We start from the raw sequence: 56,441 nt of genomic DNA on the forward strand, positions 1-56,441 counted from the left end.
TGGAGGAGCTTTGAGCGAGCAGTTCGACGTCGTCATCGAGATCCCCAAGGGATCGCGCAACAAGTACGAGGTGGACCACGAGACCGGTCGGGTCAAGCTGGACCGCTACCTCTACACGCCGATGGGCTACCCCGCCGACTACGGATTCTTCGAGAACACCCTCGGTGAGGACGGCGATCCGCTGGACGCCCTGGTGCTGCTGCCCGAATCCGTGTTCCCCGGTGCGATTGTCGAGGCCCGGCCCGTCGCGATGTTCCAGATGACCGACGAGGCCGGCGGCGACGACAAGGTGCTGTGCGTGCCCGCCGGCGACCCGCGCTGGGATCACATCCAGGACCTCGGCGACGTGTCGTCCTTCGAACTGGACGCCATCAAGCACTTCTTCGTGCACTACAAGGATCTAGAGCCCGGCAAGTTCGTCAAGGCCGCCGATTGGGCCGGGCGCGAGGCCGCCGAGGCCGAGCTGGTGCGGTCGGTGGAACGCTTCAAGACCACGGGCGGGCACTGACGCTTCGCACCGCGAAGGTGATTTAGCACTGCCGTAACACGCCGTAACCCCGCCGTCCTTTCGGCCTCCGATCATTGGCCTTGTGCTGATGCATCAGGGGATCGGCCTGGACGCGTTCAACGCGCTACCCGAACGCAAGGCGGTACACGCGCTCTACGAGTGCTGTAACAGCGTCACGCTCGCCGGTGACCTGGCCAAGGGCCGCGCCTACGGCGACCACGACGCGCTGTTCCGGCGGGCCGACGCATTGCTGTTCTCCCTCTCGGAGCAGTCCATCGATTCGATCCTGCAGGCGTACCCGTGTTCGGTGAAGCCCTGCGACGACAGCGAGCGAGACGCCCTGCGCATCGCCGAGCAGACCTACCGCGACACGTTCGGCTTCGACTACGTGATGTACGTCGCGGGTCTGTGCGCGCCGGATGTGCTGACCACCATCGCCGACCGCATGCACCACGATGTCGAGACCGAGCGCAAAGTGGTGTGCAACGAGTTGGCCAAGATCAACCGCACCCGGCTGGAGCGAATGCTCGGCCCAGAGGGCGGGTTCTACAACTGGTAACCGAGCTCCGCGATGAGCGCTTGCGCGAAGAGCAATAAGCTCAAGGCGTGAGCAGCGGCATTTCTCCCCATTTCCTGGCTTTCCCCGATCTCGCCTCTCGAGCCGCCGGCGGCGCGGTCGTCTGGGCCAATGACGACGTCTTCGCCGAGAAGGAGAACCTGATCACGCCGGCCGCGGCCGAGCACCGGCCCGCCACCTTCGGGCACAAGGGTCAGATCTATGACGGGTGGGAGACGCGGCGTCGCCGCGGAGCGACTCCGGACTCCTGTGATGCGGCGATCGTGCGACTCGGGGTGCCCGGGGTGGTGCGCGGCGTGGTCGTCGACACCGCCTGGTTCACCGGCAACTACCCGCCGCACATCTCAGTCGAGGCCGCCGACGTACCGGGACATCCCTCGGTCGAGGAGTTGGTGCACAAGACCGAGTGGACGCCCATCGTGGAGCGCAGCGCGGCCAACGGCGACACTCGAAACCCGTTCCCCGTCAAGTCAACCCGGCGCTGGACCCATGTTCGGCTGTCCATGTACCCCGATGGTGGGGTGGCCCGGTTCCGGGTGCACGGCGAGGGGCTGCTCGATCCCCGGTTCGCCGAGGGGCTGCCGCTGGATCTGGCGGCGCTGGAGAACGGCGGCCGGATCACGGCTTGCTCCAACATGTTCTACAGCTCGCCGAACAACCTGCTGCTGCCCGGCACCCCGCGGCACATGGGCGAAGGGTGGGAGACCTCGCGCCGCCGCGACGCCGGGAACGACTGGGTACAGGTGCATCTGGCCAGCCAGGGCGTACTGGCGGCCGCCGAACTGGACACCTCGTACTTCGTCGGCAACGCCCCGGGATGGGCGCGACTGTCCGGCCGAGACGGTGACGGCGACTGGTTCGAACTGCTGCCCCGCACCGAGCTGCAGCCTGATACCCGGCACCGGTTCCTGATCAAGGACGAGCGCCCCGTCACCGCGGCGCGTCTGGACATCTACCCCGATGGCGGGATGGCCCGGGTCCGGCTGTACGGAAGCCTGACTGCGCAAGGGCTGCAGCGGGTTCAGCAGATCTGGTCAGCCAGCTCCTGACACCACGTTGCGCAACGGTTCCCCGCGGTGCAGCCGGCCGATGTTGGCGGCGATGTCGTCGGCCCGGCCGGCGAAGGTGTCCGAGGTGACGCCCGAGGAGTGCGGGGTCATCAGGATGTTGGTCAGCTCGTGGAACGGCAGATCGCTGGGTGCCCCGCCGCTTCCCGGGGTGGGATACCGGTACCAGACGTCGATGGCCGCGGCACGGATGTGCCGGTGCAGCAACGCATCGTAGAGCGCCTGCTCGTCGACCAGCGGTCCCCGGCCCACATTGATCAGTACCCCTTCTGCGCCCAGCGCGCTCAACTGCGCGGCGCCGATCATGCCGGTGGTCCGCGCGGTCAGCGGTGCTGACACGACGACGACGTCGGACTCGCCCATCAGGCGGTCCAGGGACTCGGCGGGTGCCGCCCAGGCCAGCCCGTGCGCCGGGTCGACACGGCCCGAACCGGTGACTGCCGCCCCCGTGCATCCCAGTGCACGCAACAGTTCCCAGGACCGCTGGCCGATGTGCCCGAAACCGACGAACCCGACCCGGGCGCTGCTCAAGGTGGGTAGCTGGGCGATGGCATCGTCGTAGACCGAGGTGGCCCACACCTGGCGCCGCAGCGCACGATCCTGGGCCAGGAAGTCGCGCCGCAGCAGGATGGCCGCACTGAGCACGTATTCGGCGATCGAGCGCTCGTGATGAAACGTGTTGGCGACCAAGGTGTCCGGACCCAGTGCCGCGAAATCCACCCGGTCGGTACCCGCGCCCGCGACGTGGATGAGCCGCAACTTCTCGGCCACCGCGGCCATCTCGGCGGTGAACCGGCCGCCGACAAAGACCTCGGCCGTGCGCAGGGCGCCGTCGTCGCCCCACGCCACGGTCACGTCGTGCGGCAGCGCGGCCTCGAAGCGTGCGCGGTGCGGCACCAGGTTACGGTCGGCGACCAGGATATGCATGATCACAGGTTCCGTTGCAGCGCAGGGCGTTTGCTGTCGAACTGCCAGCCGGGGATCAGATATTGCATGGCCACCGCGTCGTCACGGGCACCGAGGCCCTCGGCGAGGTACAACTCGTGCGCGGCGGCCACGCGGTCCTCGTCGAGTTCGACGCCCAGGCCCGGCTTGTCGGGTACGTCGAGGAAGCCGTCGACGATCTCGTACGGCGTTTTGGTGATGCGCTGCCCGTCCTGCCAGATCCAGTGGGTGTCGATGGCGGTGATGGCGCCGGGTGCCGCCGCGGCGACATGGGTGAACATCGCCAGCGAGACGTCGAAGTGGTTGTTGGAGTGCGACCCCCAGGTCAGACCCCAGGCGTCGCAGAGCTGGGCGACGCGCACCGATCCGTTCATGGTCCAGAAGTGCGGGTCGGCGAGCGGGATGTCCACCGCGCCCGAGCGGATCGCATGCCCCATCTCACGCCAGTCGGTGGCAATCATGTTGGTCGCCGTGGGCAGCCCGGTGGCTCGCTTGAACTCGGCCATCACTTCGCGCCCGGAGAATCCACCCTCCGGACCCACCGGATCTTCGGCGTAGGCGAGCACCTCGGTCAGTTCCCGGCAGGTGGTGATGGCGTCGGCCAGCAGCCAGCCGCCGTTGGGGTCCAACGTGATCCGGGCATCCGGGAACCGATCGGCCAACGCGATCACGGCCTTGGCCTCGTCGGCCGCGGGCAGCACCCCGCCCTTGAGTTTGAAATCGCGGAAACCGTAACGCTCGCGGGCGGCTTCGGCCAGCCGCACGACGGCTTCCGGCGTCATCGCCTCGTTGTGCCGGATGCGTTGCCAGTCATCGGCATCCGCGCCTTCGTCGGCCTCCGAGCGATATGCCAGGTCGGTCCTGCTGCGGTCCCCGACGAAGAACAGGTAGCCCAGCGCCTGCACCCGGCTGCGCTGCTGGCCGTCGCCGAGCAGCGCCGCGACCGGAACCCCGAGGTACTGGCCCAGCACGTCGAGCAGAGCGGATTCGACGGCGGTGACAGCGTGCACCGTCACCCGCAGGTCGAAGGTCTGGGCCCCGCGCCCGCCGGCGTCGCGACCGGCGAACTCGCGCCGGATATCCGCGAGCACGGCGTTGTAGTCACCGATGCTACGGCCCTCGACGAGGGGGCGGGCATCTTCGAGAGTGCGCTGGATCGCCGCGCCGCCCGGCACCTCACCGACACCGGTATGGCCCTCGGAGTCCTTGACGATCAGCAGGTTCCGGGTGAAGTAAGGCCCGTGGGCACCGCTCAGATTGAGCAGCATGCTGTCATGCCCGGCGATCGGAACCACCCGCATCTCGGTGACGACCGGCGTTTTCTGTGTACTCATGAGATCACCTTCTGGATCGACGTCTTCGAAATCATTGCTGGGCAAACCATTTGTCCCCGTTGGCGACCGGTCGCAGCACCCGGCTCACCTTGTCCCCCACCGCGCACAGCGACTCGATGAGCTCGGCCTGCCGCTCCGGTGTCAGCCGGGCGATCGGAACCGACACGCTGATCGCGTCCTGCGCGGGTCTGCTGTAGCGCAGCGGAACCGCGAAACACCGGACACCCGAGGTGTTCTCCTCGTCGTCGGTGGCATAGCCGCGGACCCGCGCCAGTTCCAGGGCCTCCTCCAGTTCCGCGCGATCGGTCACCGTGCGCGGCGTCAGCGCGACCAATTCGGCCGGAACGTGGCTGTCCCGCTCGGCGCCGACCCGTTCGGCCAGCAGGACCTTGCCCAGCGCAGTCGCATGGGCGGGCAGTCGCCGGCCGACCCGGTTGGTGGTGCGCTGGTACTGACGAGACTCCCGGGTGGCCAGGTAGACGATGTCGCAGCCGTCCAGGCGTCCGAGATGAAAGGTCTCGTCCCAGATGCCACGCAACTCGTCCAGGAAGGGGGTGATGCTCGGCAGGTAGGGATCGGTGTCCAGGTAGCTGGTCCCGACCAGCAGGGCGCGCACCCCGATGCTGTAGAGGGTGCCCGAGTCGTCACAGCGCACCCAACCCTGGGCGATCAGAGTGCGCAGCAAGGCATGCGCGCTGCTGCGCGGCATGTCCAGTGCGGCACTGACATCTCGGATCCGGGCCGGCTGGTCCTGGCGGTCGGCCAGGTACTCCAGCAGTTCGACGGTGCGGGCGGCGGACTTCACGCCCGACGAGATCCTTCGTACGGTGGGTTCGCTCATATCAATCCCATCTGCTGGACGACGAGGATCACGGCGCCGGTGGCCGACGCGATGATCGCCGTCCACCTCTGCCGCTGCGGGTTCAACAACCGATTCGCGTAGCGGGACAACACATATCCGCCGATGGTGGCTGGTATCAGGAGGGTGCACGCCACCACCGTGTGCCGATCGACGGCGCCGGTGACGGTCAGCATCGTCAAGGACATCAACGATCCGATCAGGAAGAACCCGGCCATGGTGCCGCGTAGCCGGGGACCGCTGTTGCGCTGCCACACCAGTGCCATCGGTGGGCCGCCGATCGAGGTCGCGGTGCCGAGCACCCCCGATGTCGCGCCGGCCAGCACCAGGTTCCGCCGCCGCGGCGCGGGGATCCAGCCGAGGCTGGTCAGGGCGACACCGCCGAGCACGACGGCGGCGATCAACATCGCCAGGGCCCGTTCGGGTATCGCGGTCAGGATCAGGGCGCCGGCGATGGTGCCCGGTATCCGTCCGAGCAAGGCCCAGCCGGTGCCGGTGACGTCGATCGCGGTGCGCTCGCGCAGCACCACCATGAGCGTGACGACCGCGGCGAGCATGATCAGGGTGCCCGGGATGAGGCCCGGGTCGACCAGCGCGACGACGGGGGCGGCGAGCATGCCCAGCCCGAAGCCGATCGAGGCCTGCAAGCAGGACGCGATCAGCACCGCGATCGCGATGATCGCGTAGCCGGACAGGCCCACGTCGCTCACGCGCTGTGCGACAGGACTTGTGCGCTGCCCAACGGGTGATGGCATTCCGCGGAATGCCCGGGCACCTTCAGGTCCAGCGCCTGGGGTGGGCGCTGCTGTGCGCAGATCTCGGTGGCGTGGGCGCAGCGGGTCCGGAACCGGCAGCCCGACGGCGGGTTCAGCGGCGAAGGCACCTCACCCTTGAGCAGGATGCGCTCACCACGTTGGGCCGCATGCAGTTTCGGGGCCGCCGACATCAGCGCGGCGGTGTAGGGGTGTTCCGGATGGTCGAACACCGCTTCGGTGGGTCCGGTCTCGATGATCCGGCCCAGGTACATCACGGTGACCCGGTCGGCGACGTGGCGCACCACCGACAGGTCGTGCGAGATGAACACGTAGGAGATCTTCAGTTCCTGCTGCAGGTCGTTGAGCAGGTTGAGCACCTGGGCTTGCACCGAGAGGTCCAGTGCGGAGACGGGTTCATCGCAGATGATGACGTCGGGGTTGAGTGCCAGTGCGCGGGCGATGCCGATGCGCTGGCGCTGGCCGCCGGAGAATTCCTGCGGGTACTTGCCGAACGCCTTGGGCCCCAGGCCGACCATGTCGAGCAGTCCCCGCACCCGCATGTCGCGATCCTTGCGGGACGCGTACAGCGTCTTGTGGGTGCGCCAGGGTTCGGCGATGATCTCGGCCGCCGTCATCCGCGAGTTCAGCGACGCGTACGGATCCTGGAAGACCATCTGCACCCGGCGGCGGAACTTGAGCAGGTCCTTGCCGCGCAGGGCGTAGGGGTCGATCCCGTCGAAGTCGACGGTGCCGGCGTCCGGACGTTCCAGCATCATCAGGGTGCGCGCCAGGGTGGACTTACCGCAGCCGGATTCGCCGACCAGGCCCAGGGTTTCGCCGCGGCCGAGGGTCAGGTCGATGCCGTCGAGGGCGTGCAGCTTCTTGCCACCCACCCGGAAGCTCTTGGACAGTCCGCGCACGGACAGCAGTTCGTCAGGCGTCGTCGAATCAGACATTGTTGACCTCCTGTGGGAAGTGGCATGCGGATTTGCGGCCCGACCCGACCGGGGCCAGTGTCGGCCTGGTCTCTCGGCACAGGTCGCGCGCCAGCGGGCAGCGGTCCTGGTAGACACAGCCTTTCGGGATGGAGTGCAGGTCCGGCGGGGCACCGCCGATGGATTTCAGTTCGGCGCCCCGTTCGGCGCTGACCGGGACGGAATCCAGCAGGCCCTTGGTGTAGGGATGCTTGGGTTCGGCGAACACCTCGGATACCCGGCCCGTCTCGACGACGTTGCCCGCGTACATCACCGCGACGCGGTCGGCTTCCTCGGCCACCAGCGCCAGGTCGTGGGTGATGAGCACGACGGCCATGTCGTATTCGGCCCGCAGGCTCTTCAGCAGCGCCATGATCTGGGCCTGCACCGTCACATCCAGTGCGGTGGTGGGTTCGTCGGCGATCAGCACCCGCGGGTTGAGCGCCACGGCCATGGCGATGAGCAGCCGCTGACGCATGCCGCCGGAGAACTGATGCGGGTAGGAGTTGATCCGTTCTTCCGGCTGCGGGATGCCTACCCGGGTCATCAGTTCGATGGCCTTGCGTTTGGCCTCTTTGGCCTTCATCCCGTGGTGGATGCGGAACGGCTCGGCCAACTGGGTACCGACGGTGTAGAGCGGGTTGAGCGCCGTCAGCGCGTCCTGGAAGACGATCGCCAGTTCGGGCCCGGCCAGTTTGCGCCGGGTCTTGCGGTCGGTGGCCAGCAGGTCCACGCCGGCCAGCGTGGCGGACCCGTCGACCACGTCGGCGACCGGTTCGAGCAGGCCGACCAGCGCGGTGGCCGTCATCGACTTACCGCATCCGGATTCGCCGAGCAGGGCCAGGGTTTCGCCGCTGCGTGCCGCGAAGGACACATGGTCGACGGCGCGCACGGTGCCGGTGATGGTGCGGATGTCGACGGTCAGTCCCTCGACCCGCAGGGCCGGGTCTGCGTCGAGGCGATCGGTGGTGGGGTGTTCGGCGACTTTGTCGTCCAGGCGCAGTGCCATCAGAGGGCCTTTCCGGTCTTGGCGAAGCGGGACAGGCGTTTCTGCGGGACGGTGAGCCGCCACCGCTGGGCGGGATCGGTGGCGATGCGGGCCCAGGCTGCCAGGATGGTCGCCGAGACGGTGGTGATGACGATGGCCAGGCCGGGGAAGAACGACAGCCACCAGGCCGTGTGCAGGTAGGTGCGGCCCTGAGCGACCATCAGGCCCCAGCTGACGTCCGGCGGCTGGATGCCGATGCCCAAGAAACTCAAGGAGCTTTCCGCCAGCATGACGTAGCAGAAGTCGAGGGTGGCCACGGTCAGCAGGGTGGGCAGCACGATCGGCAACACGTGCCGGGTGATGATCGACGAACCGCTCGCACCGAAAGTCCTTGCGGCGTCCACGAACACCCGGCTGGACAACTCGGCGGATTCGGCCCGTGCGGTGCGCAGGTACACCGGGATGCGGGTGATCGCCAGCACCAGGACGATGTTCGCCGCGCTCGGGGAGAACACGTAGAGCACGACGACGGCGAGCAACAGGGACGGGAAGCTCATGATGACGTCGGCCACCCGCATGGCCAGGGTTTCCCGCCAGCCGCGGTAGTAGCCGGCCGCCATGCCGATCACCGAGCCGACCACGGCCGAGATCACCACGGCGGGGATCGCCACCGAAAGCGTTGTCCGGCAAGCGACCACGAGACGGCCCAGCATGCTGCGGCCCAGCGGATCGGTGCCCAGGATGTTGGCCCAGCCGTGCGCCAGGGTGAACGGCGGCTGGTTCGAGTTGTCCAGGTCGATGTGGGTGGCCAGGCCGCCCATCAGCATCGGGCCGAAGACGGCGGTCAGGATCACCAGGCCGAGGATCACCGCGGCGGCCGCGGCGACCCGGTCATTGATCAGCAGACGGAGCCACAGCGAGCGGCCGGAGGTCGGCTTGATCTCCGGTTCGCCGACGATGGCGGTGGTGGGTTTGACCGGAACGAGGTCGATTTGAGTCATGTGATTGCACCTATACCTTTGCCGGTTCGCGGACGCGGGCGTCGAGCAGCGCGTAGCAGGCGTCGATGAGGATGTTGAGCAGGAAGATGCTGACCGCGGTGAGCAGCACCGCAGCCTGCAGCACCGCGAAGTCGCGTTGCAGGATCGCGTCGATCATCAGCTTGCCGATACCCGGCCAGCCGAAGATGGCCTCGACCACCACCGCGCCGTTGATGAGGCCGACGGCCAGGTCGCCGGCCACCGTGAGGGCGGGTGCGGCGGCGTTGCGCAGCGCGTGGTGGGTGACCACCCGGAAGTCGCTGGCACCCTTGCTTCGTGCCAGCCGGATGTACGGCGCCGACAGCGCCGACACCATGGCGCCGCGCACCACCTGGGTGAGCACGCCGAGCGGGCGGATCATCAGGGTGGCGATCGGCAGGATCCAGGACAGCAGGCCCGCGTCGGTACCGGAGGTCGGCAGCACGCCGAGCAGTACGGCGAACAGCCACACCCCGGTGATGGCGAACCAGAAGTCGGGGATGCTGGCCGCCGTCATGGACAGCAGGCTGGAGAAGCGGTCGGCCAGCGAGTTGGGCCGGTACGCCGCCCAGCAGCCGATGATCACCGCACCGACGATCGCCAGCGCCATGGTGGTCACCGCCAATTGCAGGGTGGCCGGGAAGGCCCGCAGGGCCATCTCCGAGGCCGATTCGCCGGTCCGCAGCGAGGTGCCGAAGTCAAGGTGCACAACACCTTTGAAGTAGTCGAGCAGCTGCGCAATCATGGGCCGGTCGAACCCGTGCGACTGCGCGAACGCCTCGCGCTGGGCCGCGGTGGCCGATTCCGGCAGATAGAGGTTGGTGGGGTCACCGGTGAGTCGGGCCAGCAGGAACACCCCGAGCAACACGATGACGAGCGGGATGGTGCTGGTGTACATCCGGCGCCGGACGAAGGAGAACATCGGGCTCAGCTCCTGTCGGACTGGTCAGAGCCGTTGCCGGCCGCTGTCATCTCGGCCAGGCGCATCTCGTCACCGGTGGCGGAGTTCGGGGTGTAGTCCACGCGGGGGGACTTGCCGAGAATGCCCTTCATGTGGGCGATGTAGGCGAACTGGGCCACCTCGTTGGGCTCTTCGGCGAACAGTTCGGCGTAGGCGTCCTGCCGTTGCTGGCCGATGAGCTGTCCGGCCGCTTTGATCTTCGTATCGAATTCTGGCGTGCCGCAGCCATTTTGAGCTCCGTCGGTGCGCATGTACTGATCGACACTGAACGCGGCATCACCGGCCTGGTTGCCGTGCTGGATCATCGCGACGAACGGTCCGGCATTGTCGGGGAAGGGCCGCAACTGGTACTGCAGCTGTCCCGCGGTGTCCATCATCTCGATGCGCGCGTTGAGGCCGATCTCGGCCAGTTCACTCTGCAGGACCTCCATGGTCTCGGTGACCTTCGGGAACTGTGCGGTGCGCCCGATCAGCCGGATGGGCCGGTCGACCGGCACGCCGGCGGCCTTCGCCTCAGCCACGAGTTTCTTGGCCTTGTCGACATCGTGCGCCCAGGGCACCAGGCCGGTGTTGTGCCCGACGACGCCGGCCGGGATCAACTGCGCGGCCGGGTCACCCATACCCCGGAACAGTGCTTTCACGATGCCGATGCGATTGACCGAGTAGTTGATCGCCTGGCGGACCCGGATGTCGTTCAACGGGGCGTCCGTGCAGGTGATGCGCAATGCGGTGGTCTCGTTGTTGGGGAAGGCCACTCCCAGGTCACCGGCTCCGTCTTCGGGTCCGAGGCCGGTCGCGATGTCGGTCTCGTCGTTGGTGACCATCGCAGCGCGCACGCTGCCCTCGCTGCGCCACTGGTATTCGGCCCTGGCGAACGCCGGTTTGGGTCCCCAGTAGCGCTCGTTGCGGGTCAGGGTGAGTTTCTGGCCGTACTCCCAGTCGGCGATCGCGTAGGGACCGGTTCCGATCGGTTCACGCACCTTCTCGGTCACACTGGTGCTGCGCGGCACCATCTCGATGAACGAGATACGCAGCGGAAGAATGGGATCCGGCTTCTCCGTGGTGACGGTCACGGTGTGTTCGCCGGGGGTGGCGATCGTGAGTTTCTCGTCACCGAACACGTAGCCGTCGACATTGCAGCCGAGATCGGAGTTGACGGTGCGGTCGATCGAGAAGGCCGCGTCGGCCGCGGTGAACGGCGACCCATCGGAGAAGGTGACTCCGGACCGGATGTCGAAGGACCATGTGTCGGGCGCGTCCTGCCGCCATCCGGTGGACAGCAACGGCACCAGTGCACCGGTGGCGGGCTCCCGCTCGATGAGCGGTTCGGTGATGTTGGACCGCACGACGATGCCCGTCGACGTCAGTGAGCTCTCGCAGGGTTCCAGCGTCGGCGGCTCCTGGGAGATGACGAGGCGCAGGGTGTTCGCGTCGTAGCCGCCGTGGCCTGAATTGGCGACGGTGCAGCCGCCGGTGAGCACGACTGCACCCGTCAGGGCGAGCGCCGCTCGGGCTGTTAGGGCCATCTGAACCTCCGGTTCGAAAAAGGCTGTTCCGTGTGTGACGTCCATGTATGTGGACGGAATCTGTGACGGTAGACACACCGTAGGAGCGACTCTCGAAACGCGTCAACCCCGGCCAAAAGGGCAAATTCGACGTTTTGGGGCGTTGTCGGCCGTCCGGCGCGCACCCTATTTATGCCATCTGAACTGCAGTTTTATCGCTTCCGAAGCCACTTTGATACCCGCAGGGCGCAGAGGTTTGCCTTGTTATGCCGGTTCGGCATGAACCCATGCTATTTCCGTGTTGGACAGGTATTCCGGCGCATCCTTAGCGTGGTGAGTGAAAGCGCACCGGACTAGAGAGGTCCAGCCATGCCCAGTTCCGCCCCCGCCACCCCCCGCGTCCTGCAGGTCGGCCCGCTCAAGCCCTCGTTGGCCGACACCCTGCAGACCAAGTACGACGCCCTGGTCCTGCCCGACAGCGCGCCCGACCGGGCCGAATTCCTGGCCACCCACGGCGCCGACGTCACCGCCGTGGTGACCTCGGGGCGCACCGGCGTGGACGCCGTACTGATGTCGGCACTGCCGGCGCTGGGCGCGGTGGTGAACTTCGGGGTCGGCTACGACACCACCGACATCGATGCCGCTGCGGCGGCCGGCGTAGGCGTCAGCAATACGCCCGACGTGCTCACCGATTGTGTCGCCGACACCGCCGTGGGACTGATGATCGATGTGTTGCGCCGGTTCACCGACGCCGACCGCTACCTGCGCGCCGGCCGCTGGCCCGTCGACGGTAACTACCCGCTGACCCGCCAGGTCAGCAATTCTCGTGTCGGCATCATCGGTATGGGTCGCATCGGCGGCGCAATCGCCAAGCGCCTCAGCGCTTTCGGCTGCACCATCAGCTATCACAATCGCAATCAGGTGACCGATTCGCCGTACCGGTACGCGGCGTCCCCGGTAGAACTGGCCCGCGACGTCGACGTGTTGGTGGTCGCCGCAGCCGGGGGCAGCAGCACCCGCGGCCTGATCGACGCCGACGTCCTGGACGCACTGGGCCCCGAGGGCTACCTGATCAACATCGCCCGCGGCAGCGTCGTCGACGAGACCGCCCTGGTCGCCGCGCTCGGCGCGGGCCGCCTGGCGGGTGCGGGCCTCGACGTGTTCGTGCATGAGCCGAACGTCCCGGTGGAGCTGCTGCGGATGGACAACGTCGTGCTGCTCCCGCACGTGGGCAGCGGCACCGTACAGACCCGCGCCGAGATGGAGGCGCTGACGCTACGCAATCTCGACGAGTTCCTGGCCACCGGCCGGCTGGTGACGCCGGTGCTGCAGCCCGCCGCGCGGGTGTAGCTCCTCTGCCGAACGTGCATTACCGCACCACTTTTCGCTGTTTCTTCGAGCGGTAATGCACGTTCGGCGGTTCAGGTGTGGAGCTCGACCAGATCGTCGGTGGTCCACTCGCGGGCGGGCAGCACATCGCGCAGCAGGCGCAGCAACGCCGGGTTGGTGCTGTCACCCCGCCAGACGGCGTCGAGTTCGACGGGCCGTTCCCGGAACGCTCCGATGGACCGGAACACCACGCCTTCCGGGTGCAGCGTGGCGGCCGACGCCGGCACCAGCGCGATCCCGATCCCGGAACGGACCAGCACCAGCATGGTGTGCACCTGCGTGACGAACTGGACGTAGCGGGGTGTGGCGCCGGCAATGGTGAAGGCGCTGATGAGCAGTTCGTTGAAGTACCGCGCCTGGATCGGTGAATACATCACGACGTCCTGGCCGTCCAGGTCGTTGAGGGTGAGCTGACGGGCCTGTGTGACGAGCGGATGTTCGGCGGGCAGGGCTGCGACCAACTGCTCGTGCAGCAGCGGCCGGGACACGATGCCGGGCCGCTTCAGTGGCGGCCGGGCCATCCCCAGATCGATCTCACCGGTCATCAGACCTTCCAGCTGGGCGGCCGAAACCATCTCGCGCAGTTCGAGTTTCACGTCCGGCAGCTTGGCCCTGGTGCGTTCCAGCAGGCGGGGCAGCACCGCGTGCGCCGAGGCCGCGGTGAATCCGACGACGACGGTGCCCAGGTCCCCGGCCGGCACCCGCTTGACGGTCAGCGCGGCGCTCTCGGCCAGCTGCAGGATGCGACGGGCGTCGGGCAGGAACGCGATTCCCGCCGGGGTCAGCGTGACCGAACGGGTGGTGCGGTCGATCAGCTGCACGCCCAGTTCGGTCTCCAGCTGCTGGATCTGCCTGCTCAGCGGCGGCTGCGTCATGTGCAGGCGTTCGGCGGCCCGGCCGAAATGCAGTTCCTCGGCCACGGCGATGAAGCACGACAGCCTGGCCAGCGAGAACATCGCTGCAGTCTATGCGCGCCTTTCCTCCGGCACGGCAAATGTCTCCAGGTCGTACCTCGCGTGGAAGGCCCGCAGCTGCTCGTAGCGATACCGGTTGTACGCCAACGGCTCGAGCACCAGCCATTTCGGCAGCCACCGCCGGGCGGCGCGGATCATCGTGCGGTACACCGCGAATTCGGCTTGTTTGGCCGGGCTCCACGAACTGTTCAGCAGTTCCATCATCTTCGGGTGGGTCGCCGCCTCGGCACAGATGCGCGCCGGCCGGTATACCGCGGGCATGGCCAGCCGCCAGGCCGGACCGACAAGCCGGTGCAGCCACGGCGGCCCGAAGAGCGTGGGCACAGGCAACTGCGAGAACTGCTTGTCGGCCCACTGCAGGAAGGGATTGTCGGCCAGCTCGGTCTCGGCCACCTCGTCGTAGTAGGCGGCCCACTCGGCGGCGGTGGGCGGCACATCGGCCTGCGAACTGGGCAGCCCGATATCGGCCATGGCGCACACGGTCCGGTAGACCACCTCACGCTCCTGCGCGGTGAAGTCGGCCCCGTAGACCGCCAGGTAGCCGCCGTAGAAGACGTTGATGGAGGTGGCGCCCACCCATTTCCAGAGCTTCGGATCGAGGGCGCTGTACCGCTCCCCCGCGAAGTCGCCTTTGCCGACACCTTTGACGGCGCCGTGCATGGCCTTCAGCCGTTCCTGGGTATGTCGCCGGTCCGCCGCGTCACCGAAGGCCAGCGGCCCGTTCCACAGGTAGCTGCCGATCCCGCGATCGGTGAAGTTCGCCTCGAACCGCCCGGTCGCATCCACCGCGGCCGCGACCTTGCGGTAGGCGACCTGGTTCAGCGCCAGCCTGCCGAACAGGCCGAAGCCCAGCGGCGTGCCCATCCACCAGCGCACGTCGGCGGCCAATTCGTGGTGCGGCCGGCTGGGATGCCAGGGCGGGAGCTCGTCGATATCCGTTGTCACGCTGGTCATCCGGACTCCATCCGACAAACAGGAAACGGTCGTGTACAGATAGAGCAAATCAGCCGATCGGCGTCTGTGTCAAGATGTTTCGGTGCCGATCCCCAGGCCAGACGCCAAGCCGAACGTGACGCGCCGCTATGGCGGTCAGGACGCCGTGGACCGGGTGGCCGATCGCCGCGCCCGGCTGCTTGCTGCCGGACAGCAGCTGATGGGGACCCGGGGAGCCGCGGGCACCACGGTGCGTGGCGTGACAGAACTGTCCGGGGTGGCACCCCGGTACTTCTACGAGAGCTTCGAAGACATCGAGGCGCTGCACCTGGCCGTGTACAGCGAGGTCATCGAAGAGGGCGCACAGCGGTCGGTGGCGGCGCTGATCAACGCGCCCGACGACGACCACTCGCGGATCCGTGCGGTGATGGAGGAGATGGTCGACCTGATCCTGGGCGACCCGCGCAAGGGCCGCATCCTGGTGCTGGAGGCCACCGCCTCGCCCGCCCTGGGCCGGCGCAGCCTGGCCGAGTCACGCCGATTCGCAGGCATGCTCGCGTCGTCGGCCGCCAGCGGCGGTGACCCCGGGCTGGAGCCCGACGGCCTGCCCACCGACATCCGGCTGATCGCCCAGTTCCTGGTCGGTGGGATGGTCAGCACCGTGGGAGCGGTGCTCCTCGGCGATGTCGAGGTGGAACGCGCACACCTGGTCGATCTGCTGGTGGCCCTGTTCGCAGCCGTCCGCACCGCTACCAGCGCGGACTGAGCGCCTCGAAGGTCGGGTCGATGCTGCGCATGTAGCCGGTGTCATCGCGGTCGCGAATCCCGCAGCGCAGGTACTGCTCGTGCAACGCGGCCAGCGCGTCGCGGTCCAACTCGACACCGAGACCCGGGGTGACCGGGACGGCGACGCTGCCGTCCCGGATGCCCAGCACCCCCGGTACGACCACGTCTTCGGACTTCCACGGCCAGTGCGTGTCGCACGCGTAGGTGAGATTCGGGGTGGCGGCGGCCAGGTGCACCATGGCGGCCAGGCTGATCCCCAGATGCGAGTTGGAATGCATCGACAGCCCGAGCCCGAAGGTGTCGCAGATGCCGGCGAGCAACCGGGAGCGGTGCAGGCCACCCCAGTAATGATGGTCCGAGAGAACCACTTTCACCGACTGCGCGGCGACCGCGGGGGCCAGCTGGTCGAACGCCACCACACACATGTTGGTGGCCAACGGCATCGGCGCCTGCGCCGCCACCTCGGACATCCCCTCGATGCCCGGGGTGGGGTCTTCCAGGTATTCCAGGATGCCGGCCAGGCCTGAAGCCACCTTCACCGAAGTCTGCGGGGACCACGCGGCGTTGGGATCGAGCCGTAGCGGAATATGCGGAAGGGCCGCATGAATCTCTTCAATGGCCGCCATCTCCTCCTCGGGTGGGAACACCCCGCCCTTGAGTTTGATTGCGGTGAAGCCGTATTCGTCGATCATCCGCTTCGCCTGCGCCACCAGGCCCGCCGGATCCAGCGCGGCGCCCCAGGAGTCGGGCTCAGCGCCAGGATGGGCGGCCCATTTGTAGAACAGGTACGCGCTGAACGGCACGGCGCCACGTACGGCGCCACCGAGAAGATCTGATACCGGGCGACCGAGTGCGTGCCCCTGCACGTCGAGGCAGGCCACCTCGAACGGGGAGAACACCTGGTCGACGGCGCTGGCGGTGGTGATCATCCCCGCGGTACCCACCGCGGCGTCGTCACCGCGCAGGCGATCGGCGATGGCGGCCCGAATAGCGTTGAGCGCGAACACGTCCAGCCCGGTGATCGCGTCGGCGGCGGCGTTCAGCCGGGCCAGGTGCCGGGTGTCGGCGTAGGTCTCCCCGAGTCCGACCAGGCCGGCGTCGGTGTCCAGTTCGATGATCGCCCGCAGCGCGTAGGGCTGGTGCACCCCGACGGTGTTCAGCAGGGGCGGGTCGACGAAGGCGACCGGGGTGATGCGGGCGCCGGTGATCCGGATCGTCGCTGCGGCCATCACAGCACCGCGCGGCCGGCCTTGACGATCTGGGTCAGTTCGGTCAGGTGCTCCGGCGACGGCATCACCAGGGGGGCACGCACGGGTCCGGCGTCGATGCCTTCCATCGTCACGCCTGCCTTGATCAGGGAGACGGCGTAGCCGGGCACGGTGTCGCGCAGCCGCACCAGCGGGTGGAAGAACTCTCGCTGCAACGCGGCCAGGGTGACCTCGTCGCCGTCCTCCAGCGCCCGGTAGTAGGCGAGCGCCAGTTCGGGGGCGAAGGCGAAGGTGGCCGACGAGTACAGCGTCACGCCGATGGCGCGGTAAGCCTGCTGGGATACCTCGGCGGTGGGCAGGCCGTTGAAGAACTGAAAGTCCTTGCCCGACGGGGCCAGTGCGTCGGTGACGGCCCGCACGATGCGCGCCACCTGATCCACGTCACCGGTGCCGTCCTTGAATCCGACGACGTTGGCGATCTGGGCGGCCTCGACCGCGGACGCCTCGGTGTAGCGGGCGTTGCCACGGTTGTAGACGATGACCGGCAGCTCGGTGGCTGCGGCAACCTCGCGGGTGTAGTCGATCAGTCCCTGCTGCGACATGGTCACCAGGTACGGGGGCAGCAACAGCAAGCCGTCCGCACCGGCGTCGGCGGCCGCCTTGGCGAAGGCCTTGGCCTGGGCCAGCGCCCCGCCGGCACCTGCGTAGACGGGCACCCGCCCACCGGTGGCGGCCACCGCGGTGCGGACCACGGCGGCGAACTCGTGGGTCTCCAGCGCGTGGAATTCGCCTGTGCCGCAAGCGACGAACACTCCGCCGGGACCGGCGTCGACACCCTTGGCCACATGCGCGGCGAGGGCTTCGAGGTTGACCTCACCGGAGGCGGTGAAGGGGGTGACGGGGAAGAACAGGACGCCATCAAGCATGGGAGTGCTCCTAAAGGTGGTGGTCGGTGATCGAGGTCAGTCGCGGGTGAGTTGGCCGTCGACCCGGCGCCAGAGCGCATCCGGGTTGCCGTCGGCAATGGCGCTGGGCAGCAAGGCATCAGGCACGTCCTGATAAGCCACCGGACGCAGGAAGCGCTCGATGGCGCGGGCCCCCACCGAGGTGGTGCGGGAATCCGAGGTGGCCGGGTACGGCCCGCCGTGCACCATCGCGTGTCCGACCTCGACGCCGGTCGGCCAGCCGTTGAACAAGATGCGGCCCGCCTTGAGTTCCAGCACCGGCAGCAGCTTCGCGGCCACGCCGTAGTCGGATTCCTCGGCGTGCACGGTGGCCGTCAGCTGCCCTTCGAGGCCGGTGGCGACCGCCACCATCTCGTCGACATCGGCGCACCGCACCAGCACGCTCGACGCGCCGAACACCTCGGCCTGCAGTGCGTCCGATGCCAGGAACGTCGCAGCGTCGGCACTGAAAAGTGCCGCCTGACAGGAGTTCTCACTGTCGCCGGCCTGACCGCGGGCCTCTTCGGTGGCGACGGCGCGCAGGCCGTCCACACCCTTGGCGTAGCTCGCGGCGATCCCCGGCGTCAGCATGGGGGTGGCGGCAGCGGCACCCAGAGCGGCACCGGCGGCGGCCAGGAAGTCGTCGAGACCGGGGCCGTTGACGGCGAGCACCAAACCGGGATTGGTGCAGAACTGGCCGGAGCCCATCGTCAGCGAACCGGCGAAGGCCTTACCGATCTCGGCACCGCGGGCGGCCAGGGCGCCGCCGAGCAGGAACACGGGGTTGATGGCGCTCATCTCGGCGTACACCGGGATGGGTTCTGGACGGGCCGCCGCGGCGGCCACCAGAGCCGTTCCGGCGAACCGGGATCCGGTGAACCCGACGGCCTTGATGCGCGGGTCGGTGACCAGGGCGGTGCCCAGGCCGGGACCGGACCCGAACAGCAGGGAGAAGGTGCCCGCGGGCATTCCGGTCTCGGCGACGGCACGGGCGATGGCCGCGCCGACGAGTTCCGAGGTGCCCGGATGGGCGTCGTGCGCCTTGACCACGACGGGGCAGCCGGCCGCCAGCGCCGACGCGGTGTCACCGCCTGCCACCGAGAAGGCCAGCGGGAAATTGCTCGCGCCGAACACGGCGACGGGGCCGAGCGGCACTTCGCGCTGCCGGATGTCGGCACGCGGCAACGGGGTGCGGTCGGGCTGGGCCGGGTCGATGCGGGCGCCGTTCCAGCTGCCCTCGCGCAGGACCGCGGCGAACAGGCGGAGCTGACCGGTGGTCCGGCCGACCTCGCCGCCGATACGCGCCTCGGGCAGGCCGCTCTCTGCGACGGCGCGCTCCACCAGTTCGGGCTTGATGGCTTCGATGCTCGAGGCGATGGCTTCCAGGAACTGGGCGCGCTGCTCGGAGCCGGTCGCCCGGTACGGGCCGAAAGCCTCGACGGCGGCGGCGCAGGCGGCGTCCACATGCGATTCGTCGCCGTAGCGGAAGGCGGGTTCCAGGGTCTGGCCGGTGGCCGGGTTGAAGCCCCGGACCTCGGCGCCGGATCCTGCGACGGGCTTACCGGCGATGATCATCTGGCCGGTCGGACGGGCGGTCAGTTGGGTGGTCACGGGTTCAACGCTAGAACCTCGATCAATTCATGTCCAAGACCATTTTGGCGCACACTAATGCACGAATTGAATTGCCGAGGGAGGCCCTCAGGCGGAGGTGCGGCCCCGCTCGGCGAGCCGGCGCAGCACGTCCTCACCCAACCCGCGCAGGTCCTGCGGGGAGGCCGTGGACACCAGGGTGACCCCGTCGGCGACCTCGGCCGTTTCGATGTCGGCGATGAGACCGGCCAGCCCGGCGACCGTTCCGGCGTACCGGACGCCGACGGTTTTGCCGTCCAGCGACGCGAAGGCCGCCCGCACGTCGCCGTCCACCGCCACCGCGATGTCGAGGATCACCGCCACGTGCTCGGGCCCGCCGCGCAGCCTGGCCCTGGCCCGCCGGGCCTGGGCCAGGTCCGCGGCCACCACCCGCACCGTCGGTTCGGCACCGGAGGTCAACTCACTCCACGCTTCGTCTGCCACAAATAGCCGCACGTCGCCACGATAGAGATGGGTGCCACTCACGCCAACGGTTGCGATCAGCCAGACGGAATGGGAATGCCCCGGGTCCGTGCGGCGTCACCGGCCCGACGCGCGGGCTTAGTAGTTTGTACGGGTGACAGCTCCGGCGATTCCCCCGCAGTACCTCTTGTCGTCCTCGGCGCCGGAGCCGCGGACCCTGATCGACATCCTCTACGACACCGCCCGCCGCTTTCCGGACGCGCCCGCCATCGACGACGGCGAGATTCAGCTCACCTACGCCGAACTGATCGGCGACATCGAGGAGAGTGTGGCGTGGCTGGCCGCCCGCGGGATCGGCCGCGGCGACCGCATCGGCATCCGGATGCCCTCCGGCAGCTACGCGCTGTACACGGCAATCCTGGCGACCCTGGCTGCCGGCGCCGCCTATGTCCCGGTGGACGCCGACGACCCCGACGAGCGCGCAGCGCTGGTGTTCGGCGAGGCCGGAGTGGTCGCGGTGATCACCGAGCGGGGCCTGGTCCGGGCCACCGGGTCGTCGCGCGGCTGGCGCGCCGCGCCGCCACTCCACCGGGACGACGCCTGGATCATCTTCACCTCCGGCTCGACCGGAACCCCCAAGGGCGTGGCGGTGACGCATCGCAACGCGGCCGCGTTCGTCGACGCCGAGGCCCGGATGTTCCTGCAGGCCGGACCGCTCGGCCCCGGGGACCGGGTGCTGGCCGGGCTCTCGGTGGCGTTCGACGCGTCGTGCGAGGAGATGTGGCTGGCCTGGCGGCACGGCGCGTGCCTGGTGCCGGCACCGCGGTCGCTGGTCCGCAGCGGCATGGACCTCGGCCCGTGGCTGGTGTCGCGGGACATCACCGTCGTCTCGACGGTGCCGACACTGGCCGCGCTGTGGCCCGCCGAGGCACTCGAGGCGGTGCGGCTGCTGATCTTCGGTGGCGAGGCCTGCCCGCCCGAACTGGCCGAGCGCCTGGCCGTAGAGGGCCGCGAGGTATGGAACACCTACGGACCCACCGAGGCGACCGTGGTGGCCTGCGCCGCCCCGCTGGACGGCAAGGGGCCGGTCAGCATCGGGCTGCCGCTGCCGGGCTGGGACCTGGTCGTGGTCGATAAAGAAGGCCAACCGGTCCGGCTCGGCGAGGTCGGCGAGCTCGTCATCGGCGGCGTGGGTCTGGCCCGCTACCTGGACCCGGCGAAGGACGCCGAGAAGTACGCGGCCATGCCTTCGCTCGGCTGGGAGCGGGCCTACCGCAGCGGCGACCTGGTGCGCCTGGAGGCGGACGGCCTCTACTTCCAGGGCCGCGCCGATGATCAGGTGAAGGTCGGTGGCCGTCGGATCGAGCTCGGCGAGGTCGATTCGGCACTGGTTCACCTGCCGGGCGTCAGCGGTGGCGCGGCCGCGGTCCGCAAGACCGCCAGCGGCACCCCGCTGCTGGTCGGCTACATCGCCAGTGCCGACCCGGCCTTCGATCTGGCCGCCGCCCGCGCGGCGCTGGCCGCGGCCCTGCCCGCTGCGCTGGTGCCCCGGTTGGTGTTGCTCGACGAGCTGCCCACCCGGACGTCGGGCAAGGTCGACCGCAACGCGCTGCCCTGGCCGCCGCCGGGCGCCGCCGAGGAGGACGAACCCGACCTGGGCACCGGGACCACGGGCTGGCTGGCCGGGTTGTGGCGCCATGTCCTCGGCGCCGCGGTCGACGGACCCGAGGCCGACTTCTTCGCCCTCGGCGGCGGCTCGCTGTCGGCCGCCCAGCTGGTGACCGCGGTGCGTTCGCGCTACCCGCAGGTGACCGTCGCCGACCTCTACGACCATCCCCGCCTCGGCTCGATGGCCGGCTACCTCGACGAGCTGGCCCCGCCACCCGAGGTGCACATCCGCGATGTCGCCCCCACCCCGCTGCTGACCCAGCTGGCGCAGGTCGGCATGTCGATACCGCTGGCCACCCTGACCGGTCTGCAGTGGATCATCTGGCTGGCCGTGCTCAACAATCTGGCGGCCGCGACGAACCTGGTGCCGTGGGCGGTGCACCTCAACTGGTGGGTGATCCTCGCCGGCTTCCTGGTGTTCATCACCCCGCCCGGACGGATGGGGATCGCGGTGCTGGGCGCCCGGACCCTGCTGTCCAACCTGCAACCCGGCACGTACCGGCGCGGCGGCTCGGAGCACCTTCGGGTGTGGTTCGCCGAGCGGCTGGCCGACGCCAGCGGCGCCGAGAACCAGGCGGGCGCGCCGTGGTTGGTGTACTACGCGCGCGCCCTGGGTAATTCGGTGGGCAATGGCGTCGACCTGCATTCCGCACCGCCGGTGACCGGCCTGCTCACCGTCGGGCACCGGGCTTCGGTCGAACCCGAGGTGGACCTCACCGGGCACTGGGTCGACGGCGATCTGTTCCATGTCGGGGCCATCAGCATCGGCAACGACGCCAGCATCGGTGCGCGCACCACCCTGTTCCCCGGCGCCACCATCGGGAAGAACGCCGACGTGGCACCGGGTTCCGGCGTGGTCGGCAAGGTGAAGAACGGCCAGTTCTGGAAGGGCTCGCCCGCGGCGAAGTCCGGGAAGGCCCGTCACCCCTGGCCCGACGAACGCCCGCCGCGCTCGACGGTGTGGGTGACGATCTACGGGATCTCGTCGATGTTGTTGGGCGCCTTGCCATTGGCAGGGCTGGCCGCCGGGCTGGCCGTGCTGGCCTGGGCCATCCACGGCACCGCCACCCCCACCGAGGCGATCGTCCCGGTGCTGCTGTGGACACCGGTCGCCGCGCTGGCAGCCATGGCGACGTACGCGGCGCTGACCGTCATCGGCGTGCGCGCGCTGTCCATCGGCCTGAACGAGGGTTATCACCCGGTGCGCAGCCGGGTGGGCTGGCAACTGTGGGGTACCGAGCGGTTGATGGACGCCGCCCGCAATTACCTGTTCCCGATCTATGCCAGCCTGCTGACCCCGTGGTGGTTGCGCCTGCTGGGCGCGAAGATCGGTAAGGGAACCGAGATCTCGACCGCGTTGCTCACCCCGAAATTCACCGTCGTCGAAGACGGCGCTTTTCTGGCCGACGACACCATGGTCGCCTCCTACGAACTCGGTGGCGGCTGGATCCACGTCGCGAGGGCCACCATCGGCAAGCGGGCGTTCCTGGGGAACTCCGGAATCACCCAACCCGGCCGCCGGGTTCCCGACGACGGTCTGGTCGCGGTGCTCTCCGCCGCACCGCACAAGGCCAAGGCCGGTTCGTCATGGCTGGGCAGCCCGCCGATCCGGTTGCGCCGCAACCCCACCGACGCCGACGCCCTGCGCACCTTCCACCCGTCGGCCCGGCTGAAGGTCATGCGGTCGGTCGTCGAGACCTGCCGCATCATCCCGGTCATCGTCACCTTCGGGATCGGCGTCGCCGTGCTGGCCGGTCTGCAGGCGCTGGCCGACGCCTTCGGGTACGGCCTCGCCGCCCTCGCCGGTGGCGTGGTCCTGCTGATCGCCGGCGGGGTCGCCGGGGCCATCGCGGTGGTGGCCAAATGGCTTGTCATCGGCCGCATCCAGGCCGTCGAACATCCCCTGTGGTCGTCGTTCGTCTGGCGGAACGAAGTGGCGGACACCTTCGTCGAGACCGTCGCCGCGCCGTGGTTCGCACGCGCGGCCACCGGCACACCGGTGATGAACATCTGGCTGCGCGGACTCGGCGCGAAGATCGGCCGCGGGGTGTGGTGCGAGACGTACTGGCTGCCCGAGGCCGACCTGGTGCGCCTGGGCGCAGGCAGCACCGTCAACCGCGGGTGCGTGGTGCAGACACACCTCTTCCATGACCGGATCATGCGACTGGACACCGTCGTCGTCGACGACGGCGCCACCATGGGACCGCACTGTGTCGCGTTGCCGGCCAGCAAGATCGGCGCCGGCGCCACCGTCGGCCCGGCATCGCTGGTGATGCGCGGCGACGAGGTGCCCGGCTCCACCCGCTGGCAGGGCAACCCGATCGCGTTGTGGGATCCGGCGAAAAAGAAGAAGAACGAGAAGTGAGCCGACCGGCGAAGAAGGCCGCCAAGAAGGCGGCCTCTTCCAGCCCGCCCGTCATCGACCCCTACCTGCCGCGCAACGGGAACTTCGGTTACCGCGTCTCCCGGTACGAACTCGACCTGGAGTACAAGGTTTCGGCCAATCGGCTGTCCGGGACGGCGACCATCACCGCCGTGACGCTGGCCGAGTTGCGCACGTTCACCCTGGATCTGGCCACACCACTGAGTGTCACCAAGGTCACCGTCAACGGACGCCGCCCCGACCAGTTCCGATGTTCGAACGGCAAGTTGCACATCGCCCTGCCCACCAAATTGCCCGCCGGGGCGGCGATGACCATCGCGATCCGTTACGGCGGCGCACCGCGTCCCATCCGAACCCTGTGGGGCGACGTCGGTTTCGAAGAGCTCACCAACGGCGCACTGGTCGCAGGCCAACCCAACGGTGCGGCATCGTGGTTCCCGTGCGATGACCACCCCGCCGCCAAGGCCAGCTACCGCATCAAGATCGCCACCGACAATCCCTACTACGCGATCGCCAACGGCGAGTTGATCTCCCGGCAGTCCCGGGCCAGCCTGAACATCTGGACCTACGAGCTCGCCGAACCTACCTCGACCTACCTGATCACTCTGCAGATCGGGATGTACGAGCGGCTGCGGATACAGAAGAGCCCGGTCCCCATGTACGCGGTGCTGCCGGACCGGCTGCGCAGGCAGTTCGATCACGATTTCGGCAGACAGCCGCAGATGATGAAGCTGTTCACCAAATTGTTCGGGCCGTACCCGCTGGTCGACGGCTACACCGTCGTCGTCACCGCCGATGATTTGGAGATTCCGCTTGAGGCCCAAGGGCTTTCGATCTTCGGTGCCAACCACTGCGACGGCAAACGCACCGCGGAACGGCTGATCGCCCACGAGATGGCCCACCAGTGGTTCGGCAACTCGGTGACGGCGCGGCGCTGGCGCGACATCTGGCTGCATGAGGGATTCGCCTGCTACGCCGAATGGTTGTGGTCCGAGGAGTCCGGCGGTCCCAGCGCCGACGAACGGGCCCGGTCCTATCACAAGCGTCTGCAGCATTCGCCGCAGAACCTGCTGCTGACCGATCCCGGGGCGGCCGACATGTTCGACGACCGGGTGTACAAGCGGGGCGCATTGACCCTGCACGCCCTGCGCCTGGCGATCGGTGATACCAGTTTCTTTGCCCTGCTGAAGGATTGGACGACGCGGTACCGGCACAGCACCGCGGTCACCGACGATTTCACCGGGCTGGCCGCCAATCACGCCGCCGTCTCACTGCGCCCGTTGTGGGACGCCTGGCTGTATTCGACGGCCGTGCCGGACCTGTGACGGTCCCATGACCGACGGGCCGGTCACGCGGAACAGTGTCGCCCGGGTGGGGTTGGCCACGGTGCTGTCGGCACTGTGCGGCTACGCCGTGCTCTACCTGGCGGCCCGCAATCTGGAACCGGCCGGCTTCTCCCTGTTCGGGGTGTTCTGGGGTGCGTTCGGTCTGGTGACCGGGGCCGCCTTCGGGTTGTTGCAGGAGGCCACCCGCGAGGTCCGGGCCGCGCGGCACACCGGCGAGATCACCGGTCCGCGCACCCATCCGATGCGGGTGGCCGCGGGCCTCGGTATCGCGGCAGCCGTGTTCATCGCGGTCACCGCACCGCTGTGGTCGGGCCATGTGTTCGCACAGTCCCGGTTGCTGTCCGTCGTCCTGCTCAGCGTCGGGCTGGCCGGTTTCTGCCTGCACGCCACCCTGCTGGGCATGCTCGCCGGTGTGGACCGCTGGACCCAGTACGGAGCGCTGATGGTCACCGACGCCGGCCTGCGGGTGCTGGTCGCGGTGGCGAGCTTCCTGGCCGGGTGGGGACTGGCCGGTTATCTGTGGGCGACCGTCGCGGGTTCGGTGTCCTGGTTGCTGCTGCTGCTTGCCTCGCCGTCGAACAGGGCAGCTGCGGCGCTCGCGACACCGGGCAGCGTGCGGACCTTCCTGGCGGGGGCGTCCCACTCCATCGCCGCCGCGGGCGCCAGCGCCATCCTGATCATGGGATTCCCGGTGCTGCTCAAGGCGACCACGGCGCACCTCGGCGCCACCGGCGGCGTCGTCATCCTCGCCGTCACCTTGACCAGGGCTCCCCTGCTGGTGCCGCTCACCGCGCTGCAGGGCAATCTGATCGCCTACTTCGTCGACAAACCGGACGAGCGGCTACGCGCGCTGGTCATCCCGGCCGTGGTGGTCTCCGCGATCGGCGCACTGGGCGTGGTCGCGGCCGGGCTCGCGGGACCCTGGCTGCTGGAAGCCGGGTTCGGTTCGGACTACCGGGCGGGCGGCGCGCTGCTGGCGTGGCTGACCGCCGGTGCGGTGGCCATCGCGCTGCTGACCCTGACCGGTGCCGCCACCGTGGCCGCCGCCCTGCACCGCGCCTACGCGACGGGCTGGGTGAGTGCCACCGTCGCGGCGACCCTGCTGCTGCTCCTGCCGCTCGAACTGGAGACCCGCACCATCGTCGCGCTGTTGTGCGGGCCGCTGGTGGGAATCGCGGTGCACCTGGCGGCGCTGGCGCGGACTTCCCCTTCGTAGCGTGTAGTTTGGTGCCCATCGAAACCCCGTACCAGGACGTTTGGATCATCGTCCCCGCCTTCAACGAAGCGAGCGTCATCGCCGACGTCATCGCCGAATTGCGGACCGTCTTTCCGAACGTGGTGTGCGTGGACGACGGCAGCCGCGACGGCACCGCCGACGCCGCACACGCCGCGGGCGCACACCTGGTGCGCCACCCCGTGAACCTCGGGCAGGGCGCGGCCATCCAGACCGGTGTCGAGTACGCGCGGTCCCGGCCCGGGGCGGCGGTGTTCGTCACCTTCGACGCCGACGGACAGCACCGGGTCAAGGACGTCGTCCGGATGATCGACCGGCTCACCGGGGATTCCGTCGATCTGGTCATCGGCACCAGGTTCGGCGGCGCCGTCACCCACACTCCCCCGCTCAAACGGGTCATCCTGCGGCTCGCGGCGGTCGTCAGCCCGCACAGCCGCAGCCTTGGTCTCACCGACGCCCACAACGGCTTGCGGGTGTTCGACAAGGAGGTGGCCGACGAACTCAACATCACCATGAGCGGCATGGCGCACGCCAGCGAGTTCATCGCCCTGGCAGTCGAAAACCATTGGCGGGTAGCCGAAGAGCCGGTCGAGATCCTCTACACCGACTACTCGAAGTCCAAGGGCCAGCCCCTGCTCAACGGGGTCAACATCCTGTTCGACGGCCTCCTGCGCGGGAGGATGTCCCGATGAACTGGATCCAGGTGCTGCTGATCGCCTCGATCGTCACGCTGCTGGTCTACCTGCTGCGGTCACGGCGCAGCGCCCAGGCCAAGGCGTGGGTGAAGCTGGGCTACCTGCTGTTCGTCGTCGCGGCGATCTACGCGATCGTGCGGCCCGACGACACCACCGTGGTGGCCAACTGGCTCGGGGTCAAACGCGGGGCGGACCTGCTGGAGTACGCCCTGATCATTGCGTTCCTGTTCACCACGATCAGCACCTACATGCGGTTCAAGGATCTGGAGCTGCGGTATGCGCGGCTGGCGCGGGCGGTGGCCCTCGACGGTGCGCGCGCCCCCGCCGACGATCAGTAGCCGAGCAGTTTGGTCAGCAGGGCGATCTTGCGGGCCTCGAACTCCGGGTCGGGCAGTACGCGCCGCAAAATGGCCGACCCGTCGAAGGTGTTGGTGAGCAACGCCGTCACCACCGCACGGGACGCATCGGGGAATTGGTCGGCGGGCGGGATGGCCCGGGCCGTCTCGAAGATCTTGGTCCCGTACTCGGCCAGCACGTGCTGCAACGTGGTGCGCAGCTTCTCGTCGGTGCGGGCCGCGATCATCAACTCGAACAACACCGCGTTGGTGTCATTGCCGGTGACGTCGCTCAACACCGCCAGGACCGCGGGCAGCGCCGGCTCACTGGCCGGGATCTCCGCGACCTGCTTGCTGAACAACTCCAGCTGACGGCGCAACACCTCGTAGGCGGTGGCGGCCATGAAGTCCCCGATGGTCGGGTAGTGCCGGAACAGCGCACCCACCGACATGCCCGCGCGCTTGCAGATGACCGCCGCCGACGCACGGGCATAACCGATCTCGATGATCGTCTCGATGCTGGCGTCGAGCAGCCGGGCGATGGTCTCCTCGCGTCGCTGCTGCTGGGTGCGGGCCACGTCAGACCGCGGCCGGTTTCGCGCCGGAGTCGGCGCCGGCCCGCAGGTAGCGCCCGGAGCGGACCGTGGAGCCGTAGCCATCGCGGAACTCGCCGGCGCGGAACACCACCTGGCCGTTGACTCCGGTCGCAAGAACAGTGGCGTCGTTGCGGTTGACCATCCGGCTCAGATCGCCGTAGAACGGGACCGTCGCCTCGTGGTAGGAGTTCACCGAATCATCAAGGGCGGCAGGGTCGATCACCACGAAGTCGGCGCGGTCCCCGCGCCGCAGCGTGCCCGCCTCCAGGCCGAACCAGTCGGCCACCTCGGCGGTGAGGCGGTGGATGGCATGTTCGGTGGTCAGGAACGGCCGGCCGGCACGGTCGGCATCGCGCACCCGCTTGAGCATCCGCAGCGCGTAGTTGTAGAACGCCATGTTGCGAAGGTGCGCGCCGGCATCCGAGAACCCCATGTGCACCGACGGCTCCTTGGCCAGCTTGTCCAGCTGCTTGGGCCGGTGGTTGGCCACGATGGTGGTCCAGCGGACATTGCGTTCACCGTTCTCCACGAGCACATCGAGGAAGGCGTCCAGCGGGTGGATGCCGCGCGCGTCGGCGATCTGGCCGAAGGACTTGCCGACCAGCGTGGCATCCGGGCATTCGACAATGGTGGCATCATGAAAGTCCCTGTGCCACAGGGCAGGTCCGAGCTTGCGTCGGTCGAAGGAGCGGTGGAACCGGCGGCGGTACTCGGGATCGGCGAGCAGCGTGTTGCGCTCCAGCTGATCACGAAGGTGCAGGGCGGCGGTGCCCGCGCCGAACTCCTCGAAGACCGGCAGGTCGATTCCGTCGGAATACAGTTCGAACGGCACCGGCAGATGCTGGAAGCGCACCTTCGAATCCAGGATCCGGTTCAGCAGCCGCACGCCCGGGCCCAGGATGTGCACCGCCCCGGGTGAGGATTTGGCGTCGGCGGAGACCAGCAGGCTCATCCGCACGCCGCGGCGGCGCCCGAACAGACCGCTGCTCTCCAGGAAGAAGTTCAGTGCCTCTTGGATTTTCGCGACGTTGGGCGCGCTCTGTAGGATGCGCCCGTGCTTGCGGAGCACCTTGATCAGCCTGCGCCGCTCCCGCCAGGTGGCGAAGGTCGACGGCAGCGCCCGGGAGCGGAACCGGTCGCCGTCGAGTTTGTCGATCGCCGCATCCATCCCGGACATGCCGAGCATGCCGGCCTCCAGTGCCTTCTCCAGCCGCTGCGCCATGATCTCGAGTTCCGCGTCGGTCGGTTCGACGTCGCGGGTGGTGGCACGGTCCAGTCCCAGCACCGACGCCCGCAGATCCGAATGCCCCAGCAAGGAAGCGATATTCGGGCCGAGCGGCAGCGCGTCGATGGTCTCGACGTAGCCTGCCGGGTCGGTCCAGGTCTTGTGCTCGGTCAGGGCGCCGAGCACGTACTGGCGCGGCACCGCCTCCACCCGGCTGAACAGGTCGGCGGCATCCTCGGTGTCGGCGTACACCGTGGACAGCGAGCACATGCCGAGCAGCACGGTGGTGACGCCGTGGCGCACCGACTCACGCAACCCGGGATCGAGCAACACCTCGGCGTCGTAGTGGGTGTGCACGTCGATGAAGCCAGGGGTCACCCACTTGTCCGAAGCGTCGATGACATCGGGGCAACCCGTCTCATCCAGTGGCCCGGCCGACACGTCGGCCACCACCCCGTCGCGGATTCCGAGGGTGCGGGTCAGCGGCGGCCGGCCGGTGCCGTCGAACCACAGACCATTGCGGATGATGACGTCATAGGGCATGCCACCAGGCTAGGTTAGATAGCGAGCGCTCACAATCTTTTTGAGCGATCAATTCCGGAAGAAGTCGACCGTCCGCTCGATGCCCTCGTCGATGCCGACCTGCGGCACCCAGCCCAGCACCTCGGCGCCGCGGCTGATGTCGAGCTGGGATTTACGCAGGTCACCGAGGCGGGCGGGGTGGAACTCCGGGTCGTCTGCGGTGCCCACGGACTTGGCGATCGAGGAGTGCAGGTCGCGCACCGTGGTGCTGATGCCGGTGCCGACGTTGAAGCGCTGCCCGCTGCCGGCCTCGCCGGAGGCTTTCACGAAGGCGTCCACCACGTCGTCGACGAACACGTAGTCGCGGCTGTCGGTGCCGTCACCGAAGATCTTGGTGGTCGACCCGGCCAGCAGTGCCTTGGCGAAGATCGCCACCACACCGGCCTCGCCGTGCGGATCCTGGCGCGGGCCGTAGACGTTCCCGGGTGCGATGTGCGAGCAGTCCAGGCCGTACAGGTTGCGGAACGTGTTGAGGTACACCTCGCCGGCCACCTTGCTGGCCGCGTACGGCGATGCCGGGTCGGTGGGCACCTCTTCACTGGTGGGGAATACCGGCGGGGTGCCGTAGATGGAGCCACCCGAGGAGGTGTGCACGATCTTGCGCACGCCGTGTACGCGGGCGGCTTCGGCCAGCCGGATGGTGCCGACCACGTTGACCGAGGCGTCGAACTGCGGATTGTCCACGGAGTGCCGCACCGAGATCTGCGCAGCCAGGTGGAAGATCACCTCCGGCTGGGCCTCGGCAACGATCGCGCCGAGGTCGGCGGACACGATGTCGGCCTCGATGAAGGTGAAGTCGGGGTGAGCTTCCGCCGAGGTCAGGTTGACCCGCCGGCCGGTACTCAGATCGTCGATCCCCACGACGGCATGCCCGTCGGCGAGCAAACGATCGACGAGGGTGGATCCGATGAATCCGGCAGCGCCGGTGACCAGTGTGCGCACGGCCTCACTTTAGCCGCGGAAGGTGTGCATCCGTACAGTCGGCAGCGATGAAACCGGGCCGGGGCGAGCGCAGCGACGGGGGATGGATTGCGCACGTCGCTGTGGCGCTGATCGTGGCGCAGCTGGCGATCCGCGCAGTGGTGGCCTTCGGTGGCTATTTCTACTGGGATGACCTGATCCTGATCGGCCGCGCCGGCACCCAGGGCCTGCTGTCCCCCGGGTATCTGTTCGACGATCACGACGGGCATGTCATGCCGGGCGCGTTCCTGGTCGCCGGCGTGATCACCCGGCTGGCGCCGTTCAGTTGGATCTGGCCCGCGCTGAGCCTGCTGGTGCTCCAGCTACTGGCTTCGCTGGCTCTGCTGCGGACGTTGCACATCATTCTCGGCCGGCGCCCGGTGTTGTTGGTGCCGTTGACGTTCGCGTTGTTCACCCCGCTGACGGTGCCCGCCTTCGCGTGGTGGGCCGCCGGGCTGAACGCGCTGCCGCTGCAGGCCGCGCTGGCCTGGGTGTGCGGGTCGGCGATCCTGTTCCTGCGCACCGGCAACCGCAGGCACCTCGGTTCGGCGGTGCTGGTCTACTTCGGCGGTCTGCTGTTCTTCGAGAAGTCGGCCGTCATCCCGTTCGTCGCGTTCGCCGTCGCGGCCCTGCTGGCCCACGTGCGCGGGGAGTCGGTGGCGGAGGTGTGGCGACGGGGGCGCGCCCTGTGGGTGTCGCTGCTGCTGATCACCGCGGCGTGGATCGGCGTGTACCTGGTGGTCGTCGACCAGAAACGCTGGACCTTGGACCCCGTCATGACGTGGGACCTGTTGCGGCGCTCGGTGACCCACGCGATCGTGCCGGGTCTGGCGGGTGGGCCGTGGGACTGGCAGCGCTGGGCGCCGGCGTCGCCGTGGGGAACTCCCGGCGTGACCGTCATGGCGCTGGGCTGGCTGGTGCTGGCGGCCGTCTTCGCGGTGTCGCTGCTGCGCAAGCGGCGGCTCGGTTGGGTGTGGGCCACCGCTGTCGGCTACGCGGTGGCCTGCCAGGTGCCGATCTATCTGATGCGGTCGTCCCGGTTCACCGCACTGGAATTGGCGCAGACGTTGCGCTACCTCCCGGATCTGGTGGTGGTGCTGGCGCTGCTGGCGGCCGTCGCGTTCTGTGCACCCAATCGCACGTCGCCGCGACTGGACGCTTCGGTGCCGCGTTCGGTGGCGGTCGCCATGGTGGCGCTGGTGTTCGTGGCGAGCAGCCTGTACTCCACGGTGACGTTCCTGCGGGTGTGGCGGGACAGCCCCGTGCCTGCCTACGTGGCCAATGTCCGCGCCGGGCTCGCCTCCGTGGACACCCCGCTGCTGGACCAGGAGGTGGATCCGCTGATCCTGCAGCGGGTGGCCTGGCCGGAAAACCTGGCCGGCCATATGTTCGCGCTGGTCCGCCCGCGGCCCGAGTTTGCCACCGCCACAACCGAACTCCGCATGTTCGACAGCGCCGGCCGACTGTTGGACGCGGTGGTCACCTGGATGCGCACCATCACCCCCGGCCCGCACCCGAACTGCGGCTACCTGGTGCAGCCCGACGACGAGGTCACCATGCCGCTGGACGGGCCGCTACTGCCCGCCGACTGGACCGCCGAGATCAACTATCTGGCCAACAACGACGGCACGCTGACGATGACGCTGCCCGAGGGACCACCCGCGAAAGTGCCTGTGCGACCGGGGTTGAACCGGGTGTTCGTCCGGCTGCCGGGCGCCGGCGCGGCCATCAAGGTACGGGCCGACACCGCGGCACTGTCGGTGTGCATCGCGTCGGGACCTGTCGGATTCGTGGCGCCGAAGTAGTTGCGGCCCCGCATGCCAAGATCGTAAGCATGACTAACTTACGTGGCGAGGGTCTGCGGGTGTTCCGCGAACTGCTCCCCGGCTCACTTCCCGACGACGACACCGAGGTCGATTTCAGCGACGGCTTCGCACCGGAACTGATGGACATCGGCATCGAGAGCATCTTCGGCCGGCTGTGGTCGCGCGAAGGACTGAGCAAACGAGACCGCAGCCTGGTGACCCTCGGGATCCTCATCGCACTGCGCGCGAACGACGAACTGGACGCGCACTTCCGGATCGCCCGAACCAACGGACTCTCCGATGCCGAGTTGGCCGAAGTGATCTACCACGCCAGCGGATACGCCGGATTTCCCGCCGCCAACTCGGCGCGCACCGTCGCCACCGAGGCGCTCGCACCCGAATCCGCCTGAGCCCGGCGTGTGCGGCCGGACTTGTCGGTGACCTTCCCTAGGCTGCTCGGCATGAGTTGGCCAGATTCCCGCCCGTCGGTCGTCGCGCCGTGCCCGCACTGCGATGTCGACACGGTGTGGCTGCAGCTGGCCTACGGCAGCTGGCAACTGTTCGACGCACACATGCACGCCACCGACGACAGCGCACCCGGTAACCGGTTTGCCATCCGGCGGCACACCCGCCAGGTGATCGACCTCGACGACGAGCTGGAAAGCCGCTGGCCGACAACATGTCTGCAGCTGCACAAGTTCGCCTGCCCGGCCAGCTTCGAGCAGGCGCGCTTCCACCAGCGCAGGCCCCGCCAGGCCCACGACATCGATCTGGATGACCTGTTTCAGCGCCTCGCGGTACGCCGGGATGCGCTGGCAGCCGAGGCGGGTTAGCCACCCGGTTTCGCGATGATCCGCCGGGCCGCCTCGATGACGACGGCGCGACGGCTCGCGATGACCTCCGGGTCGTCGGTGCCCGCGATGTCGTCGGGCAGGTGTGCCCACGCCAGCCCGACCCCGAACAACAGGACGATCAGTTCCTCGGGCTTCCAGTTCGGATCGACGCGCCCGTCGGCCTGCGCGGCCTCGATGGCCGTGACCACCAACTCGGGAACCGGGTGACTGGCGGCGTCGGGCGCCGGCAGCACGAAGCCCTCCAGCCGGGCCCAGGTGAGCATGCGTAGGTGCTCGGGCCGCCGGCAGGCCAGGTCGTAGACACCGGCCGCGTATTCGGCGACGTCCTCGGGTGCTATCGGCACGGATTCGAAGAACTCGGCGGCGTCGGCGAGTGCGACCTCCCGGAACAAGGTCTCCTTGTCACCGAAGTGGGCGTACAGGCGTTCCTTGCTGGCCCTGGCGGAGGTGGCGATGCGGTCGATGCGGGCGCCGGCCAGCCCGCACCGGGCGAATTCGGCGCGGGCGGCGGTGAGGATCTCACCGCGCAGCTCTGTCGTCGTTCTCACAGGCTGATCATATACAGACGAACCAGTTCGTTCGGTATCGTGGCGTCATGTCCGCGCACATCATGACCAACGTCGACACCCTGATCGACCCACCCGGCCACATCCGCGCGATGCGAAGCGCCGCCGAGACCGTCGCCGACGCGGCCGCACCTCTTGTCGATCTGTATCGGCCGTACGTCGACGGTCTGGAGAACCTTCCACGCGACGGCCGATTCCTGTTGGTGGGCAACCACTCCCAGGCCGGCCTCGAGGCATTCCTGATCCCCTACGCGGTGCGTCGCGAACTCGGCATCCTGGTCCGGCCGCTCACCGACCGCGGCTTCGGCAAAATGCCCTTCCCCGCAGGCGAGCTGATGGCCGCGTTCGGCGCGACCGTCGGGGCGCCGGAATCCGCGCGGGAATTGATGCGGCACGACCAACCCATCCTGGTGTTCCCCGGCGGCGGCCGTGAGATCGCAAAGTTCAAGGGCGAGCAGAACACGCTGCGCTGGGAGGGCCGCGCCGGTTTCGCCCGGCTGTCGGTGGAGAACGACTACCCGATCGTGCCCGCGGCGCTCATCGGCGGCGACGACGTCTATACGAGCCTGACCCGCCGCGACGGACTGTGGGGTCGATTCAGCCAGGGGTTGGCCGAGAAGTTCGGCGGCAAACCCGACATGGCGATGCCGCTGGTTCGCGGACTCGGGCCGACGATGATCCCCCGTCCGCAGCGGATGTACCTGCGCTTCGCCGCGCCGATCGACACTGCCAAGCCCGACGGTGTCGACGAGCAGGCGTGGGTCGCGACGGTCCGGGATGAAACCAAGGACCGGCTGGAGCGCGCGCTCGAAGAGCTACTGGCCATCCGTGCCGAAGACCCGTACCGGGAACTCAATCCACTGGCGTGGCGCCGGGCGGTGCAACCCAACCGGTCTGCCTGAAAAAAATGGAGCCGCCCAGGGGAATCGAACCCCTGACCTTCTCATTACGAGTGAGATGCTCTACCGACTGAGCTAGGGCGGCGATGCCTGTTCACGCAGGCGCAGGTGAGTCTACGGCAGCACCTGTCCACCGCCCAAAAGACGGCCCCGGCTCAGCTCTTGAGCGCCATTCCCACCGTCGCGACCAAGGCGTCGACGGCGAACTTGGGCTTCACGTTCGTCTCGAGCGCCTCCCGGCATGCCAACACCGCCTCGATGCACCGCAGCAATTTGTCGGGTGGTGCGTGCGCGGCCAGCGCGGCGATCTTCTCCTGCATATCGGGGTGGTTGGCCACCACCCCGCCGGCGCCCGCGGACACCACCAGCGCGTCGCGGAAGTAGGTCGCCAGGTCCATCAGCGCACGATCCAGTGCATCCCGCGAGGCGCGGGTCTGTCGCGACTTCTGCCGTTTCTCCAGATCTTTCATCGCGCCGGCCGCCCCGCGAATCGCCCCCGCGGCCCCCTTGCCGGTGCCGCCCGCGCCCAACGCGGTGCGCAGCTCGTCGGTTTCGCTCTCGTTGCGGCCGGCGGTCAAGGCCTTCGCCTCGGCCTCGGCCGTCGCCACCAATTCTTCGGCCGCGGCGTAGGCCCGACTCGGGGTGGCCGCATCGCGAGCCAGTCCCAGCGCGCGCTCGCGGCGCTGCCGGGCCTCCGGATCCGTCGCCAACCGCCGCGCCCGGCCGACGTGCCCGCCGCTGATCGAGGCCGCCCAGGTGGCGAGCTCCTCGGTCAGGCCGTCGTTGTCGACGAGCACCTGCGCGATGGCTTCCGCGCGCGGCGTCACCAAGGCGACGTGCCGGCAGCGGGAGCGCAGCGTCACCGCGATGTCCTCCGGATCCACCGACGGCGCGCAGAGCAGGAACACCGTCGACGGCGGCGGCTCCTCGACCACCTTCAGCAGCGCGTTGGCCGCCCCCTCGGTGAGCCGGTCGGCGTCCTCGACCACCACGATCTGCCAACGACCGGTGCCCGGGCGGCGTGACGCGATCTGCACGATGTCGCGCATCTCGGAGACACCGATGGACAGACCTTCGGGGATGATGCGCCGCACGTCGCCGTGGGTGCCTGCCATCGTCGTGGTGCAGGCGCGGCATTCGCCGCAACCCGGTTCACCCTCGGACTGGCACTGCAGGGCGGCCGCGAAACACACCGCGGCGATGGACCGACCGGACCCCGGCGGGCCCGTGATCAGCCACGCATGAGTCATCCCACCCGCTGTGAGTCCGCTGTGAGAGGAATCACGACGAGCCTTGCGCGCGGCCGCCACCAACTCCGCCGCCACGGCGTGTTGGCCCACCAGCCGCTCGAATACACCGCTTCCCACGGCTCAGACACTAGTGGTGGGTCGCGACATGACCGAGAACACCAGCGCATGAGGTCACACCTGACCGATACGGTAAACGGGTGACCACGGCGACCAACCCGATCGGGCGAATCAGCGCATTCGTCCGCTGGGTCGCGCGCACGCCGTGGCCGGTGTTCACGCTGGGCATGGTGCAGTCCGACATCATCGGCGCGCTGTTCGTCCTCGGCTTCCTCCGTTTCGGCCTGCCCGCCGAGGACCGCATCCAGCTCCAGGACCTGCCCGCCTTCAATCTGGCGATCTTCCTGGCCTACCTGTTCGTGGCGTTCACGGTCGGCGCCTACCTGAGCCTGCGGCTGCTCCTGCCGGTCATCCGCTGGCAGCGGCGCGACACCCTGCTCGCCGACGGCGACCCCACCATCACCGGGCTGGCCCGGGTGCGTGCGCTGAAGATGCCGTTCTACCGCACCCTGATCAGCGTCTCGAACTGGCTGCTCGGCTCCATCGTGTTCATCGTCGCGAGCTGGCCGGTGGCCAGCAAGTCCGCGCCCGTCGTCGCCGTGGCCACCGCCCTGGGTGCCACCGCGACCGCGATCATCGGCTACCTGCAGTCCGAGCGCGTGCTTCGCCCCGTCGCCGTCGCCGCGCTGCGCGGCGGGGTACCGGAGAACTTCCGTGCGCCCGGGGTCATCCTGCGCCAGGTGCTCACCTGGGTGCTGTCCACCGGGGTGCCACTGCTGGCCATCGTGCTCGCGTTGGTGGCCAGCAAGTTCGCCATCCTCACCGCGCCCGCCGAACGCCTGAACACCCCGCTGCTGCTACTGGCCATCGCTGCCCTGGTGATCGGGCTGGCAGGCACGGTGCTGGTGGCCATGTCCATCGCGGACCCGCTGCGTCAGCTGCGCTGGGCCCTCGGTGAGGTGCAACGCGGTAACTACAACGCGCACATGCAGATCTATGACGCCAGCGAGCTGGGCCTGCTGCAGGCTGGCTTCAACGACATGGTGCGCGACCTGGCCGAGCGGCAACGGCTGCGCGACCTGTTCGGCCGCTACGTGGGTGAGGACGTCGCCCGCCGGGCCCTCGAACGCGGCACCGAACTCGGTGGTCAGGAACGCGATGTCGCAGTGCTTTTCGTCGATCTGGTGGGTTCGACACAGCTGGCCTCGACCATCCCGGCCTCCGAGGTGGTGAACCTGCTCAACGAGTTCTTCCGCGTCATCGTCGACACCGTGAACAAGCACGGCGGCTTCGTCAACAAGTTCCAGGGTGACGCCGCGCTGGCCATCTTCGGCGCGCCGATCGAGCACCCCGACGCCCCAGGCGCTGCGCTGGCGGCATCCCGCGAGCTGCACGACGAACTGGTGAACGTGCTGGGGCAGACCGAATTCGGCATCGGGGTGTCCGCAGGGCGGGCGATCGCCGGCCACATCGGCGCGCAGGCGCGGTTCGAGTACACCGTGATCGGTGATCCGGTCAACGAGGCCGCCCGGCTGACCGAGCTGGCCAAGCTGGAGACCGGCCATGTGCTGGCCTCGGCGATAGCGGTCAGCGGCGCACTGGACGCCGAGGCGCTGTGCTGGGACGTCGGCGAGATCGTCGAACTGCGCGGCCGGGTCGCGCCCACCCAGCTGGCCAGGCCGCTGGTCCGGTCCAGCCCGAGCGGACGCATCCAGATCGGGCAGGACGCGAACCGGGGCGGCTAAGCCTTCTTGGCGGCTTTCTTCGCCGGAGCCTTCTTGGCCGGCGTCTTCTTCGCGGCGGCCTTCTTGGCCGGCGCCTTCTTGGCGGCCTTCTTCACCGGGCCGCGGGCACGGCGGTCGGCGAGCAGCTCGGAGGCACGTGCATCGGTGATCGACAGCACGTCGTCACCCTTGCGCAGGCTGGCGTTGGTCTCACCGTCGGTGACGTACGGGCCGAAACGGCCGTCTTTGATCACCATCGGCTTCTCCGACACCGGGTCGTTGCCGAGCTCGCGCAGCGGCGGTGTCGCAGCACCCTGACGGCCGCGCCGCTTGGGCTCGGCGTAGATCTTGAGCGCCTCGTCGAGGGTGACGGTGAACATCTGCTCTTCGGTCGCCAAGGACCGGGAGTCGGTGCCGCGCTTGAGATACGGGCCGTAGCGGCCGTTCTGCGCGGTGATCTCCTCGTTGTTGGCCGGGTCGACGCCGACGACGCGGGGCAGCGAAAGCAGCCGCAGCGCATCCTCGAGGGTGACGGTCTCCAGGTCCATGGTGCGCAATAGCGAACCGGTTCGCGGCTTGGGGCCCGTGGGCTTCTTGCCCTTCTTCGCCGTGACCCCATCTTCGGGATCCTCCGGTGGCTCGGGCAGCACCTCGGTGACGTAGGGACCGTAGCGCCCGTCCCTGGCCAGGATCTCGTGCCCGGATTCCGGGTCGATACCGAGGGAGCGGCCCTCTTGCGGTGTGGCGAAAGCCTTTTCGGCGAGTTCGAGGGTCAGCTCGTCGGGAGTCAGCTCATCCTTGAGGTTGGCGCGCTGCGGCTTGAGCTCCCCGGGGTTTTCGTCGTCGGCGACCATCCGCTCCAGGTACGGGCCGTTACGGCCGACGCGGACGTTGATGGCGCGGCCTTCGTCGTCGTCAAAGAGCTTGATGGAGTTGACAACCCGAGCGTCGATGCCCTCCAGGTTGCCGCCGACCAGTTGCTTGAGTCCGCCGGCGCGGGCGATGGATCCGTCCACGCCGTGCTCGCCGCCGAAGTAGAAGTTGTTGAGCCAGTTGGTCCTTCGCTCGTTTCCCGAGGCAATCTCGTCGAGCTCGTCTTCCATGGCGGCGGTGAAGTCGTAGTCGACCAGCCGGCCGAAATGCTGCTCCAGCAACCCGATGACGGCAAACGCCACCCAGGACGGCACCAGGGCGCTGCCCTTCTTGTGCACGTAGCCGCGGTCCTGGATGGTCTTGATGATCGACGAGTACGTCGAAGGCCGGCCGATGCCCAGGTCTTCGAGCGCCTTGATCAGCGAGGCCTCGGTGTAACGGGCCGGGGGCGAGGTGGTGTGCCCGTCGGCGGTCAGACCCGCCGCGTCGACGCGCTGGCCCTGGGTGAGGTTCGGCAGCCGGCTCTCGGCGTCGTCGGCCTCGCCGCCGGCCTGCTCGTCGAGGCTCTCGACGTAGGCCTTCAGGAAGCCGGCGAAGGTGATGGTGCGGCCCGAGGCGTTGAAGACGACCTGCTCGCCCGTGCGGGCGGTGCCCGAGATCCGCAGGCTGAGCGTGGTTCCGCGGGCGTCGGCCATCTGGGAGGCGACGGTGCGCTGCCAGATCAGCTCGTAGAGCCGGAACTCGTCGGTGTCCAGGGCGCTGTGCAGCTGGCCCGGGGTCTGGAAGACGTCACCGGCGGGCCGGATGGCCTCGTGCGCCTCCTGCGCGTTCTTCACCTTGCGGGTGTACTGGCGCGGCGAGGGGTGCACATACTCGGCACCGTAGAGCTGGCTGGCCTGGTTGCGGGCCGCGTTGATGGCCGACTCCGACAGCGTGGTCGAGTCGGTACGCATGTAGGTGATGTAGCCGTTTTCGTACAGCCGCTGCGCGATGCTCATGGTGCGCTCCGAGGAGAACCGCAGCTTGCGGCCTGCTTCCTGCTGCAGCGTCGACGTCATGAACGGCGGGTAGGGCTTACGCGTGTAGGGCTTCTGCTCCACCGACGACACCGCGAGCTGCTCGCCGCGCAGCCCGCCGGCCAGGGCGTTGGCGGCGGCCTCGTCGAGCACGAGCACCTCGTCGGGCTTGCGGACAGCGCCCAGCGAGTCGAAATCGCGCCCGCTGGCGACCCGGCGACCGTCCACGGTGTTGAGCTTGGCGGTGAACTTGGGCGGCGACGCCGACGGGTCGGAGACCGACGCGTCGAGTTCGGCGGTGACGTCCCAGTAGCCGGCGCTACGGAACGCCATGCGCTCCCGCTCGCGCGACACGATGATGCGGGTGGCCACGGACTGCACCCGGCCGGCCGACAGTTTGGGCGCGACCTTCTTCCACAGCACGGGCGAAACCTCGTAGCCGTACAGGCGGTCGAGGATGCGGCGGGTTTCCTGCGCGTCGACCAGAGCGATGTCGAGGTCGCGGGGATTCTCGGCGGCGGCCCGGATGGCGGGTTCGGTGATCTCGTGGAACACCATCCGCTTGACGGGGATGCGGGGCTTCAGCGTCTCCAGCAGGTGCCAGGCGATGGCCTCACCCTCGCGGTCACCGTCTGTCGCCAGATAGAGCTCGTCGACGCCCTTGAGGAGGTCCTTGAGTTCGGTGACGGTGGCCTTTTTATCCGGGCTGACGATATAGAGGGGTTCGAAGTTGTCATCGACGTTGACGCCGAGTCGGGCCCACGGTTCGGATTTGTATTTGGCCGGGACGTCCGCGGCATTGCGCGGAAGGTCGCGAATATGCCCGCGCGAGGATTCCACGACGTAGTTGGAGCCGAGGTAGCCGGCGATTTTGCGCGCCTTCGTCGGCGACTCGACTATGACGAGCCGCCGTACGTTACCGGCGCCTCCCGGGCTCCGGTCCTCGTCAGCCACCTGCTTTTACTCTCCAGTTCTCTGCGCGTGTCCAGCGCGTTGGCAACTGACAATTTCGCACCCCACGCGTACCAACGCAAACCGGCTCGCCCGTGACATGTCCTTATATTCGGGGCCACTGCGCGAACGCGTCGGTGTCCCCCGGAGGTTCCCCAACCGTCTCTACCAGGCGTGACAGCCGTCTGCGGCCACTGATTCGCAAGGCTGGACGGGACCCTCTGGTACCGATCAGAGTGGGCGCAATTCCCACCCGCATGAGGGCCGCGGCAAGGGCGGCATGGGTGTCGGGCGCGTGCGGATCCAGGCCCAGCAGGTATCGGTCGGCCTCCGGCCGTCCGTCCGCCAGCGCCCAGGCCCGCAGCTCGCGAGGGCCGGGCAGCCACTGCGCGGGCACCGTCTTGACCGCACCCCTGGTCCACTCCCTGGCCAGCCCGGTCAGGCGGTTGTCCATGCCCGTACGGACCAGCGGGTTGTTCTCGTCGGTCCGGGCGATCTCGGCCACCAGGCCGGCCTCGGTGATCATCTCGGCCAGGCCTTCGGCACGCCAGAGCCGGTCGATGACCACCGACAACCGTGCCTCATCACCGGAGATCACCACCTGGCCGGAAGCCGCGAGAATCCCCGTGAGGTCGGCCACCTGCGGTGGTATCGACTCAGCCGAGAAGAACGACAGCTGGCTCACACGCTCGACACTAACGGCGCCGTAAACGAAAACGCCCCCGGCGTGGCCGGGGGTGTTTCGTCAGACTGTGCTAGATCAGACGGCGCGAACGCCGGTGGCCTGGGGGCCCTTGGGGCTCTGGCCGACCTCGAACTCAACCTTCTGGTTTTCTTCCAGGGTGCGGAAGCCCGACCCCTGGATTTCCGTGTAGTGGACGAAAACATCGGCGGAGCCGTCCTCGGGGGCGATGAAGCCGAAGCCCTTCTCCGCGTTGAACCACTTCACAGTTCCCTGTGGCATTTTCCGTACATTCCTTCTCTTACCGGGTGCGGTTCACCGACTTCCGGTGTACCGGGCCCGTTCCGACCGCCAATCCTTCGTGGAGTCGCCGGAACTTGACCCGACCTACAACCCTCGCAGGAACCGCGATCGCAACGACGATCCTGCGAGTGCGAGAACACGAACACAGAAGCTGCGACCGCGATTAGTCAATCATGTTCAGAGCGCCTACAACAGTGTCGGCACGATCCGGTAGTTAACAATTCACCTGGGGACACGTCCCGGGAATCTCCCCGGAATTTGAGAACGGAAGCAGGTGAGCGGATCAGTGGCAGAGTCGGGATCTCTGTTCGGGCGCGAACTGCTGGCCCGTGCGCTGGAAGGCACTGCCCCCGACGAACATCCGCTGCGGCACGTCACCGATCTGCCCGCGCGCCGTGCCCAGGGCCGGCCGTGGCCGCAGTGGGCTCCCGACGAGGTGGTCGCGGCGTACGCGGAGCGCGGGATCACCGGATTGTGGTCACACCAGTTGGCGGCCGCGGAGTTGGCACATCAGGGTCGCCACGTGATGGTGTCGACCGGCACGGCGTCGGGCAAGTCGCTGGCCTATCAACTGCCGATCCTGGCGGCGATGTCGGAGAACCGCCAGGCCAGAGCGTTGTATCTGGCGCCGACCAAGGCGCTGGGCCACGATCAGCTGCGCGCCGCGCAGGCGCTCACCTCGGCGGCGGAGACGCTGCGCGACATCGCGCCGAGCGCCTACGACGGCGACGCCACCACCGAGATGCGGCGCTTCGCCAGGGAGCGGTCGCGGTGGATCTTCTCCAACCCCGACATGATCCATCTGTCGTTGCTGCGCAACCACGCTCGGTGGGCGGTGTTCCTGCGCAACCTCACCTACATCGTGGTCGACGAGTGTCATTACTACCGTGGCATCTTCGGGTCGAATGTGGCGATGGTGCTGCGTCGGCTGCTGCGCCTGTGCGAGCGGTATTCGGGGACTCCCACCGTCATCTTCGCCAGCGCCACAACGGCACTCCCGGGTGAGACCGCCGCAGAACTGATCGGCCAGACTGTCGTCCCCGTGACCGACGACGGGTCACCGCAGGGCGGGCGCACCATCGCCCTGTGGGAGCCGGCCCTGCTGGGGGATCTCGTCGGCGAGAACGGCGCCCCGGTGCGGCGATCGGCGGGCGCGGAGGCCGCGCGGGTGATGGCCGACCTGATGGCCGAGGGGGCACGCACCCTGACTTTCGTGCGTTCCCGGCGAGGTGCCGAGCTGACCGCACTCGCCGCGCGGGCCCGGCTCGAGGACATCGCGCCGCACATCGCCGACCGGGTCGCCTCCTACCGCGCCGGCTATCTCGCCGAGGATCGCCGCGAGCTGGAACACGCCCTGTCCGAGGGAGATCTGCGCGGGCTCGCCACCACGAACGCACTGGAACTCGGCGTCGACATCGCGGGACTGGACGCCGTCGTGCTGGCCGGCTTCCCCGGCACCGTCACGTCGTTCTGGCAGCAGGCCGGCCGTTCGGGGCGGCGGGGCCAGAGTGCGCTGATCGTGCTGATCGCCAGGGACGACCCCCTGGACACCTACCTGGTGCACCATCCGGAGGCGCTGCTGGACAAGCCGATCGAGCGGGTGGTGATCGACCCGGCCAATCCGCACGTGCTGGGCCCGCAGCTGCTGTGTGCGGCCACCGAAGTGCCCCTGACCGATGGCGAGGTGCGGGCCTGGAGCGCCGAGGCGGTGGCCGCCGAACTGGTCGACGACGGGTTGTTGCGGCGCAGGCCGAGCGGGTACTTCCCCGCGCCCGGCGTCGATCCGCATCACGCGGTTGACATCCGGGGTGGGTCCGGCGGCCAGATCGCCATCCTGGAGGACGGCACCGGCCGCATGCTGGGCACCACCGGCACCGGCCAGGCACCGGCCGCCATCCATCCCGGCGCCGTCTACCTGCACCAGGGGGAGAGTTATCTGGTCGACTCGCTGGACTTCGAGGACGGGATCGCCTTCGTGCACGCCGAGGACCCCGGCTATACGACGTCGGCGCGGGAGATCACCGATATCACCGTGACCGGGCCCGGTGAGCGAAACACATACGGCCCCATCACTCTTGGCCTCGTCCCGGTGTCGGTGACCAATACCGTGACGGGCTATCTACGCCGCAGGGTCGACGGTGAGGTCATCGACTTCATCGAGCTGGACATGCCGTCGCGCACCCTGAATACCGTGGCCGTGATGTGCACACTGCCCCCGGAATTGTTGGCCGCCAACGGGATCGAGATGCTGGGGGTGCCCGGGGCGCTGCACGCCGCGGAGCACGCGGCCATCGGCCTGCTGCCGCTGGTGGCCAGCTGCGACCGGGGCGATATCGGTGGAGTGTCCACGGCGTCCGGACCGGAAGACGGGCTGCCGACGATATTCGTCTACGACGGGTATCCGGGCGGGGCGGGTTTCGCCGATCGGGGATTCCGGAAGTTCGCCACCTGGTGGGGCGCCACCGCCGCCGCCATCGAGGCATGTGAGTGCCCGTCGGGTTGCCCCTCATGTGTGCAGTCGCCCAAGTGCGGCAACGGAAATGACCCATTGGACAAGGCCGGCGCCATCACGGTGCTGCGCCTGGTGCTCGGCATACTGGCTCGCCACGAGCCCTGACGATCCACCCCACGAGAATCGCCGTTTGCTCTGCCCGCACGCCGACACCGGCACGCCGAGCACCTCGACATCGCGACAAACGGTCGGACAACGCGATCCGTTTTCAATCCCGGCGAACCGGGCGCCGACGTAAAGTACCCCGCTACCAGGGCACACGCAAATTCTTTTCTCTACGCACACACCCTGATCGGTCGCTCCGATCCGACGCGCACGACGGATTTCGTTGCAGACGCAAATCGCGGGCGCAGCGCCTGCCGCCAGCTAAACTGCTCCCCATGGACCACGACTGGCTGCTCGTGGAGACGCTCGGCGACGAGCCCGCAGTGGTCGCCCAGGGGTCGCGCACCAAGAACCTCGTTCCGATCAGCACCTTTCTGCGACGGAATCCGCACCTGATGGCCATCCAATCCGCGATCGGTGAAACCGTCCGCGGTGGACAACCGCTGACGAGCATCACCACCAAACACGATCGGGTGATCTGCACCGACGTGGTGCGGATGTCCGACGGGGTGATCCACGGCGTGCAGTTGTGGATCGGCCCGCCCGATGTGGAGGTGCCGGAGCGCCCGTTGATCGGCCCACTCAAATGGGATCTGGATTCGGGTGTGGCAACCGACACCGCGGAGTCGCTGACCAACAGTGGCCGCGACGCGTCCCGGGAGGCGACGCACGGTCGCGCCTTTGCCGAGGATCTGCCGGCACGGGCGCTCAACCCGGACGAGTCCAGCGTGCTCTCGATGGTCATCCGCGCCAAACCGGGCCATGTCATGTGCAGTACCTGGAACGTCACCGACTACCAGGGCAGGCCCATCGCGGTGGGTTTCGTGGCCCGCGCCGCCCGGGAAGCACAGGACGACGGCACCGAGCGGTTGATCTGCCGGTCGATGAACTGGCGCGCCGAGCGTGAGGAACCTCTGGCCCGGCCCGATGATCTGGCCCAGCGCATCCTCAACGGCCTGGCGGTGCCCGGCGTGTACCGCGCGCTGGTGGATTTGAACAGCTGGCGCCTGCTGAAGTGGCTCGATACGCCGTGCCCGTTCTACGACTGGCGCGCCGCCGAAACGGACGTCCCCATGCTCGATCCTGCCGACGAGCACCACATCCTCTCCATGGCACAGGAATTCGCCATCGGACCGACGGCCCGTGTGCTGGGCCTGCGGGCCCACGGCGGGGGCTACACGCCGATCCACGTGACGGCCACCCGCGTCGAACTCGACGAGAACACCATCGCGGCGCTGCTGGCGTTGCGGCTGCCCACCGACGAGGAGATGGCCGCCGCCCAGCACGGGGCGGTGGTGGCCGATCCCACCGATGCCGGCTCCCGGCCCACCCTGAAATCCCTCTTGCGGCTGGGTAAATCGGAGGAGCATCAGGACTGATCCGCGGGGCCGGCGCGCGCCTGGGCGCGGGCCCGCCACTGTCGTAACCCGGTGGCCGCATCCACACTGACCACAGCGTCCAATCCGTCGACGACGCAGCCCGCCAGGGTGACGCTCATCGCCGAGGTCACCGAAGCTGCTTGCGCGCAAGCGAATTGCTGCCCCGCGGGCAGGCCGACCGCGGCGGCGTGGGCGGCCAGGTCCGCGGCCGCCTGGGCCCGGTGCCGCGCGACGACGGCCGCACCCAGTATCACCAGACCCGAGGTGAGCGCGACCAGCACGCCGACCATGGCCGCCGCGATCAGCGTCGCGGAGCCGCGGTCATCGCTGCCCAGGCTCGACCGCCGCGAAGGCTTCTGCGGCGACGGTGATGCCCGGCAGCAGGGGCGACCTCGCGCTGACCCGGGCGACGATGAAGCCACCGTCGCGCCGCAGGGCCACCATCGCGCCGTGCGGGCCGACCTGCTCGGCCGCGGCGACACCGTTCCCGCCCCGTGCAGCCAGCCGGGCCGCCTCCCTGGCCGCGTCGATGCACCGGACCTGCATGCCGAGCGCGGTGAGGCCGGCCGCGCAGAGGACCAGGACCGCCACCAGCGTGGCGACCGCGAACGCGGCCTCGACGGTGACGGCGCCGTCATCGCCACTCAGACATTGGTGTTGAGCGCCCTGGTGATGATGTTGGACAGCGCGGTGACGATGGAATCGCCCGTCACCACCGAATACAGGATGGCGCCGAAAGCAGCGGCAGCCACGGTGCCGATCGCGTATTCCACCGTCGACATCCCGGACTCGTCGGCGGCGAGCACTATCAGCTTCGTCTGAATCGATCGGAACATGTTTCCTCCCATTGTCTTTCCCTTCGGTTGATGGAGTGTTCACAGCAGACCCGCCCCCAGCACGTCGCCCGCCAGCCCAGCCACGACCGGCACCACGCCCAGACAGACGAACGCGGGCAGGAAGCACAGACCCAGCGGGCCCGCGATGAGCACCGCGGCCCGACCGGAGGCGGCCTCTGCCGCGGCGCCCGCATCACCGCGTACCTGATCGGCAAGCTCTGCGGCGCCCTGTGCCAGCGCCGCACCGGATTCGGCGGATCGCCGTGCCATCCGGGCCAGCGTGCTGCCGTGTGGGTCGGCCGTCGACTCGGCCTGCCCCCAGGCCTTGCCCGGGTCCGCGCCCAGCGCGAGCAGTTGCGCAGCGCGGGTCAGCCGTTCGGCCAGTTCGGCAGGAGCGAGCGCGGCCGCCGCCGCGGCTGCACCCGGGGTGGACATTCCGGCGCTCAGACACGCCGACAGCACGTCGAAGCAGGATGCCGCGGCGAGTGGATCCGCTACCCGACGCGCCGCCCTCGGCTCGACGGGGCTGATGCCGATCCGTGCGGGACCCGCCCCGACGAGTAGAGCAGCGGCGAGAAGTATGGCAGGCCAGGTCATTTCACGGCTCCCGATGCGATTCGCTCCGACCACCACAATCCCAGGCAGCACAGCGACACACCGATGACCAGCAGCCAGCCACCCGAGCCGCCGGACAACAGGAAGCGCAGCGAGTCCGCCCCGATGAGCTGTCCGAGGGCGATGCCGAACACGGGCAGCGCCGCAAGAATTGCGGCCGTGGCGCGAGCCCCGGCCAGTCCCGCGTCGACCTTGGCCGAAAAGCGTTCGCGCTCGGCGATATCGCGCTGTGCAGCCCGCATGAGCGTGGCGATGGCCAGGCCATGGGTCTGGGCGAGGTGCCAGCACACCGCGAGCCGCTCCCAATGTCCGGGTAGCGCAGATGTCCCAGCGGCCGCCCGCAGGCCGGCCGCCACATCGCCGCCGAGATGCCCGCGCGACGCCACCCCGCGCAACGCCGCGGCCACCGGTCCCTCGACTTCCCCGGCTGCCACACCGAAGGCCCGCACGGGGTGCGCACCCACCCGCAGTTCACCCATGAGGACATCCAGCGCGTCCCGCAGCGCCGCGGCTTCGGACCGTCGGCGTGCCCGGCGATCCGCCTGCCTGCGACGGGCAGCTACGGCGCCGATCACCAGCGCGGCCGCCGCGACGGTCGCCACGGGCAACAGGAGCACCGCCACGCCGCCCGCCGCCAGCGCGCACGGCCACAGCAGCAGACGGCCGGCCACCACGTGTCCGGGCAGTCCGAGCCGCCGCCGCGCCGCCGACGGCACGATGAGCAGGGCGGCCGCCAGCAGCAGCGCGGCGCCCATCATCGGTGGCGCCGGTCATCGATGATCCGGGTGAATGCCGGCGCGCCAGAGCCGAACCCGCCGTCCACATCCCACACCGTCTCGGCCCGGACGCAGCCGTCGTCGCCCCGGACCAGCACGGCGAGCTCGACGAGCCGGCGACCGGCCGACGCGTCCCTGCGCACATGCAGCACGACCTGCACCGCGGCGGCGAGTTGACTGTGCAGCGCCGCACGATCCAACCCACCGGCGCCCGCGAGCGCCTCCAATCGGGCCGGCACCTCCAATGGGCTGTTGGCGTGCACGGTGCCCGCTCCCCCGTCGTGACCGGTGTTGAGCGCGGCGAGCAGGTCGACCACCTCGGCGCCGCGCACCTCCCCGACCACGATCCGGTCGGGCCGCATCCGCAGGGCTTGGCGGACCAGATCACGCACGGACACCACACCGACGCCTTCGACGTTGGCGCCCCTGGCCACCAGCTTGACCAGATGCGGATGCCGGGGCGCGAGTTCGGCGGCGTCCTCGACGCACACGATCCGCTCACCTGGGTCGACGGCACCCAGCATCGCCGCCAGGAGCGTCGTCTTGCCCGCACCGGTGCCACCAGAGATCAGGAATGCCATTCGGGTGCAGAGGATCTGGCGGAGCAGGTGGGCCGCCTCCGCGGCGATGGCGCCGGCGGCGATCAGCGCATCGAGGTCCTGGTCGGCCGGGCGCAGCACGCGCAAGGACAGGCAGGTTCCGCCGACGGCGATCGGTGGGAGCACGGCATGCAGCCGTACCGGGTCGGCACCCAGACAGGTCAGTTGTCCGTCCACCCAGGGTTGGTTCTCGTCGAGCCTGCGACCCGCCGCGAGCGCGAGTCGTTGAGCGAGCCGCCGTACCGCGTCTTCGTCGGTGAATCGGATCTCGCTGCGGGACAATCCGTTTCCACCGTCCACCCAGACGGCATCCGGTGCGGTGACGAGGACATCGGTGGTGCCGGGCAGGCGTAGCAGCGGGTCGAGCAGACCTGCGCCCGTCAGTTCGGTCTGCAACACGCGCATGGTGGCCAGGACATCCGTGTCGCCGAGCACACCACCGGATTCCGCCCGGATCGCCGCGGCGACGACGGCCGGGCGCAGCGGAATGTCTTCGACGGCAAGGCGTTCCCGCACGCGCTCGATCAATGACGCCGTCACGCCGGCACTCCCGCCGGTTGTTGCGGCAAAAGTGCCAGGATCCGGCTCGCCGCCGTGGCCAGCGGCGATCTGGCGCGAGCCCGGAGTCCACCACGCTCCATCGCGCCGTCCAGACCGGGCTGGGGCCGCATCGAGACGAGCAGCGGCAGGTCCACGGTGCGGGCGACGTCCTCGGCGCGCAGCCCGCCCGGGGAAGGACCGCGGACCACCAGTCCGACATTGGGATTGATGCTGCCGGCCCAGCCTGCCGTCACACCGGCAGCGGCCGTCGACCGCACGTCGGCGGGGGTGATCAGCACGACGAGGTCCGCGGCCCGCAGCGCCGTCTCGGAGGCGGGGCCGGGTTGGCGGGGCACGTCACACACCACCGTCACCCCGGCGCGGCGGCCCGCATCGATGACCGCCGCGAGCGGGCCGGCCGCGATATCGGCTCCCGCGCGGCCGCCGGACAGCACGGTGACCCCGCGGCGCGACGGCAGCACGTCGCGTAGTGCGTCGTAGCCGAGCCTGCCGTCGCTCAGGGAGAGATCGGGCCAGCGCAGTCCCGCTTCGCCCTCGCTACCCAGCGCCAGGTCCAGACCGCCGCCCCAGGGATCGGCGTCGATCAAGAGCGCCTCGGCTGCCGTCTGCGCGATGGCCACCGCGAGCAGGGAGGCGCCGGCGCCGCCGGTACCGCCCAACACGGCGACTGCCGGACCGCACCGCGCCCCCGCGCCGTGCCGGTCCGCAGCGCCGGACAGCTCGGTCACCAGTTCGCCGTCCTGCCGGGGCAGCTGCAGCACCCGTTCGGCGCCGACGGCCACCGCAGATTCCCAGTCCGCGCCCGTCAGCGCGGCCGACAACAACAGCACCCTGTCCCGGCGTGGGAGCCCATGCGCCACGCACCGCAGCGCGCCAGCGTTGTCCACGAGCACCATCAGAGCGCTCGCCCAGACGGCCCCGCTGGACGGTTCGCCGACGTGCACCACCCGCACCCCGGCAGCGGCGGCGACGCGATCGACATCGTCACGCACCGCGCCGTCGGTGAGGATCGCCAGTACCGACACCGATGCAGAATTGGTCACCCGACCACTGTGCGAACAGGCGGCGAACAAGCGCTAGAGGGCAGTCGAACATCTGTGGATGAATCGGCAACTGTGCATGAATCCCGGCCGGGCGTCGCACTGAGAATGGCATTCCGCAACGCCGGAAAGGTGTGATGGCCACCACGGGCCGAAAGAAAAACCCCCAGAAAAGGGACGACCCCCGCCAGGGGGGGAGGAGGCGGAGGTCGTCGTGTATCAGCCCCGGGGGGTCGGGCTGATCCACACCCGACATAAGCCGGGTAATGCTCACTATACACACGAGGTTGTCCCGTAGCGCAAGTTGCACTTGCCTGAGAATGCGCGTTGGAACGGAAAAACCAGCGGTCGGCGACACATAACGTGAGCTGCCACTTTCCCAGCAATGGGAGAGGCTTCCCCGGCTCCGGGCATATGCTGGGGACCGTGACGGTATCCGACGGGGCTCCTGACGCGCCCGCCGACGCTGATGGCCGCGCCGAATCTGGGCAACCTATCCGCACGGCGGCATTCTTCGACCTCGACAAGACCGTGATCGCGAAGTCCAGCACACTGGCGTTCAGCAAACCTTTCTTCGATCAAGGACTCCTGAACCGGCGCGCGGTCCTCAAGTCGACGTACGCCCAGTTTCTGTTCCTGATGTCCGGTGCGGACCACGAACAGATGGACCGAATGCGGACTTACTTGACCGATATGTGCACCGGCTGGGACGTCGAGCAGGTGCGGTCGGTGGTGGGCGAGACCCTGCACGAGATCGTCGATCCGCTGGTGTTCGCCGAAGCCGCCCTCCTCATCGCCGACCACAAGCTGTGCGGGCGCGATGTCGTCGTGGTCTCAGCCTCGGGCGAGGAGATCGTCGCTCCCATCGCGCGAGCCTTGGGCGCCACCCATGCGATGGCCACCCGGATGGTCGTCGAGGACGGTAAGTACACCGGCGAGGTCGCGTTCTACTGTTTCGGCGAGGGCAAGGTCGAAGCGATCCGCGAACTGGCCGCCAGCGAGGGCTACGCGCTCGAGCACTGCTACGCGTACTCCGATTCGGTCACCGACCTGCCGATGCTGCAAGCGGTGGGCCACCCGTCGGTGGTCAATCCCGACCGGGCGCTGCGCAAGGAAGCGGCCTCGCGCGACTGGCCGGTCCTGACCTTCAGCCGGCCGGTATCGCTGCGGGACCGGCTGTCTGCGCCGTCCGGTGCGGCCGTCGCCACGACGTTCGCCGTGGGCCTGAGTGCCCTGGCGGGCGGGGCCCTGACCTATTCGTTGTTGCGCCGGTTCATGTTTCAGAGCCGGTAGTACGACGGTCGGTCGTAGTCGGCGGTACCGCGTAACGATCCGGAATCGGCATCAATAGACACTTGATGTGACCGCGGTCACGTAGTACAAAGGAGACACGGAAGCGCGGTAAGGCCAAGGTCACACCGGAGGAGAAGGTGTGATCTCCCGAACCGAGCTCCCCAGCACGGATCCCGGCACCCACGCGGAGCACATACCGCGATAGAGGTAAAAGTGTTGCGGGCCTGCGGAATTGCGAAAGCGGATGGCGTCGAAGGCTCCTTGGGTGGAGCCGCAGCCACAGCGCACCGCAAGAACGCCGAGGTCACCCACGCAACCCACCAGAGCACGCTTGGTAACCGGATTCCGTGCTAGCGGGCGGCGAGCCGAATCAGATGCAGGTCTGATACCGGAACGTCGCCCGCTTCATGTGTGCCCTAGGTCCGAGCCGCCTCGGCGATCGAAAGCGCTTCTCGCGCACCGGCATGCAGCGCCTGGTTGCTCAGGACCAGCCACGCCCCCAAACCGTTGGGAGTACCCGACGCGAACCCGCGCGCCGCCGCGCGATAGTTGCCCGACTGCTTCATCCAGAACATCTCCGGCACGCCGAGGCCATGCGGATCCAGCCCGCTCGCCATGGTGATCAGCCGCGACACCCCGCGCGCCACCACGCCGTCGGCCACCCCGAAAGGCTCCAGCGTCAGCAGTTCCCCGTGCGCGACCGCCGCCAGCACGAAGGCCGGGACCTTCGTGCCACCCGTCACCAGATCGGCCAGCAGCTCCAGCCGCGGTCCCACCTCGGGGTCCGGCCGCGGGCGACCGAGCCGGTCGTCGTCGACCAGATCCGCGGCGGCCAGGGCGTGCAACCGGGCCAGCGCCTGCAGCGGCGCCCGCTTCCACACCCCGACGAGGGAACCCGCCCCGCCTTCCAGCACTTCGGACACCCGTAGCGCGCCCGCGAGCACCGGATCGGGCTCGCCGGATTCCGTCAGGCTCAGCGCACCGCCGTCGAGCACCGACGACGCGCGCGCGGCGCGCAGCGAGGCCTCGGCCGCCGTCGCCGGCCAGCCCCGCAGATTGGTGCGGTGCCGGTGCGCCCGGCCCAGCGCCTCCCGCGCCTCCTCGCCGGCGGCCGCCACCCCTTCGAGGTCGGCCAGCGGTGCAAGTGGATCGGTCATCGGGCTTACGCTAGCCGACCGCTGAGCGCCGCATCTGCGACCGTTCATCGCACCGGCCCCGCCGCCCGCAGCACGTTGTGACGCTCCAACACTCGTGCAACGTTCGGTGACTACGCTCACACCCATGACGACACCGCCGCTGACCCACGCCGACGTCCCGTCCGCATATCCGCCGCCCGCTGATTTCGCGGCGAATGCCAACGCCACCGGCCAGCTGTACGACGACGCAGAGCAGGATCGGCTCGGCTTCTGGGCGACCCAGGCCAACCTCCTGACGTGGCAGACGCCGTTCACCGAGGTGCTGGACTGGTCGGAAGCACCGTTCGCGAAGTGGTTTGTCGGCGGCAAGCTCAACGTCGCCTACAACTGTGTGGACCGCCACGTCGAAGCCGGCAACGGCGATCGGGTGGCCATCCACTGGGAGGGCGAGCCGGTCGGAGATGCCCGCGACATCACCTACGCCCAGCTCAAGGACGAGGTCAGCCAGGCGGCCAACGCACTGACCGATCTGGGCCTGGTGGCCGGGGACCGGGTGGCGATCTACATGCCGATGGTGCCGGAGGCGATCGTGGCGATGCTGGCCTGCGCGCGCCTGGGCGTCATGCACAGCGTGGTCTTCGCCGGGTTCTCGGCGACCGCGCTGGCGGCGCGCATTGAGGACGCCGCGGCGAAGCTGGTGATCACCACCGATGGGCAGTACCGGCGCGGTAAGGCTGCCTCGCTGAAGGACGCCGTCGACGAGGCGGTCGATGGCCAGCCGTCCATCGAGCATGTCCTGGTGGTGCGGCGCACCGGTATCGACGTGACCTGGACCGAGGGCCGCGACAAGTGGTGGGACGAAACCGTGTCCACCGCGGACACCGACCACACCCCCGAGGCGTTCGACTCCGAGCAGCCGCTGTTCCTGCTGTATACCTCCGGCACCACCGGTAAGCCCAAGGGCATCGTGCACACCTCGGGTGGTTACCTGACCCAGGCGGCCTACACCCACAACAACGTCTTCGACATCAAGGCCGAGTCCGATGTGTATTGGTGCACAGCCGATATCGGTTGGGTCACCGGGCACACCTATATCGTGTACGGCCCGCTGGCCAACGGCGTCACCCAGGTGGTCTACGAGGGCACCCCGACCTCGCCGACCGAGCACCGGCATTTCGAGGTCATCGAAAAGTACGGGGTGACAATCTATTACACGGCGCCCACGCTGATCCGCACGTTCATGAAGCTGGGCCGCCAGATTCCCGCCGCGCACGACCTGTCCACCTTGCGACTGCTCGGCTCGGTGGGCGAGCCGATCAACCCGGAGGCGTGGCGCTGGTACCGGGAAGTGATCGGCGCCAACAAGACTCCGATCGTGGACACCTGGTGGCAGACCGAGACCGGTGCGATCATGATCTCCCCGCTGCCGGGGGTGACCGCCACCAAACCGGGATCGGCGATGACCCCGCTGCCCGGTGTCTCGGCCAAGATCGTCGACGACGACGGCAACGACCTGGTGCCCGGTGCCGACGAGGCCGAGCACGTCACCGGTTACCTGGTCCTGGATCAGCCGTGGCCGTCGATGCTGCGTGGAATCTGGGGCGACCCGGAGCGTTTCAAGGAAACCTACTGGTCGCGGTTCGCCGAGCAGGGTTGGTACTTCGCCGGTGACGGCGCCCGGTATGACGCGGACGGCAACATCTGGGTGCTGGGCCGCATCGATGACGTGATGAACATTTCCGGGCACCGGATCTCCACTGCCGAGGTCGAATCCGCGTTGGTGGGTCACTCCGGGGTGGCCGAGGCCGCCGTGGTCGGCGCCAGCGATGACACCACCGGCCAGGCCATCTGCGCGTTCGTCATCCTCAAGGCCAGTGCCCACGGCGGAACCGAGACGATGGTCGAGGAGTTGCGTGCCCAGGTCGCCACCGAGATCTCGCCGATCGCCAAACCGCGCGAAATCCACGTCGTCCCTGAGCTTCCCAAGACCCGCAGCGGGAAGATAATGCGCCGACTGCTGCGCGACGTCGCCGAGGGCCGCGAACTGGGCGACACGTCAACTCTGGTGGACCCCAGCGTGTTCGAGGCGATCCGCGCCAACAAGTGACGTGAGTTCAGGGGCGAGCGAAGCGACGGGGAATCAGCTCAGGGGCGAGCGAAGCGACGGGGAATCAGCTCAGGGGACGGGGACAAACCCCGTTCCCGGGCGGCTCTTGGCTGCGATGTCGGCCAGGGCGGCGTTGATCGACACGGTCACGGCCGGGGTGTGGAGCGGCACGTACTTCACGATGCAGGTCGGCAGGTCCTCGGTGAAGGCGCCGTGGATCATGCCGACCAGCCGGTTGTTGACGGTGACGGGTGCGCCGGAGTCGCCGGGCTGCCCGCACACCTGATTCAGGATGGTGCCGGGGTCCTTGCCGGGCCCCCAGGTGACCCCACAGGAGTAGCCAGTGGTGCGCCCCAACTTGCAGGCGACCTCCCCGAATGCCGGGTCCGGTCCGATGCCGTCGATGCGGAAACCGTTGACGGTGTCGACGGGATGCACCTTCTGCGGATCGAATTCGATGACGGCGTAGTCCAAACCGTCGTTGCCCGCGACCATGGTGCCCAGTTCGCCGGCGCCCGGCGCGGCTTCGGAGCTGACCTTCGCCCCCGGGCCGCCGCAGTGCGCGGAGGTGAAACCGATGAGCTTGCCTGCGGCGTCATTACCGATCGTGGTCAACGTGCAGTAGGTGTCGCCGTTGATCACGATCCCGGAACCACCACCCAGATCGACCGATCCGTCAGCGTGCGCGACGGGAGCGATGACGATCGCCGCCACGGCGCTCAGCGCCCCCACAACCACTGAAGCCGCTTCATGCCAGCGGTATCTCAAAAGCATCCCCAATTCGATCTGGCCCGACGGGGCCATCCTATCGTCGGGCTAGATCGATGCCCGGGGCGCGACATGGCACCATAGCCCCATGACGACAGGGCAAAGCAAGAACGGCGTGCCGACCACGGTCGCATCCATTCCGCTCGTTGACCCGCATGCCCCCAAGATCGACCCTTCGATCGGCGACCTGGTGAAAGACGCCACCGCTCAGGTGTCGACCCTGGTCCGCGCCGAGGTGGAACTGGCCAAGGCCGAGATCACCCGCGACGTCAAGAAGGGCCTGACCGGCAGCGTCTTCTTCATCGCCGCCCTGGTGGTGCTGTTCTACTCGACGTTCTTTTTCTTCTTCTTCCTGGCCGAGTTGCTCGACGAGTGGATCTGGCGCTGGGTGGCGTTCCTCATCGTCTTCGTGCTCATGGTGCTGACTACGGGAGCGCTGGCACTGTTCGGCTACCTCAAGGTGCGCCGGATCCGCGGACCCCGGCAGACCATCGAGACGGTCCGGGAGATCCCCGCCGCGCTGACCCCCGGCCACGACAAGCCGGCCGAGCCGGCGCGCCCGGTACCCACCGACCCGTCGGGCTGGTAAATGCATCCGCCCGATCCGTCGGTGGTCTACCTCGACGGCCCGTGGCGTCATCTCCAGGTCCACGCGAACGGCATCCGCTTCCACGTGGTGGAGGCCGAGAGCGCGCAGGCCGACCCAGACCGTCCGCTGGTCATCCTGCTGCACGGGTTCGGTTCGTTCTGGTGGTCGTGGCGACACCAACTGCGCGCCCTGCCCACGAACGCACGGGTGGTCGCGGTCGACCTGCGCGGCTACGGCGGCAGTGACAAACCCCCGCGCGGTTACGACGGCTGGACCCTGGCCGGCGACACGGCGGGCCTGGTGCGGGCACTGGGCCATCGCAGCGCGACGCTGATCGGCCACG

General features: G+C 68.7%; 53 protein-coding genes and 1 tRNA gene (1 of these 54 cut by a window edge). 21 read left to right on the forward strand and 33 right to left on the reverse strand.

Annotated elements, in window-relative coordinates; genetic code table 11:
- The first annotated feature begins 10 nt into the window (after positions 1-10).
- From AC1DY7_RS08830 to alc, 3 genes are all read left to right on the forward strand, one after another.
- A complete protein-coding gene (locus AC1DY7_RS08830; protein WP_477493299.1) occupies positions 11-508 on the forward strand; it encodes an inorganic diphosphatase in 498 nt (165 codons plus the stop codon).
- A gap of 82 nt (positions 509-590) precedes the next feature.
- Positions 591-1,067 carry a 2-oxo-4-hydroxy-4-carboxy-5-ureidoimidazoline decarboxylase gene (locus AC1DY7_RS08835; RefSeq protein WP_477493300.1) on the forward strand — a complete coding sequence of 159 codons (477 nt, stop codon included), beginning with the start codon at positions 591-593 and terminating at the stop codon, positions 1,065-1,067.
- Positions 1,068-1,114: 47 nt separating this feature from the next.
- A complete protein-coding gene (alc, locus tag AC1DY7_RS08840) occupies positions 1,115-2,134 on the forward strand; it encodes an allantoicase (protein ID WP_477493301.1) in 1,020 nt (339 codons plus the stop codon).
- Here the strand turns inward: alc and AC1DY7_RS08845 are convergent.
- The 9 genes from AC1DY7_RS08845 to AC1DY7_RS08885 are packed head-to-tail and all read right to left on the reverse strand — an operon-like array spanning position 2,120 to position 11,513.
- The gene (locus AC1DY7_RS08845; protein WP_477493302.1) at positions 2,120-3,079 is read right to left on the reverse strand and encodes a 2-hydroxyacid dehydrogenase; all 960 of its coding nucleotides are present in this window, start codon (positions 3,077-3,079) and stop codon (positions 2,120-2,122) included. The two genes, alc and AC1DY7_RS08845, sit on opposite strands and share 15 nt — an antisense overlap.
- 2 nt (positions 3,080-3,081) lie before the next feature.
- Positions 3,082-4,431, reverse strand: coding sequence for a glucarate dehydratase (gene gudD / locus AC1DY7_RS08850; protein WP_477493303.1), 1,350 nt, complete (start codon positions 4,429-4,431; stop codon positions 3,082-3,084).
- Positions 4,432-4,462: 31 nt separating this feature from the next.
- On the reverse strand, positions 4,463-5,272 hold the full coding sequence (locus tag AC1DY7_RS08855; protein WP_477493304.1) for an IclR family transcriptional regulator: 810 nt from the start codon (positions 5,270-5,272) through the stop codon (positions 4,463-4,465).
- On the reverse strand, positions 5,269-5,991 hold the full coding sequence (locus AC1DY7_RS08860; protein ID WP_477493497.1) for a sulfite exporter TauE/SafE family protein: 723 nt from the start codon (positions 5,989-5,991) through the stop codon (positions 5,269-5,271). The genes AC1DY7_RS08855 and AC1DY7_RS08860 overlap by 4 nt, the downstream gene beginning before the upstream one ends.
- A 5-nt stretch (positions 5,992-5,996) precedes the next feature.
- Complete coding sequence (locus tag AC1DY7_RS08865; protein ID WP_477493305.1) at positions 5,997-7,001, reverse strand: ABC transporter ATP-binding protein; 1,005 nt, start codon at positions 6,999-7,001, stop codon at positions 5,997-5,999.
- A complete protein-coding gene (locus AC1DY7_RS08870; RefSeq protein ID WP_477493306.1) occupies positions 6,994-8,028 on the reverse strand; it encodes an ABC transporter ATP-binding protein in 1,035 nt (344 codons plus the stop codon). The genes AC1DY7_RS08865 and AC1DY7_RS08870 overlap by 8 nt, the downstream gene beginning before the upstream one ends.
- Positions 8,028-9,008, reverse strand: coding sequence for an ABC transporter permease (locus tag AC1DY7_RS08875; protein ID WP_477493307.1), 981 nt, complete (start codon positions 9,006-9,008; stop codon positions 8,028-8,030). Before AC1DY7_RS08875 ends, AC1DY7_RS08870 begins: the two co-directional genes overlap by 1 nt.
- Before the next feature lie 10 nt (positions 9,009-9,018).
- Positions 9,019-9,948: an ABC transporter permease gene (locus AC1DY7_RS08880; protein WP_477493308.1), complete on the reverse strand. Its 930-nt coding sequence runs from the start codon at positions 9,946-9,948 to the stop codon at positions 9,019-9,021.
- Between the two features lie 5 nt (positions 9,949-9,953).
- Positions 9,954-11,513: an ABC transporter substrate-binding protein gene (locus tag AC1DY7_RS08885; RefSeq protein ID WP_477493309.1), complete on the reverse strand. Its 1,560-nt coding sequence runs from the start codon at positions 11,511-11,513 to the stop codon at positions 9,954-9,956.
- A gap of 348 nt (positions 11,514-11,861) precedes the next feature.
- Between AC1DY7_RS08885 and AC1DY7_RS08890 the strand changes: the two genes are divergently transcribed.
- Positions 11,862-12,842 carry a 2-hydroxyacid dehydrogenase gene (locus AC1DY7_RS08890; RefSeq protein ID WP_477493310.1) on the forward strand — a complete coding sequence of 327 codons (981 nt, stop codon included), beginning with the start codon at positions 11,862-11,864 and terminating at the stop codon, positions 12,840-12,842.
- 71 nt (positions 12,843-12,913) lie between these two features.
- Here the strand turns inward: AC1DY7_RS08890 and AC1DY7_RS08895 are convergent, their stop codons facing one another.
- Together AC1DY7_RS08895 and AC1DY7_RS08900 are read right to left on the reverse strand one after the other, a co-directional pair.
- Positions 12,914-13,837 carry a LysR family transcriptional regulator gene (locus tag AC1DY7_RS08895; RefSeq protein WP_477493311.1) on the reverse strand — a complete coding sequence of 308 codons (924 nt, stop codon included), beginning with the start codon at positions 13,835-13,837 and terminating at the stop codon, positions 12,914-12,916.
- 9 nt (positions 13,838-13,846) lie between these two features.
- A complete protein-coding gene (locus tag AC1DY7_RS08900) occupies positions 13,847-14,809 on the reverse strand; it encodes an oxygenase MpaB family protein (RefSeq protein WP_477493312.1) in 963 nt (320 codons plus the stop codon).
- Between the two features lie 82 nt (positions 14,810-14,891).
- On the opposite strand from AC1DY7_RS08900, the gene AC1DY7_RS08905 reads away from it, so the two are divergent.
- The gene (locus tag AC1DY7_RS08905; RefSeq protein WP_477493313.1) at positions 14,892-15,554 is read left to right on the forward strand and encodes a TetR/AcrR family transcriptional regulator; all 663 of its coding nucleotides are present in this window, start codon (positions 14,892-14,894) and stop codon (positions 15,552-15,554) included.
- On the opposite strand, the gene AC1DY7_RS08910 is transcribed toward AC1DY7_RS08905, so the two are convergent.
- The 4 genes from AC1DY7_RS08910 to AC1DY7_RS08925 form a co-directional block, all read right to left on the reverse strand.
- Entirely contained in the window at positions 15,538-16,803 is a 1,266-nt protein-coding gene (locus AC1DY7_RS08910) for a glucarate dehydratase family protein (protein ID WP_477493314.1), read from the reverse strand. The two genes, AC1DY7_RS08905 and AC1DY7_RS08910, sit on opposite strands and share 17 nt — an antisense overlap.
- On the reverse strand, positions 16,803-17,708 hold the full coding sequence (locus tag AC1DY7_RS08915) for a 5-dehydro-4-deoxyglucarate dehydratase (protein WP_477493315.1): 906 nt from the start codon (positions 17,706-17,708) through the stop codon (positions 16,803-16,805). Before AC1DY7_RS08915 ends, AC1DY7_RS08910 begins: the two co-directional genes overlap by 1 nt.
- A gap of 36 nt (positions 17,709-17,744) precedes the next feature.
- Positions 17,745-19,301 carry an aldehyde dehydrogenase (NADP(+)) gene (locus AC1DY7_RS08920; protein ID WP_477493498.1) on the reverse strand — a complete coding sequence of 519 codons (1,557 nt, stop codon included), beginning with the start codon at positions 19,299-19,301 and terminating at the stop codon, positions 17,745-17,747.
- Positions 19,302-19,424: 123 nt separating this feature from the next.
- A complete protein-coding gene (locus AC1DY7_RS08925) occupies positions 19,425-19,811 on the reverse strand; it encodes a hypothetical protein (RefSeq protein WP_477493316.1) in 387 nt (128 codons plus the stop codon).
- Positions 19,812-19,932: 121 nt separating this feature from the next.
- On the opposite strand from AC1DY7_RS08925, the gene AC1DY7_RS08930 reads away from it, so the two are divergent.
- From AC1DY7_RS08930 to AC1DY7_RS08950, 5 genes are read left to right on the forward strand one after another with little or no spacing between them, the layout of a single operon-like run.
- On the forward strand, positions 19,933-23,811 hold the full coding sequence (locus tag AC1DY7_RS08930) for a Pls/PosA family non-ribosomal peptide synthetase (RefSeq protein WP_477493317.1): 3,879 nt from the start codon (positions 19,933-19,935) through the stop codon (positions 23,809-23,811).
- A complete protein-coding gene (locus AC1DY7_RS08935; RefSeq protein ID WP_477493318.1) occupies positions 23,808-25,154 on the forward strand; it encodes a M1 family metallopeptidase in 1,347 nt (448 codons plus the stop codon). Before AC1DY7_RS08930 ends, AC1DY7_RS08935 begins: the two co-directional genes overlap by 4 nt.
- Positions 25,155-25,161: 7 nt before the next feature.
- Positions 25,162-26,391 carry an MATE family efflux transporter gene (locus tag AC1DY7_RS08940; protein WP_477493319.1) on the forward strand — a complete coding sequence of 410 codons (1,230 nt, stop codon included), beginning with the start codon at positions 25,162-25,164 and terminating at the stop codon, positions 26,389-26,391.
- An 11-nt stretch (positions 26,392-26,402) separates the two neighbouring features.
- Positions 26,403-27,101, forward strand: coding sequence for a glycosyltransferase family 2 protein (locus AC1DY7_RS08945; RefSeq protein WP_477493320.1), 699 nt, complete (start codon positions 26,403-26,405; stop codon positions 27,099-27,101).
- On the forward strand, positions 27,098-27,442 hold the full coding sequence (locus AC1DY7_RS08950; protein WP_477493321.1) for a DUF2304 domain-containing protein: 345 nt from the start codon (positions 27,098-27,100) through the stop codon (positions 27,440-27,442). Before AC1DY7_RS08945 ends, AC1DY7_RS08950 begins: the two co-directional genes overlap by 4 nt.
- Here the strand turns inward: AC1DY7_RS08950 and AC1DY7_RS08955 are convergent.
- The 3 genes from AC1DY7_RS08955 to AC1DY7_RS08965 are packed head-to-tail and all read right to left on the reverse strand — an operon-like array spanning position 27,436 to position 30,784.
- On the reverse strand, positions 27,436-28,017 hold the full coding sequence (locus AC1DY7_RS08955) for a TetR/AcrR family transcriptional regulator (protein WP_477493322.1): 582 nt from the start codon (positions 28,015-28,017) through the stop codon (positions 27,436-27,438). The two genes, AC1DY7_RS08950 and AC1DY7_RS08955, sit on opposite strands and share 7 nt — an antisense overlap.
- 1 nt (position 28,018) lies before the next feature.
- Positions 28,019-29,803 (reverse strand): N-acyl-D-amino-acid deacylase family protein, encoded by a 1,785-nt coding sequence (locus AC1DY7_RS08960; RefSeq protein ID WP_477493323.1) that lies wholly within the window; start codon positions 29,801-29,803, stop codon positions 28,019-28,021.
- Between the two features lie 48 nt (positions 29,804-29,851).
- Entirely contained in the window at positions 29,852-30,784 is a 933-nt protein-coding gene (locus AC1DY7_RS08965) for an NAD-dependent epimerase/dehydratase family protein (RefSeq protein WP_477493324.1), read from the reverse strand.
- Between the two features lie 47 nt (positions 30,785-30,831).
- Between AC1DY7_RS08965 and AC1DY7_RS08970 the strand changes: the two genes are divergently transcribed.
- Genes AC1DY7_RS08970 through AC1DY7_RS08980 form a run of 3 tightly spaced genes read left to right on the forward strand, consistent with a single transcriptional unit; the run spans position 30,832 to position 33,440 of the window.
- Positions 30,832-32,607, forward strand: coding sequence for a hypothetical protein (locus AC1DY7_RS08970; RefSeq protein WP_477493325.1), 1,776 nt, complete (start codon positions 30,832-30,834; stop codon positions 32,605-32,607).
- A 29-nt stretch (positions 32,608-32,636) separates the two neighbouring features.
- On the forward strand, positions 32,637-33,017 hold the full coding sequence (locus AC1DY7_RS08975; protein ID WP_477493326.1) for a carboxymuconolactone decarboxylase family protein: 381 nt from the start codon (positions 32,637-32,639) through the stop codon (positions 33,015-33,017).
- A 51-nt stretch (positions 33,018-33,068) separates the two neighbouring features.
- On the forward strand, positions 33,069-33,440 hold the full coding sequence (locus AC1DY7_RS08980; protein WP_477493327.1) for a hypothetical protein: 372 nt from the start codon (positions 33,069-33,071) through the stop codon (positions 33,438-33,440).
- Here the strand turns inward: AC1DY7_RS08980 and AC1DY7_RS08985 are convergent.
- Positions 33,437-34,009 carry a TetR/AcrR family transcriptional regulator gene (locus AC1DY7_RS08985; RefSeq protein ID WP_477493328.1) on the reverse strand — a complete coding sequence of 191 codons (573 nt, stop codon included), beginning with the start codon at positions 34,007-34,009 and terminating at the stop codon, positions 33,437-33,439. The genes AC1DY7_RS08980 and AC1DY7_RS08985 overlap by 4 nt on opposite strands.
- A 47-nt stretch (positions 34,010-34,056) precedes the next feature.
- On the opposite strand from AC1DY7_RS08985, the gene AC1DY7_RS08990 reads away from it, so the two are divergent.
- The gene (locus tag AC1DY7_RS08990) at positions 34,057-34,929 is read left to right on the forward strand and encodes a lysophospholipid acyltransferase family protein (protein ID WP_477493329.1); all 873 of its coding nucleotides are present in this window, start codon (positions 34,057-34,059) and stop codon (positions 34,927-34,929) included.
- 6 nt (positions 34,930-34,935) lie between these two features.
- Here the strand turns inward: AC1DY7_RS08990 and AC1DY7_RS08995 are convergent.
- Both AC1DY7_RS08995 and AC1DY7_RS09000 read right to left on the reverse strand, forming a co-directional pair.
- Positions 34,936-35,011 (reverse strand) — tRNA-Thr (locus AC1DY7_RS08995).
- A 70-nt stretch (positions 35,012-35,081) separates the two neighbouring features.
- Positions 35,082-36,293 (reverse strand): DNA polymerase III subunit delta', encoded by a 1,212-nt coding sequence (locus AC1DY7_RS09000; RefSeq protein WP_477493330.1) that lies wholly within the window; start codon positions 36,291-36,293, stop codon positions 35,082-35,084.
- Between the two features lie 80 nt (positions 36,294-36,373).
- Between AC1DY7_RS09000 and AC1DY7_RS09005 the strand changes: the two genes are divergently transcribed.
- The gene (locus AC1DY7_RS09005) at positions 36,374-37,978 is read left to right on the forward strand and encodes an adenylate/guanylate cyclase domain-containing protein (RefSeq protein WP_477493331.1); all 1,605 of its coding nucleotides are present in this window, start codon (positions 36,374-36,376) and stop codon (positions 37,976-37,978) included.
- On the opposite strand, the gene topA is transcribed toward AC1DY7_RS09005, so the two are convergent.
- The 3 genes from topA to AC1DY7_RS09020 all read right to left on the reverse strand — a co-directional run bounded on the left by topA (position 37,975) and on the right by AC1DY7_RS09020 (position 41,761).
- Positions 37,975-40,800, reverse strand: a complete 2,826-nt coding sequence (gene topA / locus AC1DY7_RS09010; RefSeq protein WP_477493332.1) for a type I DNA topoisomerase — start codon at positions 40,798-40,800, stop codon at positions 37,975-37,977. The two genes, AC1DY7_RS09005 and topA, sit on opposite strands and share 4 nt — an antisense overlap.
- Before the next feature lie 103 nt (positions 40,801-40,903).
- Positions 40,904-41,482 (reverse strand): hypothetical protein, encoded by a 579-nt coding sequence (locus AC1DY7_RS09015; protein ID WP_477493333.1) that lies wholly within the window; start codon positions 41,480-41,482, stop codon positions 40,904-40,906.
- A 75-nt stretch (positions 41,483-41,557) separates the two neighbouring features.
- Positions 41,558-41,761, reverse strand: coding sequence for a cold-shock protein (locus AC1DY7_RS09020; RefSeq protein WP_006243848.1), 204 nt, complete (start codon positions 41,759-41,761; stop codon positions 41,558-41,560).
- 325 nt (positions 41,762-42,086) lie between these two features.
- On the opposite strand from AC1DY7_RS09020, the gene AC1DY7_RS09025 reads away from it, so the two are divergent.
- The gene (locus AC1DY7_RS09025; protein WP_477493499.1) at positions 42,087-44,399 is read left to right on the forward strand and encodes a DEAD/DEAH box helicase; all 2,313 of its coding nucleotides are present in this window, start codon (positions 42,087-42,089) and stop codon (positions 44,397-44,399) included.
- Between the two features lie 275 nt (positions 44,400-44,674).
- Complete coding sequence (locus AC1DY7_RS09030) at positions 44,675-45,778, forward strand: PAS domain-containing protein (RefSeq protein ID WP_477493334.1); 1,104 nt, start codon at positions 44,675-44,677, stop codon at positions 45,776-45,778.
- On the opposite strand, the gene AC1DY7_RS09035 is transcribed toward AC1DY7_RS09030, so the two are convergent.
- From AC1DY7_RS09035 to ssd, 7 genes are read right to left on the reverse strand one after another with little or no spacing between them, the layout of a single operon-like run.
- The gene (locus AC1DY7_RS09035; protein WP_477493500.1) at positions 45,769-46,068 is read right to left on the reverse strand and encodes an Rv3654c family TadE-like protein; all 300 of its coding nucleotides are present in this window, start codon (positions 46,066-46,068) and stop codon (positions 45,769-45,771) included. The two genes, AC1DY7_RS09030 and AC1DY7_RS09035, sit on opposite strands and share 10 nt — an antisense overlap.
- A 31-nt stretch (positions 46,069-46,099) precedes the next feature.
- A complete protein-coding gene (locus AC1DY7_RS09040; protein WP_477493501.1) occupies positions 46,100-46,426 on the reverse strand; it encodes a TadE family type IV pilus minor pilin in 327 nt (108 codons plus the stop codon).
- The gene (locus AC1DY7_RS09045; RefSeq protein WP_477493335.1) at positions 46,423-46,626 is read right to left on the reverse strand and encodes a DUF4244 domain-containing protein; all 204 of its coding nucleotides are present in this window, start codon (positions 46,624-46,626) and stop codon (positions 46,423-46,425) included. The genes AC1DY7_RS09040 and AC1DY7_RS09045 overlap by 4 nt, the downstream gene beginning before the upstream one ends.
- A gap of 27 nt (positions 46,627-46,653) precedes the next feature.
- Positions 46,654-47,211: a type II secretion system F family protein gene (locus AC1DY7_RS09050; protein ID WP_477493336.1), complete on the reverse strand. Its 558-nt coding sequence runs from the start codon at positions 47,209-47,211 to the stop codon at positions 46,654-46,656.
- Complete coding sequence (locus tag AC1DY7_RS09055) at positions 47,208-47,987, reverse strand: type II secretion system F family protein (protein WP_477493337.1); 780 nt, start codon at positions 47,985-47,987, stop codon at positions 47,208-47,210. Before AC1DY7_RS09055 ends, AC1DY7_RS09050 begins: the two co-directional genes overlap by 4 nt.
- On the reverse strand, positions 47,984-49,144 hold the full coding sequence (locus AC1DY7_RS09060) for a TadA family conjugal transfer-associated ATPase (RefSeq protein ID WP_477493338.1): 1,161 nt from the start codon (positions 49,142-49,144) through the stop codon (positions 47,984-47,986). The genes AC1DY7_RS09055 and AC1DY7_RS09060 overlap by 4 nt, the downstream gene beginning before the upstream one ends.
- The gene (ssd, locus tag AC1DY7_RS09065) at positions 49,141-50,208 is read right to left on the reverse strand and encodes a septum site-determining protein Ssd (protein WP_477493339.1); all 1,068 of its coding nucleotides are present in this window, start codon (positions 50,206-50,208) and stop codon (positions 49,141-49,143) included. Before ssd ends, AC1DY7_RS09060 begins: the two co-directional genes overlap by 4 nt.
- Positions 50,209-50,619: 411 nt before the next feature.
- Here ssd and AC1DY7_RS09070 point away from each other — a divergent pair, with 411 nt between their 5' ends.
- A complete protein-coding gene (locus AC1DY7_RS09070) occupies positions 50,620-51,498 on the forward strand; it encodes an HAD-IB family hydrolase (protein WP_477493340.1) in 879 nt (292 codons plus the stop codon).
- Between the two features lie 416 nt (positions 51,499-51,914).
- On the opposite strand, the gene AC1DY7_RS09075 is transcribed toward AC1DY7_RS09070, so the two are convergent.
- Positions 51,915-52,655, reverse strand: coding sequence for an oxidoreductase (locus tag AC1DY7_RS09075; protein ID WP_477493341.1), 741 nt, complete (start codon positions 52,653-52,655; stop codon positions 51,915-51,917).
- A 124-nt stretch (positions 52,656-52,779) separates the two neighbouring features.
- Here AC1DY7_RS09075 and acs point away from each other — a divergent pair, with 124 nt between their 5' ends.
- Complete coding sequence (gene acs, locus AC1DY7_RS09080; RefSeq protein ID WP_477493342.1) at positions 52,780-54,741, forward strand: acetate--CoA ligase; 1,962 nt, start codon at positions 52,780-52,782, stop codon at positions 54,739-54,741.
- Positions 54,742-54,810: 69 nt separating this feature from the next.
- Here the strand turns inward: acs and AC1DY7_RS09085 are convergent, their stop codons facing one another.
- Positions 54,811-55,515: a S1 family peptidase gene (locus tag AC1DY7_RS09085; RefSeq protein ID WP_477493343.1), complete on the reverse strand. Its 705-nt coding sequence runs from the start codon at positions 55,513-55,515 to the stop codon at positions 54,811-54,813.
- 82 nt (positions 55,516-55,597) lie between these two features.
- Here AC1DY7_RS09085 and AC1DY7_RS09090 point away from each other — a divergent pair, with 82 nt between their 5' ends.
- A complete protein-coding gene (locus tag AC1DY7_RS09090) occupies positions 55,598-56,098 on the forward strand; it encodes a phage holin family protein (protein WP_477493344.1) in 501 nt (166 codons plus the stop codon).
- A protein-coding gene (locus tag AC1DY7_RS09095; RefSeq protein WP_477493345.1) for an alpha/beta fold hydrolase crosses the window boundary here: on the forward strand, positions 56,099-56,441 show its start. Its footprint extends 602 nt past the window's final position; only the first 343 of its 945 coding nucleotides appear in the window; it begins with the start codon at positions 56,099-56,101; the stop codon falls past the right edge of the window. It begins immediately after the preceding gene.

The organism is Mycobacterium sp. P2_H7, from assembly GCF_056403275.1.

Bases quoted from the DNA above. Each gene is read 5' to 3' on its own strand.
- acs (WP_477493342.1), top strand. From the start codon at position 52,780: ATGACGACACCGCCGCTGACCCACGCCGACGTCCCGTCCGCATATCCG.
- AC1DY7_RS08890 (WP_477493310.1), top strand. From the start codon at position 11,862: ATGCCCAGTTCCGCCCCCGCCACCCCCCGCGTCCTGCAGGTCGGCCCG.
- AC1DY7_RS08885 (WP_477493309.1), bottom strand. From the start codon at position 11,513: ATGGCCCTAACAGCCCGAGCGGCGCTCGCCCTGACGGGTGCAGTCGTG.
- AC1DY7_RS08900 (WP_477493312.1), bottom strand. From the start codon at position 14,809: ATGACCAGCGTGACAACGGATATCGACGAGCTCCCGCCCTGGCATCCC.
- AC1DY7_RS08845 (WP_477493302.1), bottom strand. From the start codon at position 3,079: ATGCATATCCTGGTCGCCGACCGTAACCTGGTGCCGCACCGCGCACGC.
- AC1DY7_RS08940 (WP_477493319.1), top strand. From the start codon at position 25,162: ATGACCGACGGGCCGGTCACGCGGAACAGTGTCGCCCGGGTGGGGTTG.
- AC1DY7_RS08910 (WP_477493314.1), bottom strand. From the start codon at position 16,803: ATGGCCGCAGCGACGATCCGGATCACCGGCGCCCGCATCACCCCGGTC.
- AC1DY7_RS09070 (WP_477493340.1), top strand. From the start codon at position 50,620: ATGCTGGGGACCGTGACGGTATCCGACGGGGCTCCTGACGCGCCCGCC.
- AC1DY7_RS08980 (WP_477493327.1), top strand. From the start codon at position 33,069: ATGAGTTGGCCAGATTCCCGCCCGTCGGTCGTCGCGCCGTGCCCGCAC.
- AC1DY7_RS08875 (WP_477493307.1), bottom strand. From the start codon at position 9,008: ATGACTCAAATCGACCTCGTTCCGGTCAAACCCACCACCGCCATCGTC.
- AC1DY7_RS08880 (WP_477493308.1), bottom strand. From the start codon at position 9,948: ATGTTCTCCTTCGTCCGGCGCCGGATGTACACCAGCACCATCCCGCTC.
- AC1DY7_RS09030 (WP_477493334.1), top strand. From the start codon at position 44,675: ATGGACCACGACTGGCTGCTCGTGGAGACGCTCGGCGACGAGCCCGCA.
- AC1DY7_RS09045 (WP_477493335.1), bottom strand. From the start codon at position 46,626: ATGGGAGGAAACATGTTCCGATCGATTCAGACGAAGCTGATAGTGCTC.
- gudD (WP_477493303.1), bottom strand. From the start codon at position 4,431: ATGAGTACACAGAAAACGCCGGTCGTCACCGAGATGCGGGTGGTTCCG.
- AC1DY7_RS08895 (WP_477493311.1), bottom strand. From the start codon at position 13,837: ATGTTCTCGCTGGCCAGGCTGTCGTGCTTCATCGCCGTGGCCGAGGAA.
- AC1DY7_RS08990 (WP_477493329.1), top strand. From the start codon at position 34,057: ATGTCCGCGCACATCATGACCAACGTCGACACCCTGATCGACCCACCC.
- AC1DY7_RS08950 (WP_477493321.1), top strand. From the start codon at position 27,098: ATGAACTGGATCCAGGTGCTGCTGATCGCCTCGATCGTCACGCTGCTG.
- AC1DY7_RS09075 (WP_477493341.1), bottom strand. From the start codon at position 52,655: ATGACCGATCCACTTGCACCGCTGGCCGACCTCGAAGGGGTGGCGGCC.
- AC1DY7_RS09090 (WP_477493344.1), top strand. From the start codon at position 55,598: ATGACGACAGGGCAAAGCAAGAACGGCGTGCCGACCACGGTCGCATCC.
- AC1DY7_RS08960 (WP_477493323.1), bottom strand. From the start codon at position 29,803: ATGCCCTATGACGTCATCATCCGCAATGGTCTGTGGTTCGACGGCACC.
- AC1DY7_RS09035 (WP_477493500.1), bottom strand. From the start codon at position 46,068: ATGGTCGGCGTGCTGGTCGCGCTCACCTCGGGTCTGGTGATACTGGGT.
- AC1DY7_RS09055 (WP_477493337.1), bottom strand. From the start codon at position 47,987: ATGATGGGCGCCGCGCTGCTGCTGGCGGCCGCCCTGCTCATCGTGCCG.
- AC1DY7_RS08915 (WP_477493315.1), bottom strand. From the start codon at position 17,708: ATGCTTGATGGCGTCCTGTTCTTCCCCGTCACCCCCTTCACCGCCTCC.
- AC1DY7_RS08970 (WP_477493325.1), top strand. From the start codon at position 30,832: ATGAAACCGGGCCGGGGCGAGCGCAGCGACGGGGGATGGATTGCGCAC.
- AC1DY7_RS08975 (WP_477493326.1), top strand. From the start codon at position 32,637: ATGACTAACTTACGTGGCGAGGGTCTGCGGGTGTTCCGCGAACTGCTC.
- AC1DY7_RS09050 (WP_477493336.1), bottom strand. From the start codon at position 47,211: ATGACCTGGCCTGCCATACTTCTCGCCGCTGCTCTACTCGTCGGGGCG.
- AC1DY7_RS09020 (WP_006243848.1), bottom strand. From the start codon at position 41,761: ATGCCACAGGGAACTGTGAAGTGGTTCAACGCGGAGAAGGGCTTCGGC.
- AC1DY7_RS09085 (WP_477493343.1), bottom strand. From the start codon at position 55,515: ATGCTTTTGAGATACCGCTGGCATGAAGCGGCTTCAGTGGTTGTGGGG.
- AC1DY7_RS08870 (WP_477493306.1), bottom strand. From the start codon at position 8,028: ATGGCACTGCGCCTGGACGACAAAGTCGCCGAACACCCCACCACCGAT.
- AC1DY7_RS08865 (WP_477493305.1), bottom strand. From the start codon at position 7,001: ATGTCTGATTCGACGACGCCTGACGAACTGCTGTCCGTGCGCGGACTG.
- AC1DY7_RS08855 (WP_477493304.1), bottom strand. From the start codon at position 5,272: ATGAGCGAACCCACCGTACGAAGGATCTCGTCGGGCGTGAAGTCCGCC.
- AC1DY7_RS08920 (WP_477493498.1), bottom strand. From the start codon at position 19,301: ATGATCATCGCCGGTAAGCCCGTCGCAGGATCCGGCGCCGAGGTCCGG.